This window comes from Leisingera sp. ABM4_101, assembly GCF_056158725.1.
Genome location: NZ_JBSWTV010000002.1, coordinates 708,176 through 763,752, shown reverse-complemented (window position 1 = coordinate 763,752; position 55,577 = coordinate 708,176). Strand labels below are relative to the sequence as shown.

Genomic DNA, 55,577 nt, shown 5'->3' with positions numbered 1-55,577 from the left:
CCATGGCTGAAACTTTGTTTCACGTTCCCCGGACGGGAACCCCCACGCAGACCCAGTGTCTTTTTGCCGTCACTATCGCTCATAAAGCTACTTATCCTTCCGTGCGGCCGATGCCGCCCACCATTTCGCGCAAACCTTGCAGTCGTTGCGCCTCATCTACAACACGTTTGCTGAGTCCGCCAGAGGCGACGGCGGCATGTATCACAGTTTGGCGCCCAAATGCCATTCCCAGCTCGTCCGCCGTGAGGCAGCCGATAAATTTGCCCTTGTAAGGCGTGCTCAGCTTCGACTTTCCGCGCCCAGAGCCGTCTGAAGCCTGGATCAGGACCTTGGCGTCTTCCTTGTAGAGCCAGTCCTTGACCTTTTCAAAGCCGGCCACTGCGTCGCCGGACTTGCGCGCCAGGCTGATCAGCTCGACCAGGCGGCGGACCACCTGGCGCTCAACTTCCTCTACCAGTTCGCCCGGCAGCTGAACCTGTGCCTTGAAGCCGCGGGCAAACAGTTTCTTCTTGACCGCGGTTTCCAGCGCCTCGCGCGTGGATGACACATAGACGCCACGGCCCGGCAGCTTGCCCATCACATCAGGCACGACCTGGCCGTCAGGGCCCATCACAAACCGGATGAGGCCCTGTTTGGGTTCGGTCTCGCCGGTTGCGATGCATTTGCGCTCGCTGCCTTCGGACCGGTCTTTAGTGGCGCCGCCGCGTGTCATTCAGCTCTCCTATACGAAGCCCGGGTTCAGGCTTCGCCTTCCTCTTCACCGGCGTCTTCGTCCTCGGACGCTTCCGCTTCCAGCTCAGCCGGGTCGACCCAGCCCAGGGTGATGCGGGCAGTCATGACCAGATCCTGCGCCTCTTCCAGCGACATGCCGAAGGGCTCCAGGATACCGTCGTCCTTGACCCGCTCGCCGCCGTCGTTGGTCCAGCCGCCGGCCAGTTCCCAGTCGGCGCAGGTGGCGAAATCTTCCAGCGTTTTCACGTCGTCCTTGGCCAGCGCTTCAACCATCTGCGGGGTCAGGCCCTCGAAATGGATCAGGCTGTCCTCGGCACCCAGCGCACGGGCCGCGTCAATCGCTGCCTTGGCCTGGGCTTCCAGATAGTCGCGGGCACGGGCCTGCAGTTCCTCGGCGGTGCCTTCGTCAACACCGTCGATGACCAGCAGTTCGTCCAGCTCGACATAGGCGACTTCTTCCAAGTTGGTGAAGCCTTCGGAGACCAGCAGCTGGGCAAAGAACTCGTCCAGGTCCAGGGTTTCCATGAACAGCTTGGTGCGCGCCTCGAATTCCTTCTGGCGGCGGGCCAATTCCTCTTCCTCGGTCATGATGTCGATGTCCAGCGCGGTAAGCTGCGAGGCCAGGCGCACGTTCTGGCCGCGGCGGCCGATGGCCAGGCTCAGCTGTTCCTCGGGCACCACGACTTCAATCTTGCCGGCTTCTTCATCCAGAACAACCTTGGAGACCTCGGCGGGCTGCAGCGCGTTGACCAGGAAGGTCGGCTGATCCTCATTCCACGGAATGATGTCGATCTTCTCGCCCTGCAGCTCGTTCACAACAGCCTGCACGCGGGAGCCGCGCATACCCACACAGGCCCCGACCGGGTCGATCGAGCCGTCATAGGAGATAACAGCAATCTTGGCGCGCGAACCCGGGTCACGGGCAACCGCCTTGATCTCGATGATGCCGTCATAGATTTCCGGCACCTCCATCTTGAACAGCTCGGCCATGAATTCCGGCGCGGTGCGCGACAGGAAAATCTGCGGGCCGCGCTGTTCGCGGCGCACGTCCTTGATGTAGCAGCGCACACGGTCGTTCGGGCGGTAGCTTTCGCGGCCGATCTTCTCGTTGCGGCGCAGGATCGCCTCACCGGCGCCCACGTCGACGATGACGTTGCCGTATTCCTCACGCTTGACCAGGCCGTTGATGATGGTGCCGGCGCGGTCTTTGAATTCCTCGTACTGGCGGTCGCGTTCAGCTTCGCGGACCTTTTGCAGGATCACCTGCTTGGCCGACTGGGCGGCAATCCGGCCCATTTCGACCGGCGGCACTTCCTCAACAAAAGTCTGACCGACCTCGGGGTCCGCCATATACTGGCGCGCCTGCTCAACGGTCATCTCGGCCTGGTAGTTCTCCAGCTCTTCATCCGCCACAACAGTGCGCACACGGGTAAAGGTGGCGCGGCCGGTCTTACGGTCGATCGACACACGGATGTCCATCTCGGCGCCGTAGCGGCTCTTGGCAGCGCGGGCGAGGCTCTCTTCCATCGCCTCGATGACCAGACCGGGGTCGATCATCTTTTCGCGTGCCACGGCCTCAGCGGTTTGCAACAGCTCCAGCTGGTTTGCAGAGGTGATCGCCATTACTTGTTCTCCTCGTCAAACTCTTCGGTCTCGATTTCGTCGAATGCGTCTTCGTTCAGCGTGCCGGCCTCTTTGCGCTGGCGCAGCATTTCCTTGATCAGCTCATCGGTCAGAACCAGCTTGGCATCGCTCAGCCAGTCGAATTTCAGACCGATGGTCACGGATTGGCCCTGATCCTCGATGTTGATCAGAACCTCGTCTTCCTCAGTGCCTGCCAGCTCGCCCTTGAAACGGCGGCGGCCGCCGACCAGCTCTTCGGTTTCGAGCTTGGCCTCGTAGCCTTCAAACATATCAAAGTCTTTCAGCCGGGTCAGCGGGCGGTCAATGCCCGGGCTCGACACTTCCAGGCTGTAGGCATCGATGATCGGGTCCTCGACGTCCAGGGTGGCGCTGACAGCGTTCGAGATTGCAGCGCAGTCATCCACCTCGATGCCGCCTTTGGGCTTGTCGGCCATAATCTGCAGCGTTGTCGTCTTGCCGGACATCAGCCGGATCCGCACCAGCTCATAGCCCAGATCCTCGATCACCGGGGTGACGATCTCGGCCAGGCGCCGGTCGATGGCGGCTTTGGCAATCAGGTCGTTGGTCATCAGACCTCCACTTGGCGCGCGCAGGCCGGGCCTGCAAACACAAAAAAACGGGCGCGCGGCCCGTCGAATTTCCCGGTGGAGCCTTGAGCCAGAGGTTCAACGCGCCGCTGTTGTCAAAGGCATATAGGCGGGTTTGGGCGAATCTGCAAGGGGGGATGCCAATCGAGGCACAAGAGCAGGATTTAATGGGCCTTCAGCCGGGCGAAAGGATTCTTGGTCTCTACCCCAGTTTGCCGCGGATATCCTCGGCGACGGCGTCGACAAAGCCCTGATCCTGACCGCCAATCACCAGATATCCAACACCATCGCTGACCCAGGAGGCCGCCGCCATGCCGGCCAGAACCTCGCTTTGCATCGGCTTGTCATCACCCGAAGAGCGGGTGATGCAGAAAGCCACCGGCACCCCGTCCGGGCCGAGATAGGCCATTTGCAGCAGTGGCTTGCCCTTGAACCCCAGCAGCTGCGCGCGCTTGAACTCCAGCCCCTCGACGGATTGCGCCGGGGACAGGTCCACGCCGTGGCCGCTGCCGAAACCGGCCAGCACTTCGGCGGTGGCCGCGGGTGATTGCGCGGCGTTTGCAACCGTGTCGGTGATGTAAAGCGACTGGTAGGAGGCAACGACCGCCTTCCATCCCGGCGCTTTGGCGGGCTGCGGTCCCGGCTGCAGCATGTAGGTGGAGAGCACGCCCAGGCCAAAGGCCAGTGCCAGCCCGGCCACCAGCCGCAGCGGCACGCGGGTTTCACGTGGAGCAGGAATCAGCGTCTCGGGCATTTGCGGTGTGCCCAGCGCTTCGGGCGAGAACGCATCGCGCAGGGCCGCGACCGGCAAGTCGAGCGCCTGCAGCCGCTGCGCCAGGGCAGCGTCGGAGGTCAAGGCAAGCTCAACCCGATCGCGCAGAACGGCGTCGGCCTCGCCATCCAGGTAGGCCGTCAGCTCTTCGTCTGTGAATGCCGCTTGCGCTTCATTCATGTTCCCGTCTCCGTTTCCGACAGCTCTGCCGCGATTTTCTTGCGGGCGGCTGCCAGCCTGCTCATCACCGTGCCGATGGGGACATTCAGAACCTCCGCCGCCTCTTTGTAGGCAAAGCCTTCGACGTAGACGAGCAGAACCGTGACCCGCTGGCTTTCGGGCAGTTCCCCTATCTTTGAAAACACCTCACGGGCAAAAATATTCGTTTCCGTGTTTGCACGCTGATCCGGGATCTCGGTTTCTTCCAGCGCCACCAGCCCGCCGCCGGTGCGCACGGCGGTTGCGCGCAGCTCATTCAGCCACAGCCGGTGGGCCATGCGGAACAGCCAGCGGTCCAAATGCGTGCCTGCCTGATAACCCGCGTGTTTCTCCAGCGCGCGCAGGCAGGTCATCTGCGCCAGATCGTCAGCCCGGTCGCGCCGCCCGGTCTGCATCAGGCAGAACCGCCACAGCCGCGGGTAAAGGGGGCTTATCCCCTCCCGGATCTCATCCTCAGCCGATTTTTTGCCGAACCAGCGAATAATCCGCGCTCCTGCCGTGTTTTGATCCCAGGGCCGGCCGAAACACCGTGCCACAAGAACATTGATAATCGGAAGGACATAGGATGCTCAACTCACTGTTTCGTGGCGTTTCTGTTGCAGCGTTGATTTTTGCAGGCCAGGCAGTGCTGGCCGGAGACTGGGTGCTGGATGGCGCCAGCTCTAGGCTCGCGTATGGTTCAATCAAGAAGGACAGCGTCGGCGAGGTGAACAGTTTCGAGGAGCTGTCCGGCACGGTGAGCAAGAACGGTGCAGTGAAGGTGTCGATCTCGCTGCCCTCCGTGGAAACTTTTATCGACATCCGTAACGAACGGATGATCGAGCATGTGTTCAAAGGCGCAGGCGAGGCCACACTGACAGCACAGGTCAACATGGCCGCGCTGGAGGCACTGCCCACGGGCGGCACCATGGTGGCGGATGTGGAAGGCAAGCTGAGCCTTCTGGGCCGTGAAATTGCGGTGGAAACAGAAATGTTCGTGGCCCGTCTGTCGGAGCGCAAGGTGATGGTCTCGACCAATGACCTGCTGTTTCTGGGAGTTGAGGATGCGGGGCTCACCAAAGGCGTCGACATTCTGCAGGAGCTGGCCAAGCTCTCTGGCATTACCCGCACGGTGCCTGTGACCGCGCGCTTTGTTTTTGAAAGCGATGGCGACACGGCACAGGCTGAGCCGGGCTCAGGAGGAAGCCGATGTTGCACTGGCCGGAGATCCGGCCAAGGGCAAGAAAGTGTTCCGCAAATGCCAAGCCTGCCACAGCTTTGATGAAGGCAAGAACGGTGCCGGGCCCAGCCTGCACGGTATTATTGGCACCGGGTCCGCCGCCGTTGACGGATTTAAGTACTCAGGTGCCTTCCAGGAGGCAAACCTGACGTGGAGCGAAGATCAGCTGGCGGCTTTCCTGGCTGATCCCAAGGGCGTGGTGCCTGGCAACCGCATGGGGTTCCGCGGGTTGAAAAAGGATGAGGATATCCAGAACGTGATCGCCTATATCCGCCAGGAAAGCTGAGAATATCGAGCAGGGGGATGGCCGCCTAAAGGCCTCCCTTAAACAGCATGCCTAGGCCAGCCACCAGCGTTCGGCGATACGGCCATCGTCCAGGACAGAGCGCTGGCCCACCTTGCGGGGGATGCCGACGGTGTGCCGGGCCGCCAGCGCCATATTGGTGGAGGAGGGATGATACAGGAACTCCCCCCGCTTCAGCAGGCCGCGCGGTTCCGGCAAGGCTGCCACATCGACATAGCCGTCGCGCAGCGCTTCGGCGCGGACTGCCGCGTCGGGGATCACTATGATTTCAACCGTATCCACCCAGCCAGCGGCGCCGGCTTTGTAATGGTTCGAGACCTTGGACGCACGGAAATGGCGATTCTCCTGGGCACGTTCCACCTTGTAACAGCCAGTGCCAACCGCTTCTGCCAGAGGCATAGGCAATTGGCCGCCGGGTGCAATCATTTGATCGGCGCCAGCCAGCAGATAGGGAAGGTGGGGATTGGGCTGCGAAAGCTCGACCAGCAATTGCTGGCTGCCCAGCGCAGTGACGGCCTGCATATCTGCTCCGGTGATCCCTTGAGCGGCGAGCGACGCAGCGGCATCATCAACCGTCAGCAGCGTTCCGTCATGGAAAGCGACATCTTCGCGCAAATCAAAGGTCCAGGTTCGAGCATCCGCCGTGGAGTGCCAGGCCGTGGCCAGCTCACCGCGCAGCAGCCCATCGGGGGCAATCTCAGTCAGCGTGTCATAAACCGCACCGCGGGCGGCCTGTTCCAGCATGCCGCCATCGCGCGGCACCGCCAGGCGCAGCACACCACCTGCCTTAGGGGAAGCATGCAATGATCCGCCAGCCGCGGCCAGCAAAGCGGCAGCAGCACCTGAGGTAAACAGCGCGCGGCGGTCAATGCGCGTCATGGGACAAGTTCACCTGCGATCCGGTCCATCGCCCGGACCAGCTCAGCGCTGATTCCCGGCTCCGACAAAGCATGGCCGGCATTGCGCACCATCTTCAACTCCGCATTTGGCCACAGCTCGCTCAAGCGCCAGGCCGACGACGGGGGGCAAATCATGTCATATCGGCCCTGCACGATGATCCCCGGAATATGCGAAATCCGCCCCATGTTGGCGAGGATCTGCCCATCGTAGTCAAGGAAGCCATGGTTGATGAAATAGTGGTTCTCCAGCCGGGCAAAGGCACGCGCATAGTCGCCAGGGCTTTCACCGCTTTGACCGTTGGAATGCACCGACGCCAGCGCGTTCTCCCAAGCAGACCAGGCGCGGCCATAGCGCACTTCCTCGTCCAGGTTCCCGGAAAACAGCCGCTTGTTATAAGCCGCGATCATATCGCCGCGTTCACTGTCCGGGATCAGCCCGACAAATTTGGCCCAGGTTTCCGGCCAGAACTTGCCCGCCCCGCCGCCATAGAACCACTCCAACTCTGCTTTGGTCATCAGGAACACACCGCGCAGAATTACCTGTTGCACCCGGTCCGGGTGGGTCTGGGCATAAATCAGGGCCAGCGTCGCGCCCCAGCTGCCGCCGAACAAGATCCAGGATTCGATACCCAGCTGGCGTCGAATCAGCTCCATGTCCGCCACCAGATGCCAAGTGGTGTTATGTTCGCAGGACGCATAGGGGCGCGAGCGGCCGCAGCCGCGCTGGTCGAACAGGATAATTCTGTAGACATGCGGATCAAAGTAGCGCCGCATCGCCGGGCTGCTGCCGCCGCCGGGACCGCCATGGCACACAATCACGGGAATGCCATTGGGATTGCCGCTTTGCTCCGCATAAATGCGGTGGCCCTGGCCTGCGTCGATCATGCGCTGGTCAAAGGGTTCGACCGGCGGGTAAAGATAATGCACAGCGCGCTTTTGGTCCGGGTATCTATCCATTACTGACCTTAGTGAAACGTCAGACTACAAAAGAGCACACGGAGACAGGAATGCAAGCAACTCAATCCACTGTCGACCCTGCGGAAATCGCAAAATTCGAGGCGATGGCAGCGGAGTGGTGGGACCCGCATGGCAAATTCAAGCCATTGCACATGCTGAACCCGTGCCGTCTGGATTACATCACCAGCCAGATCGCTGGCGAGTTCGGCCGCGACCTCACGTCACAGCACCCGTTCGATGGGCTGCGGCTGCTGGACATCGGCTGCGGCGGCGGGCTTTTGAGCGAACCAATGGCCCGGCTGGGCGCAACGGTAGTGGGCGCCGATGCAGCAGAGGGCAACCTGCCCGTCGCACGCATCCACGCAGAGCAGTCCGGGCTGGAAATTGACTACCGCCACACAACCGCCGAAGCGCTGGCAGAGGCCGGCGAGCAGTTCGACGTGGTTCTGAACATGGAAGTGGTGGAGCATGTGGCCGATCCGCTCAGCTATCTGACGGCCACAAGGCACCTGCTGAAACCCGGCGGGCTGGAAATCTGCTCGACCATCAACCGCAATCCCAAGAGCTTTGCCATGGCGATTGTCGGCGCCGAAGTGATCATGCGGTGGCTGCCGCGCGGGACTCATGAATGGTCCAAGTTCATTACCCCGGATGAGTTGTTCGAACTTTTACGCAATGCCGGCCTAAAACCTGTGGACCGCAAGGGGTTTGTATTCAATCCGATCACGTGGAACTGGTCAATCTCGGAACGGGATCTTTCGGTGAACTATGTGACTGCCAGCGTAAAGCCAGGCTAGAGCCCAATATATGAAAAGACCTGTCAGGGCCAAAGCCTATCCTTAAGGATAGGTGGTAATCCTTATGCACTCTTTAGAAACGGAGCAGGGCTTGATAGCGTCAGATATCGGATTTGGAATGTCTTGAGATCCGAAACCGGGGCATAGCCCCAAAACTGAGTGAATGCTTGCTGCCTTAACTGGTGGGTCTACCCAATAGTTTATTCAACCGCCACTCACGGATGATGGGGACTGATGGGGAAGAGGGGTGTCTGCTTGCAGGCACCCTTCTTTATTATCAACAGCTAACCGCTTGCTTCGAGTTTGCCGCGCAATTCGCGCAAGATCGGCAAGGCCGCACGGACCCGGTCGCTGCCCAATTCACCCACCACTTCGGAAATCACCGGAATAATTCCGGCCAAAGCTGCATCCCGGGCCTGTTTGCCGGCTGGGCTGATCGCAACCATCTTACGGCGCGCATCATCCCAATCGGGCCGCACATGGATATAGCCGGCCACTTCCAGCTTGCTCAGCGTGTTGGTCATTGCACCGCGGGTTACGTGGAACGCTTTGGCCAGCTGTGCGGGCGAGCGTTCCAGCCCGGCGCGGGCCAAGTGGTTCAAAACAGAGAAATGCGACAGCTCCATCCCCTTGGGCAGCACTTTGCTGAGGCGTGACCGGGCCAGCTGGTCAGCCATGAGTATTTCGCTGAACAGCGATACCGCAAGGGCATTGGTCTCATCCATCAGGGTCCGTCAAACTCCCGGTCGTGGGTCAGGGAAGGAACGCGCTTTCGTGCTTCTGCCACTTTTTCCAGGTCGAGATCAACGAAAGTCACACCCTGTTCCTGGCCCGCATCGGCCAAAACCTCGCCCCAGGGCGCCACGGCCAGCGTGTGGCCATAGGTTTTGCGGCTTGGCCCGCGCGAGGCCGGGTGTTTACCGGTTTGCGCGGGCGCCAGAACGAAACACCCCGTCTCAATTGCCCGGGCCCGCAGCAATGAATGCCAGTGTGCAGCACCGGTAACGTAGGAAAACGCCGCGGGCGCGGTGATGATCTGCGCGCCGCCCTTGGCCAAGGCCCGGTGCAGATGCGGGAAGCGCACGTCATAGCAGATGGTCATGCCGATACTGGCAAAGGGCGTCTGAGCAACAACCGCCTGTGTGCCCGGGCGGTAACCATCGGATTCGCGGTAGGTTTCCTCGGGCGTTACTTCCACATCGAACATGTGAATCTTGTCATAGCGCGCCTTGATGGTTCCTTCCGGTGAAATCAGGAACTGCCGGTTGGCAAAGCGTCCGTCATCGTCGTGGGTCTTGATGCCCAGCGAACCCAACAGCAGCCAGATGCCGTGTTTCGCAGCCTCATCACGGAGGGCGGCCAGGGTTGGATCGTCCTCCTCGTGGCAAAGGACACTGTTTTGATGGGTGCGGCTGCCGGAGAGGCAATTCGTGACCTCGGGCGTCAGCACAAAACCCGCCCCGCCGCGCACAGCCTCTGCCATCATCGCTTTCACCGTTTCCAGGTTTTCAGCCGGAATGTCGGTGGATGTCATCTGCAGCAAAGCTGTGCGCATATCAGGTCTCCGGGTTCAGGCCGCCAGCAGCGGGTCGAGCTTACCCGCCTGCTCCAGCGCATAAAGGTCGTCGCAGCCGCCCACATGGGTCTCGCCGATAAAGATCTGCGGCACGGTACGGCCGCCGTTGGCACGCTCAATCATCTCAGCTTTGCGATCCGGCTGCGCCAGCACGTTGATCTCGGAAAAGCTAACGCCTTTCTGGTTCAGCAGGCGCTTGGCCGCATGGCAGAAGCCGCAGAGAGGCGAGGTGTAGATTTCAACGGTTTTCATTCAGGACCCCATGATCTGGTTTGCAAGGTTGTGGAGGAATTGGGGGTCCATTGCAACAATTGCCAGTGGGCGGCCCTTTGCCTCACGCTTGCGTGACCCGGGCCAGAACCGCGACGCGCACATCTGCGGCACCGGCCTGCAGGCAGGCATCTGCACAGGCGCTGAGCGTTGCACCGGAGGTCATCACGTCATCCACAATCAGGACAGAGTGGCCCTTGATCCGATCCAAGCGGCGCGGGTGCACCGTGATTGCGGTGCCGAGTAACTGATAGCGCTGATCCCGGGTTTTACCTTCAAGCGCCGGGGTTTTACGCGAACGGACCAGTAAACCCGGGCAATGGTCCAAACCGCTGCGTTTCGCTAGCGCCGCCGCCAGCAATGCCGACTGGTTGTACTTGCGCTTCAACATCCGCGTCCAATGAAGCGGTACCGGACAAAGCAGCGGATCATCCTGCAGCAGTGGCTGCGCCGCCCGTTCCAGCCAGCCCGCTGCCGTCTGCGCAATTTCAGTCCGGTCGCCGTGCTTCAAGCCCAGCACCAACTTGCGCCCCTGCCCTTCATAGAGCAGCGCCGACCGGCCCTGGCTCCATGGCCGCGGATGGCGCAGACAGCTATCGCACTCCAGCCGGAAGCCATCCGCCTCCCCCGGCAGAGGCACACCGCAGGCCTCGCACACCGTACCGCTGATGAAATGCATATCCGCCCAGCAGTTGCCGCAGAGGCCAAAGTCGCTATCGACCAGCCCGCCGCAACCCATACATTGCGGAGGATAAATCAGCGAAACAGCGGTTTGAATCCCGGCCAGCAGCATCTAAATAGCCCCCATGACACAAGCACCCGGAAATCAGGCACCTCAGCAGCTTTTTGACCGCCGGACTTTGGCAGCCCGCCGTGCCCGCCGGCGCGCGGACGCATTGTTCCTGCATCAGATGGCACGGGACGAGGCCGAGGATCGCCTGAGCTTGGTTAACAGAACCTTTACAGCGCCCGCTGTGGTCTGCCCCTTCCCGGAGGTCTGGGAGGGGTTCCTCCCCGCTGCCAAACTTGTTCCGGACGACGATGTGCTGGCGCTGGAGGAAGGCGCCCATGATGTGGTGATCCACGCCATGGCCCTGCATTGGGCCAATGACCCGGTCGGTCAGCTGATCCAATGCCGCCGCGCGCTGAAGGAAGACGGGTTGCTGCTGGTTGCGATGCTGGGCGGCCAGACCCTGCACGAGCTGCGCGCCGCCATGGCCGAGGCTGAGACCGTGGTGATGGGAGGATTGTCGCCCCGCATCGCGCCAATGGGGGAAATCCGCGATCTGGGCGGCCTGCTGCAGCGGGCGGGGTTTGCCCTGCCGGTGGCCGATCTGGTGCCGCTCACGGCCGAATACCGCGACCTGACCCACCTGGTCCACGACCTGCGCGACATGGGCGAGACCAACGTTCTGACCCAGCGCCTGAAACGCCCGGCGCCGCGGGCGCTGTTTCAGCTGGCAGACCACATCTACCGGGAGCATTTCGCCACCCCCGAAGGCCGCCTGCCAGCCACGTTCGAGCTGGTTTGCCTCACCGGCTGGTCGCCCTCGGACAGCCAGCAGAAACCCCTGCGTCCCGGCTCTGCCCAGATGCGTCTGGCCGATGCCCTGAAAGTGCCGGAATCCAAGCTCTGATCCCGATAATCTGCACCTATGGCTGCGCCAATGTGATCCAATTGGCCTTTCGCTCGTAAAGACAGTAACTTCCCCCGATCACCGAATTTCCAAGCCCTACAGGAACCGCCCATGCTGGACGCCGCCCGGACCGCCAAATGCCCTGCCCACGCCCCTGCCGATCATCCCAAAGTCCCGGCAGAGAAAGTCGGCATCCTGCTGGCCAACCTCGGTACCCCGGACGACTACTCATACTGGCCGATGCGCCGGTATTTGAGCGAATTTCTGTCCGACAAGCGGGTGATCGACTACCCGTCCTGGAAATGGCAGCCACTGCTGCAACTGATCATCCTGACCAAGCGGCCGTTCTCCTCGGGCGCGGCTTACAAGTCGATCTGGAACCACGACAAGGGTGAAAGCCCCCTGATGACCATCACCAAAGACCAGACCACCAAGATGGCAGAGGTGATGAAAGCGCGCTACGGCGATCAGGTGATGGTCGATTTCTGCATGCGCTACGGTAACCCGTCGACCAAGTCCAAGGTGCGGGAAATGGTGAAGGCCGGCTGTCAGAAGATCCTGTTTGTGCCGCTCTACCCGCAATACGCCGGCGCCACCTCAGGCACCGCCAACGACCAGTTCTTCCGCGCATTGATGGAAGAGCCCTGGCAGCCCGCCGCCCGCACAATTGAACCCTATTTCGACCAGCCCGCCTATATCGACGCTTTGGCGCGTTCGGTTGAAGAAGCCTATGCCAAAGCAGAAAAGCGCCCTGACATCCTCGTGGTCTCCTACCACGGGATGCCCAAACGCTATCTGATGCAGGGCGATCCCTACCATTGCCAGTGCCAGAAGACGACGCGGCTGCTGAAAGAACGACTGGGCTGGGACGACACCCAGATCGCCACCACTTTCCAGTCAGTGTTCGGCCCCGAGGAGTGGCTGAAACCCTATACCGTCGATCACGTCGCCACGCTGGCAAAGGAGGGCAAGAAGAACATCGCGGTGATTGCGCCGGCCTTCTCCGCCGATTGCATCGAGACGCTAGAAGAGATCAACGAAGAGATCCGCGAAAGCTTTGAGCACGCAGGCGGTGAAGACTTCCTCTATATCCCCTGCCTCAACGATGATGAGGATCACGTTGCGGCACTGGCCGGCGTAATCGAGCAGAACCTGAAAGGCTGGCTGGACTAAGCTCCCGTCCCGGTCCACATAGGATCCAATATAGGATCGCCGGGCACACCGGCAGACCGGGGAGAGTTTGGATGACGCTTGAGCATTGGGCCGCCGCCCTGAAACAGCATTGGGGCATCAAGGCGGAGCTGACCCGCCTGGATGGGGAATACGACCTGAATTTTCTGGCCAAGGAGGCTGATGGCCAGGGGTACATCCTGAAAGCAATGCGCCCGGGCTGCGAGGCCTGGCTGGTCGATATGCAGGTGAAGGCGTTTGAGCATATCGCTGCACGCCAGCCGGACCTGCCCTGCCCGCGGGTGATTGCTTCCGCCAGCGGTGAATCCCTACTGACGATCACGGATGAAGACGGCAAGAACCGGCTGGTCTGGCTGCTAAACCAGCTTCCCGGCCGCTGTTATGCCAAGGCAGAACCTAAAAGCGATGCGCTGATCCATGAGATCGGTCAGGTGCTGGGCGGCTCAGCCAAGGCGCTGGCGGACTTCCGGCACGAATGGCTGGAGCGCGACTTCAAATGGGATCTGATGCTCGCGGGTTGGATCACGGATCAGCTCTCCTGCATTTCCGATCCCACGCGCCGAGCGATTCTGGGAGATATTTCCGCTGATTTTGCCAAGTTAGAGCCTGTTCTGGCGCAACTCCCCAAACAGGCTATCCACAACGACGCCAATGACTACAACATCATGGTCTCAGGTGAGCTGGGCGAGCCGCGCCGGGTGTCCGGCCTCATTGACCTGGGCGACATGTGCGCCGCACCGCGTGTTTGCGACCTAGCGATTGCCGCGGCCTATATAGTGCTGGACCACCCTGCCCCCGAAGCCGCCCTCGCCTCACTGGTGGCAGGCTATCACCAGGCCTATCCGCTGACACCCGCTGAAGTGGACATGGTCTGGGTGCTGCTTCGCACGCGGCTGGCCGTCAGCGTGGTGAACTCGACCCTAATGGCAGCGGAGAACCCGGACGATCCCTATGTCACTATCTCGCAAGCCCCTGCTTGGCGCTTCCTCGAAAGCAACGCGCTTCATGGCGGCCTGCTGACCGCTCGGCTGCGCGCCGCCTGCGGCCTTCCGGTGGTGAATGGTGCTGATCGCGTGATGGCCTGGCTGAAACTGGAACGCGGCAATTTCGCCCCGCTGATGGGCGAGGACCTTGCGAATGCACCGATGGGCTCACTGTCGGTGGAACACTCCACTTGGCCACAGAACCCGTTCCACATGCCGCTGGAGGAAGCCGCCAAGGTCGGTGAGGAGTTCGAGGATAATGGCCGTATCTGGCTTGGCTACTATCACGAACCACGGCTGATCTATGCGGAACCGGCTTTCCGCAAGGGGCCGTGGAAGGCCAGCGACCGCCGCACGGTGCACTTGGCAGTGGATGCCTTTGCCCCAGCAGGGACGCCAATGTTTGCTCCTTTACGTGGTGAAGTTTTTGTGGCCGAATACCGGGCCGGGCATCTGGACTATGGCGGGGTCATCATCCTGCGCCACGAAACGCCTGAGGGGGACCCATTCTTTACGCTCTATGGCCACCTGAACCCGGAATTCCTCGACCGCCTGAAACCCGGTGACGTGGTGGAAAAAGGGCAGCAATTCTGCCGCCTGGGCGACCCCAGCCAAAACGGCGGCTGGGCGCCGCACGTGCATTTCCAGCTGGCCCTGACCACTGAGGGGATCGAGGCCGACTGGCCCGGAGTCGGGGACCCCGACGAGATGTACCTATGGCGCGCGGTCTGCCCGAATCCCTCAGCCCTGCTGAACCTGCCGGACGAAAAAGTCCGCTATCACCCCACCGACAAGGGCGAGGTTCTAGCCGGGCGGCGGGCGCATTTCGGCGGCAACCTGAGCCTCACCTACAACGACCCGGTGATGCTGGTGCGCGGCTGGAAGCACTATTTGTTTGACGAGTGGGGCCGCCCCTATCTGGACGCCTACAACAACGTCCCCCACGTCGGCCACGCGCACCCCCGTATCCAGGCCGTCGCAGCAGATCAGCTGAAGCGGATGAACTCCAACACCCGCTATCTGCATCCGGCGCAAACTGCTTTTGCCGAAAAGATCCTGTCAAAGCTGCCGGATCACTTCGAAGTCTGTTTTTTCGTCAATTCCGGCACTGAGGCCAACGAGTTGGCGCTGCGTCTGGCGCGTGCCCATACAGGTGCCAAGGGCATGGTGACACCCGACCATGGCTATCACGGCAACACTACCGGTGCGATAGATATCTCTGCCTATAAGTTCAACAAGCCTGGCGGCGCGGGCCAGTCCGATTGGGTCGAACTGGTGGAAGTCGCCGATGACTACCGCGGTTCCTTCCGCCGCAACGATCCGCAGAGGGCGCAAAAATTTGCTGATCTGGTGGATCCGGCTATCGCAAGCCTTCAGCAAAAAGGCCACGGTGTTGCCGGCTTCATCGCTGAAACCTTCCCCTCGGTTGGCGGTCAAATCATCCCGCCCAAAGGCTATTTACCCGCAGTTTATGAAAAAATCCGCGCTGCCGGTGGTGTTTGCATCGCCGACGAGGTGCAAACTGGCCTTGGCCGCCTGGGAGATTACTACTTCGGCTTCGAACACCAGGGCGCGCTGCCGGATATCGTGGTGATGGGCAAACCCATTGGCAACGGCCACCCTTTGGGGGTGCTGGTGACAACCAAGGCGATTGCCGAAAGCTTTGCCAGCGGGCCTGAGTTCTTTTCGACCTTCGGCGGCTCAACGCTTTCCTGCCGGATCGGCAAGGAGGTGCTAGAAATCGTCGACGACGAAAACCTGCAGAAAAACGCCCGTGTGATAGGCGGCCAGCTGATCGAGGGTCTGCGCAAACTGGAACAGAAACATGCCTGCGTTGGCGATGTCCGCGGCATGGGGTTGTTTCTGGGGCTGGAACTGATCAACCCGGACGGCTCCGAGGCGACGGAGATTTGTTGTTACGTCAAGAACCGGATGCGGGATCACCGTATCCTGATCGGCAGCGAAGGCCCCAAGGACAGCATTCTGAAGATCCGTCCGCCCCTCACCATTGGTAGCGAAGATGCAGGCATGATCATTGCCGTATTAGACAAGATCCTGGGAGAGGCGGCCTGACGGTCCTTCCCCTTCCTGGCGCTCAGGCAACAAAAAAGGCGGTGGAGAACCACCGCCTTTTCTGAAACCGTGTATCGAAATTAGTTCGATGCAACAGCTGCGCCGACCAGAACCAGCAGCAGCAGCGGCAGCAGGATGCCGCTGGAAGAACCCTGAGCTTCTTCAACGATGACCGGCGGTTCAACGACCGGCTCGGACAGGTTGCCAGCAGTGGCAGTCGAAGCAGCAGCGGTCAGCGCAGCAGCGATAACGAGTTTTTTCATGTTAACCTCCAGAATTTGCGCGGATCAAACAACTGAACCACGCACCCAAGACTTACCTCGTAATTTTTTCTAACCAGCAAAGACGCGGGATTGCAATTGCTTGTTATAGTTAACAGCTTAGCGCCGGCTCAAGTGTCGTCAAATAAGCAACACCTGCGTGCCGACTTTGGTCAGGCTAAACAAATCGGCGATATGTTCATTGTACAGCCCGATGCATCCGTTGGAAGATTTGCGGCCGATCTTGCGGGTATCGTGGGTTCCGTGGATGCGGTAGTACTTCCAGCTCAGATACAGAGCATGAGAACCCAGGGGATTGTCCGGACCAGGCGGAATGAAGGCGGGCCACTCCGGGTTTCGCTTGCGCATATTGGGGGTCGGCGCCCAGCTCGGCCCTTCGACCTTGCGCACAATCTGGGTACGGCCGCGACGGGTCAGATCATCTGACAAAGGCACGGAAGAGGGGAACAGCTTATAGACGCTTTCATCCTCAGACCAGTAATGCAAAGCCCGGCTGTCAATATCCACCAGGATCGCTCCCCTGCGCAGATTGTCGAAATACGGCCGCCAGGACTTGGCGCGGAAGGCGGAAATATTACGCTTGACCGGGGGCTCCGGTTCCGGAGGCGGGCGCAGCGGGTCATAGGTTTGCTGCACTGCGTCATCATCGTCTTGCGCCATAGCCGGCGTGGAGATCAGGGCAGCACCTCCGGCAAGGAATTGCCGCCTGCTGAAACTTTCAAATGGGTTCCGGGACATAACTCTTTCCAACTTGCGCAATCTGGGTCTAGGGTCGCGCCATTCTATGGCTGGAAAGCCGCAGTCGCAAATCAATCCGGCCAGCATGTCTGCATATTTCTGCCGGTCCGTTTGCACCTCTGCCACAGGAAGGATAAATCCATCCGCAACTGACGGAGCGAGAGAGCAAAATGAATCGTGTTTTTCTGCTGATGGCCGCGGCAATTCTGACCGTCGTTGCGGCCTGTACGCCCGCAACGGAATCGGGCAGCACGTACCGCATCAGGAATGCCGACAAAGTGCAGATCCGGATGCTTGATTCCGTCAATGCCCTGCGTCAGGCCTCTGGTGCGCAAGCCGTTCAATTGAATGCAGAATTAACTGCTGCTGCGGCCACCCATTCGCGCGACATGTCGGTTCAGAACAGGCCCTGGCATTTCGGCTCGGACGGCTCCTCGCCGCTCGACCGGGTTGCACGGGCTGGGTTTACAGGCACGCTGCTTGGAGAAAACATCTCTGAAACTTATGAGAACGAGCAGCAGACCCTGTCTGCCTGGCTGGAGCAGCCAGCAACCCGCGCCGTGATTCTGGACCCCAAAGCCACGAATATGGGCTTTTCCTGGTTTCAGGAGCCGAATGGCAAAATCTGGTGGACTTTGGTGATGGGCAGCTGAGCCAAAAGGCGCAGCTTCCTTCCCAGCATCCCGGCCATGCCAGCTCAGAATTGAGCCTGGCAGCCAGTGCAGCGCATTCTCACGGCCGCAATGCGATCGCGGTACCATCTTGCACCATCGCATAAATCTCTTCGATTTCCTCGTTGGTCACGGCGATGCATCCCGCCGTCCAGTCATCGACCCGGGCTGCCCGCTTGCGTTCTTTGGAATTGTTCGGCTGCCCATGGATGAATATCTCACCGCCCGGACGCTTACCCTGCGCCCGGGCATGAGCCCTGTCTTGGGCATTCGGATAAGAAATCCCAACTGACAGATGGTAGCGGCTGTTGGGATTGCGGCGGTCAATTAGGTAAGTCCCTTCAGGGGTCTTTCCATCCCCTTCAAACTGCTTGTGGCCAAGCGGTGCGAAGCCAAGGTCAACTTTGTACTCACGCAAAATGTCTTCGTTGTGCATGAGGTAAAGTTTGCGCGCGCCCTTGTTGATCACAATCGATGTGACCTTGGGCCCGTCATAGGCCTGAAATCTGCTTACTGCGCCGCCAGTGGTACTGCAGCCTGCCAATGCTATGCTAGCAGCAGCGCCCAGTCCAAATGCCCGTCTGTCCATCTTTGAGCCTGTATTTTCTTTTTTACCTCTATTCTGGCCATAGCGCGAAACGGGAATTAAGAAAAATCACATTTTCCTGTCCGGCCCGCCCAATCCGGAAATCTTCTGCTCTATCGCCTCCAGCCGGCTCAGAACTTCGTCCCTGTAGGCATCGGTGCGCTCTCCTTCCTCTTCGCCATGTGCATCCTGCATGGAGTTGACGATCAAGCCGACCAGCAAGTTCACCACAGCAAAAGTTGTCACCATGATGAAGGGCACAAAGAATGCCCAAGCGTATGGATGGACTTCCATCACCGGACGAACAATGCCCATCGACCAGCTTTCCAGTGTCATAATCTGGAAGAGCGAATAGGCACTGAGGCCCAAATCACCAAACCATTCCGGAAAATCCTGGCCGAACAGTTTGGTGGAAATCACGGCTCCGATGTAAAAAATGATCGCCATCAGAAGAAAGACCGAGCCCATTCCCGGCAGTGCGGTGATGAAACCCTCAACCACCCGGCGCAAACGGGGCGCAACCGAAATCACCCGCAATACCCGCAGAATACGTAATGCCCGCAGCACTGACAGCCCTTGTGTTCCGGGCGCCAGTGCGATCCCGACGATCACAAAGTCAAAGACATTCCAGCCGCTCAGAAAGAACCGCATACGGCGCACAAACAGTTTGGCCAGAATCTCAACCACAAAAATCGACAAGCAGGCATAATCGATCAAGTGGATCAGCCCGCCAGCCTTTGCCATGGCAGAGGGAGACGTCTCCAATCCCAAAGTGACTGCATTGATTAGAATGACAGCAGTAATGAAGCGGCCAAAAAGCTCACTGTCCAGAATAGCGGCCAGGCGGCGGGTAGGTGTCATCGCTTGGATATCCGTCATTTCAGTCTTTCAAAACAAATCGTGCAGCCAGTTCGGTATGGGCGGACCAACGGAACTGGTCAACAACCTGAACCCACTCAAGGCTGTAGCCGGCCGAAACCAGAGATTTGGCGTCGCGGGCAAAGCTGACCGGGTTGCAAGAGACATAGGCAATCACCGGTGTGCACGCCTTGGCCAGCTGTGCGGTCTGCGCCTCGGCGCCGGCCCGCGGCGGGTCGATCACCGCAGCATCAAAAGCCGCGCCAAAGGGGTTCAGATCTTCAGGCAGCAGCGGGTTGCGGAAAAGGTCGCGGGCCTCAGTGGTGACTTTCTTCAGTCTCTGCGCCTTGCGCCAGCCGGCATCCAGCGCGTCAACCATCTCGCGTTCGCCCTCCACCGCATGCACCTCAGCATACTGCGCCAAAGGCAGCGAGAAAGTGCCGCAGCCAGCAAACAGATCGACAATCCGCCTGGCGCCCTTGGTGATTTCCAGTACAGCAGCCAGCAGTGCCTTCTCGCCCTCGCGTGTTGCCTGCAAGAAAGCCCCTGGCGGCGGGCAGACACCGGCCGCGCCAAAGGGCTGCACCGGCGGCTGTTCCATCGCGACCAGCTCGTCATCCCAGGTCAGCCGGGCAATCCTGTGTTTCTCTGCCAGCTGCGCCAGTTCGATGCGCAAGGGCCCATCCAGCGGCTTGCCGTTCCTGACCAGCATGTCCAACCCGGCCTCGGAGGTAGTGACGGTCACTGCCAGCGGAGTCTTGCGGCTGGCACCGGACAACGCCAGCGCCTCGGCCACCGGAATTGCCGCCATCAAAGCAGGCTCCAGCAGCTGGCAATCGGGAATTTCGGTGATCACATCCGACGCCTGGCCGTGAAACCCGGCCATCGCGCCCTTCTTGGTGCGCCGCACTGCCAGCGTTGCGCGGCGGCGGGAGCGCGGCGGCGAGGTGTGGATGGGGCGGAAATCGGTTTCCAGCCCCTGCGCCGTCAGCGCGTTGCGCACCACTTCCGTCTTCCACGCTGCCACAAAGGCATCGCTAGCGTGCTGCAGCTGGCAGCCGCCGCAGGATTTGTAATGGCGGCAGGGGGGCTGCACCCGGTGCTCCGACGGGGTCTCGATCCGGATACCGGTCAGGCGGCTGCCTTCGGCAATGCCGGAGACGGTCTCCCCCGGCAAAGTACGCGGGGCAAACAGGGGGCCATCGGCCACGCCATCGCCCTGATGGCCCAGCCGGCTGATCGTTGCTGTGGTTCTGGCTGCGTCAGTCATGGCCGCTCCATAGCGCGGCATATGGTTCAGCAAAAGCAAAATGCGCGGGGAAGTTTATTCAGCCGCTTCTGCTGCGTCGTCATCGGTACAGATAAAGCCACCAGACTGGCGCGCCCAGAATTGCGCATAGAGCCCGCCTAGGGCCAGCAGTTCCTCATGGCTGCCGCTTTCGGCCACGCAGCCTTTCTCCATCACGATAATCCGGTCCATTTCGCTGAGCGTCGACAGCCGGTGGGCAATTGCCAGCACCGTTTTTCCCTCCATCACCCGATGCAAGGCGGCTTGGATCGCGGCCTCCACCTCGGAATCCAGCGCCGAGGTTGCCTCATCCAGAACCAGGATCGGCGCATCCTTGACGATGGCGCGGGCCAGGGCAATCCGCTGCCGCTGACCGCCCGAGAGCTTTACACCGCGTTCACCCAGATAGGCATCATAACCCTGGCGCCCCTGCCCGTCTTCCAGTTCGGTGATGAATTCATGCGCTTCGGCCTTTTCCGCCGCGGCGATCAGTTCTTCTTCAGAAGCGTCCGGCCGTCCATAGAGAATGTTCTCCCGCGCCGAGCGGTTGAACATCGCTGTTTCCTGGGTGACCATGCCGATCCGGCTGCGCAACGAGTTCTGAGTGACCTCGGAAATATCCTGGCCATCAATCCGGATCTGCCCTTTTTCCCCGTCATAAAGCCTTAGCAGAAGCGAAACGAGCGTCGATTTCCCGGCGCCGGATGCCCCCACGATGCCAAGCTTTTCGCCCGGCTGGATTGTCAGGCTGATGCCCTGCACCCCGCCCACGTCGCGGCCATAGGCAAACTCCACCTGGTCAAAGACAATGCCCCCCTCGCTAACCTGCAACGCCGTGGCATCCGGAACGTCCTCCACGCGGTCACGCACCGAAAGGGTCTTCATCCCGTTTTCGATCTCACCCACGTTGGAATATATCGCCATCAGCGTAAAGCTGACCCAGCCGGTCATCTGGGCAATGCGGATCGAGACCGCGCCGGCAGCCACGATGTCGCCTTCGGTGGCGGTGCCGGACTGCCACAGGAACAAGGTCGCACCGATCAGCAACACCGGCAGAATGCCGGCAAGGCACATCAGACAAAATCGGAAGCTGGCCGAGAGATAGCCGAAATGCAGCGACTTTTCCCGGAAGGCGACCATAGCGTCCTGGGCGGTGCGTTCCTCATGCTCCGCATGGGCAAACAGCTTGACCGTCTTGATGTTAGTGATCGAATCGACCACTTGGCCGGTTACCATCGCACGCGCACCAGCTCGCGCACCGGACCGTTTGCGCACGCGCGGCAAGAACCAGCGGATCAGGGCGAAATAGCCGATCAGCCAAGCCAGAAACACCCCGGTGATGCGCCAGTCAATAGAGCCTAACAAGACCAATGAACCTGCAAGCGATGCCAGGGCAAAGGCCACGACGTTAATCATCTCAGTAGTGACAGAGGTCACCGCCGTTGCCGTCTGCATCTGCTTTTGCGCGATCCGTCCGGCGAAGTCATCGTCAAAGAACCGCACCGACTGACCCAGCGTCCAACGGTTCAGCCGCGACAGCACCAGCGGGTTCACATTGGGCTGAACCACGACGGCATTTGATGCAGCAGACAAACCAAACAGCACCGGGCGCACAAACAGGAAGAAGCCCAGCGCCAGCGCAATCACAGCGACGTTGCCTGCGGAAAAGAACTGCTCGGGTCCGCTAGCGATCGCGGTGTCGATCACCATGCCGAGGATAAAGGCAGTGCCCGCCTCCATCCCGCCGGCCAGCGCTGAAAACGCAGCCGCGATGAACAGCATCGGCCAGGCTCCGGACAGGCACCAGCGCAGGAAGGCCCCCAACCGCTGCGGTGGCGGGCCCTCGGCCGGGCGGAAGGCGTCGATCAAATTGCCTATGTTCATTCTGCTGCCTCGACATTCAGGAAACCGCCGGACTGGCGCGCCCAGAGCTGTGCATACAGCCCCTGCGCCTGCAATAGCGCCTCATGCGAGCCTTCTTCAACTATACGGCCCTGATCCATCACCAGGATACGGTCCATCTGCGCGATGGTGGACAGCCTATGTGCAATCGCGATCACCGTCTTGCCCTGCATCATGCCATAAAGGGTCTCCTGAATGGCAGCTTCCACCTCAGAGTCCAGCGCCGAGGTTGCCTCATCCAGGACCAGAATCGGCGCATCCTTCAAGATAACCCGTGCAAGCGTAACCCGCTGGCGCTGGCCGCCGGACAGTTTCACCCCACGCTCGCCCACATGGGCGTCATATCCCTTGCGCCCCTGCGGGTCCTCCAGATCCAGGATGAAGTCATGCGCCTGGGCCTGTTTGGCGGCGGCGATCATCTGCGCCTCGGTGGCATTGGGTCGGCCATACAGCAGGTTGTCCCGCACCGAGCGGTGCATCAGCGCGCTGTCCTGCTGCACCATTCCGATCCGGCTGCGCAAGGAGTCCTGCGTTACCGCGCGGATGTCCTGGCCGTCGATCAGGATCTGGCCGCTTTCGGCGTCATAGAACCGCAACAGCAACTTCACCAAGGTCGACTTGCCGGCACCTGAGCGCCCAATCAGACCGATTTTCTCCCCCGGGCGGATAGTCATGCTGATCTTGTCCAAACCACCAGCCGTGCGCCCGTAGTGGTGCGAAAGATTGCGCAGTTCGATCTCTCCCTGAACCAGCCGCAGCGGGTCAGCATTGGCGGCATCCACCAAGTCGATAGGCTGAGCGATGGTTTCCATGCCCTCGGCCACCACACCCAACTGGCGGAAGAAGGAGGTCAGCGCCCACATAATCCAGCCGGTCATCGCGTTCAGCCGCAAGGTCAGCGCCGTTGCAGCCGCAACCAATCCAACCGACGCCGTGCCCTGCATCCACAGCATCACCGCCCAGCCGACCACACCGACAATCAGCAGCCCGTTCAGCGTGACCAATGCCGCATCCATAACGGTGAAAATCCGCATCTCTGCCTGGAAGGTCTTACGGGTGTTCTCGATCGCATCGCGGGCATAGGTCAACTCGTGGTCGTGATGCGCAAACATCTTGACCGAATGGATGTTGGAATAGCTGTCGACCACCCGCCCCGTCACGGTGGAGCGCGCATCCGAGGACGCCTGGCTGGCCGGCCCCACCCGCTTGACCGTCCACATCACCAGCAAAGCGTAAAGGCCGAACCAGATCGCCAGCGGCAGCATCAAACGCACATCGGCGACCCACAACAGCACTGCCGCACCCACCAGATAAGCCAGCGAAAAAGTAATCGCGTCGAAGACCTGAAAGATCACCTCCCCCGCCGCAGGCGGGGTCTGCATGATGCGGTTGGCGATGCGGCCGGCAAAATCGTTTTCGAACCAGCCGACCGACTGGCGCAGCACGTGCTTGTGCGCGCGCCAGCGGATCAGCGTGCCATAGTTCGGCAGGATTGCGTTGTTCAGCAGAACCACGTCCAGGAACTGGATCAGCGGCCGCAACAGCAGGATGAACAAGGCCACCAGGATCAGCTCGGTCCCGTAGTCCTCCCAAACCTGCTCCGGCGTGCCGGACATGATGTCCACCACCCGGCCCATGTAGTAGATCAGCCCGACCTCGATCGCGGCGACAATCACCGACATCAGCGCAGTCAGGACAAAGACGGTTTTAAACGGCTTGGAATAATCGCGCAGAAACGGCCACAGCCGCGTCGGCGGCGTGTCGGTCTCGGGGTAGGCGCAATAAGGGTCAATGAGGTTTTCAAAGAAGCGAAACATGCGGGTGCTCCAGGCGTTCGAGCATTATTTTGGAATACAGATGAAGACAGCGGGCCGCCCAAGGCTCCCACGTCAAACGGGGCAAGGTCTCAGGCGTTAGAGAAACCAGATCCCGTAATACATCAGCATTCCTCCCGTCATGTGGTGGCTGACCTAGGCTTAAGCAAGATATTTTGCTTTGTCACCCCCTTACGGTTGTGACGCTGCTGACAGGGTGTGTCAGCGGAGAGAGGCCAGCAGCGTTTCCCGGCTCAAAGTGAAGCCCGAAGCGATCCAATCAGCTTCAAGCTTTTTCAAGGCCGCGCCCAGCGCAGGACCTTTGAAATCCGGCAGAAGATCACGGGCCTTCACCGGAAAGGCGGCATCTGCACCCAGTGCAATACCAGTCTCTAAATTGGGCAATACAGGCTGCTCCAGCAAAGCAGCCCGCAGCAGCAGCGCATCCAATGCCTGTTCTGCGCCCAGCCTGTAGCCCAGCTCCCCCGCTCCGGACGTGCCTGCTGCGGCTTCGCGGATGGCCTTCAAATGGGACGTCTGCGCCTTGCTGAGCCGCAACGCCTCCTGCAGCCCCTCTCCGCCCAGCGCCGCTAGGCGGCGGATACCGGACGCCGTCCGGTCCCCTTCCAGATGAACCAGCGGTGCCAAGGCACGGTCATCCGCGCCCGGCAGGACTTGTGCCAATACACCCGCTTGCCGCATTGCTGCAACCGAAGGCGCGGGATCCGGCGCAGCCAGAAGTTTCAACAGCTCGGCGCCGACGCGCTCCTTGGACAGTGTCGCCAGCCCATCCAGGTTTGAGGCGATTGCTGCCAAAGCATCCGCATCAAATCCTGCGGCAGGATCGCCATACCAGGAATGGAAGCGGAAATACCGCAAAGACCGCAGGTAATCCTCACGGATGCGGTTCTCCGCGGTGCCGATAAATCGCACCCGGCGCGCCTGCAGGTCTGCCATCCCGCCCAGCGGGTCCACCACCTCGCCATCCGGGCGCGCGTAAATCGCGTTCATGGTGAAGTCGCGGCGGCGTGCGTCCTCAGTAATATCTTTCGAAAACGCCACCACGGCGCGGCGGCCATCAGTCGCCACATCCTTGCGGAAGGTGGTGATCTCGTGCGGGATGCCGTTTTTCACCAGCGTCACGGTGCCATGGTCGATGCCGGTCGGGACCGCCTTTATCCCGGCCCGCGCCGCCAGCTCTATAACCTGCTCTGGCAGGGCATCGGTGGCGATGTCCATGTCCGAGACCGGCTCCCCCAGCAGCGCATTGCGCACGCATCCGCCGACAAACAGCACCTGCGCGCCATCCGCATTCACAGCCTTGCAAACCGCTTGGGTCGCCGGGTCCTTCAGCCAGGGCTGATCTATCCGCATTATTTCTCCATCCGCGCCGCCAGCCCGCGCAGCATCCGCGCGGTGGCACCCCATATATAGTAAGGGCCATAGGGTACGGTATAATAGCGGCGGCGGGTGGCGCGCCAGCGCCGGGATTCGATAATGTAGTTTTCCGGCTCCAGCACATGCGATAGCGGAACCGAAAAGACCTCCGCCACTTCGCCTGCTTCCGGGCGCGCCATGAACGCTTCCTGGATCAGCGCAACAACCGGGGTGACGGAAAAACCGGTCACCGTTTCATGCTCCGGCAGGCAGCCAATGATCTGCGGCAGGTCCTGCGGCAGGCCGATTTCCTCCCAGGCCTCGCGCAGCGCGGCAGCGCGGGCGTCCGCATCGCCGGCGTCCACCTTGCCGCCGGGAAAGGCGATCTGGCCGGGGTGGTGTTTCAGCGCAGAAGAGCGTTTGGTCAGGATCAGCCGCGGCGCGCCTGACGCCAGGGAGACCGGCACCAATACCCCGGCGGGCCGCAGCTTGCGGCCCTCCGGCAGCACAGTGCCCGGGTTGAGGTCAAAATCGGAAGAACAGCCGCCCGGTTTGCCCAGCGCGGCGGCAAGTCTTTCGGTGAGATCCTGGGAGGTCTCACTCACTGGGCGGATTTTCCGCATCAAACCCGAGCGAGGACGGGTCCAGATCGTAATGCGCACCGCAGAACTGGCAGTCGGCGGTCACCCGTCCATCGTCGGTGGTCATCTTCTCGATGTCCTTGGACGAGTAAATCGACAGGCTTTGGCGCACCCGGTCTTCTGAGCAGGTGCAGCCGAACCGGACCGGCTGGAAGTCATAGACCCGCGGTTGTTCCTCGTGAAACAATCGGATCAGCAGATCAGTCGGGGTGACTGAGGGGCCGATCAGTTCCAGTGCTTCCACCGTGTTCAGCAGCATGGTGGCACGGTTCCAATTCTCTTCCTCGTCGCCGGAAACCAGATCGCTGGCCTGCAGGACCTCGCCGGACCCTTCGCCCTGGGCGGCAAAAGGCGACGCCTTGGGCATGCTCTGCAGCATGACACCGCCGGCGCGCCAATGCTCGGCCACGCCGGGTTCGGCAGATTTGCCAAAGCTCAGCTTGAACATGGTCGGCAGCTGCTCGGACTGGGCAAAATAGGCCTCGGCACAGGCGCTCAGCGAACCGCCGGCCAGCGGCGTGATGCCTTGGTACGGCTGGGTCCCGTTGCCCTGGTCGATCAGGATTGCGAAATAGCCCTCGCCCACCTGCTCGAACGGGTCGCCATCGGTCAGCCGGTCGCGGTCAAAACTGGCATAGGCACGGATCTGGCCAATCTCACCTTCCTTCTGCGGCGCATAGTAATCAGTTGCGATCATCCGCACCGCGCCTTTGGACTGCACCTGCAGCGACAGTTTCCAGCGCAGCGAGATGGTCTGACCAATAAGCGCCGTCAGCAGCGCCATCTCGGCGACCAGCGCCTCGACCACTGGCGGGTAGTCATGCTGTTTGAGGATACCATCCAGCACGCCGTCCAGCCGCGCCACGCGGCCGCGCATGTCGGATGCATCAAGCTGGAAGGGCAGGACGGTGTCGTCCCACGCGATTTTCGAACCAATGGTCATGGGGTTTCCTTACGCGCCGGGGATTGGCATACCGGGGCTATATAGGAGAAACGGCAGCAGAGTGAAGAGGCAGGCCCGTGATCAGACGATTTGGCGAGACACCTCAGAAAGGCCAGGCCTACCACAGACGCCCTGGCGCCTATGCGCTGCTGCCGCGGGACGGCAAGCTGCTGGTCACCTGCCAGTATGATCCGGATCCCGATTTGCAATTGCCCGGCGGCGGCATTGATCCGGGCAAATCACCCATTCCTGCCCTGCACCGCGAGGTTTACGAGGAAACCGGCTGGAAGATCTCCACGCCGCGCAAACTGGGCGTGTTCCGGCGATTTGCTTATATGCCGGAATACGACCTATGGGCCGAAAAGCTGTGCCACATCTATGTCGCCAGACCCCTGCGCCGGCAAGGCCCGCCGCTGGAAGAAGGGCATGAGGCGCTGTGGATGGCCCCGCAGGATGCAGCTGTCCGGCTGGGCAATGCCGGCGACCGCCATTTCGCCGCATTGCTGGCCGCACGTATCTGATGCGTCTTTCAACTGTCTCAAAAACACAAAAGCCCAGCCGCAGCCGGGGTATGTCTGTCGAGGTGCTGCTTGGAATACTCAGGGGCCCTGATACTCGAACAAGGTGGCTGAAACGTCGTCTTCAAGGCCGTGTTCCTTGCTCATCACCTGGGTTAGATGCCAATACAGATCGTCCAGGAATTCCTTGCCATTCTGCTCCGGGCCGCATTTCTTAACAAGATCGAGCAAGCCCTCGGGTTCGAGCATCGAACCGTTTTCCAGGCGGGCCTCGGTAAAGCCGTCAGAAAACAGCAGCAGACGGTCACCCTTTTCCATGATGAACTCTTCCTGGCTGTACCCGATGTCAGGGACCAGGCCCACGGGCACACCACCCTGGCCAATGAATTCCAAATCCCCGTTCTTGCGCATCAGCAGGGGGTGCGGATGGCCGGCCTGCACCATCTTGATGACCCCGCTCCGCAGATCCGCGATGCAATAGGCCATGGTGAAATATTCCTCGATCCCGGTATCGGCAATCAGCCTGGCATTCAGAAGGCTCGCTACTTCCTCGGGCTGGCGCAGGGCATAGAAGCGGTTAAAGCGTTTCTCCATGCCGACGTTCTGATCAAAATAATTCGAAGACAAGTAACCGCCCAAACGCGCTGTCATCATCGCTGAGGTGATGCCATGGCCTGAAACGTCGATCGAGTAAAAGCCGATTCGGTTCACACCGGGGGAGAACATACCGACCAAATCGCCGCCGATGTGACCACAGGGTTTCAGCAGAAGGCTGACGGTGGAAGAGCCAAAATCCTTCGACAGTTCCGGCACCAGCGATTCCTGAATCTTGCGGGCCTGGATCAGGTCCTTGTCGATCGCATCATAAACCCGCTGCAGTTCCCCCAGCGTCTCGGAGACAATGCGGTTTTTCTCGGACAATTCCCGCTGCATCCGCAAAATCCGCTCGCCCGCCGAAATTCGCGCGCGCAGTTCGTCCGAGCTCACCGGTTTGGTGAGAAAATCATCGGCACCGGCGTCAAGTCCTTCGGCAACTTCGTTTTTTTCGCTCTTGGAGGTCAGCAGGATGAAATAGGCATAATCTTCGCTGGAACGGTTTCGGAAGGCACGGCAGAACTCCAAACCGTTCATGCCCGGCATCATCCAGTCGCTGAGGATCAGGTCCGGGGTTTCCGCCTCACAGATCTCCATCGCCGCCTCGCCGCTCTCGGCCTCGACAACCTCGAATCCCCATTTTTTGAGGGAAGCCACAAGGATGCGTCTTTGCAGTCGGCTGTCGTCGACAACCAGCACACGGCGTATTGATCCGGCCACTGTGTGGTCCTCGTTGTCCATCGAACTTTCTGGCAGCACCGAAGGCACCTCACAAATGGCAAAATCAGACGATCTTGTGATACTATCGGTCCAGAGATTTAACAGGCGGTGAAACCTAAAATTTGAGCTTCCCCCTTTATTTCACTATATTTTTACTGCAATCAACTTAAGAAATTGCACAAGGCGACTGACCGTAGGGACTTTGAGACATGATTGACTGGCCGCGTGTGACAGAACTGCGTGAGGAAGTTGGCGCCGAAGACTTTGAGGAGGTTGTTGAAATCTTCCTCGAAGAGGTTGAGGAGGTCATTGGCAAGCTGGAGAGCGGCGACCGGGCTCAGCTCGAGCAGGATCTGCATTTCCTGAAAGGCAGTGCACTCAACCTAGGCTTCTCAGAATTTTCCTCACTTTGCCTGGATGGCGAACGCAAGTCCTCGCAGGGCGAAGCAGAGAGTGTTGATATCCCGGCGATCGTTGCCAAGTTTCAGGATTCCAAGACCGCTTTTCTTACCGGGCTTGCTGAACGTTTCTGACAGATCTGCTCTATCAGATCACAAACTGCGCCAGGGTTTCATCCTGGGTAATATCTGTGAATGTCATTCCTGCTGCCTCAAGCCTCTCAAACAGCAGTTCAAAATTTTCAGGCCGCTTGGTTTCAATCCCGATCAGAACCGAGCCGAAATTGCGGGCAGACTTCTTCATGTATTCAAAACGTGCAATGTCGTCCTCCGGCCCCAGAATGCCCAGGAATTCCTTGAGCGCGCCTGGGCGCTGCGGCAGGCGCAGGATGAAATACTTCTTCACCCCCGAATAGCGCTGCGCCCGTTCCTTGACCTCTGGCAGGCGTTCAAAATCGAAATTTCCGCCTGAGGTGACACAAACCACAGTCTTGCCGCGGATCCAGGAGCGCACATCCTGCAATGCCTCGACCGACAGCGCGCCGGCCGGCTCCAGCACGATACCCTCGACGTTCAGCATCTCAATGATGGTGGCGCAGATCCGGTCTTCGGAAATCGACAGCACATCCGGCAGGGGCGCGTCTTTCAGGATGCCGAAAGGCCGGCTGCCAATCCGGCCAACTGCTGCGCCATCACAAAAAGTATCGACATGCTCCAGCGCCACCGGTTTACCGGCAGCAAGCGCCGCGCGCAGGCAGGCGCCGCCGGAAGGTTCCACAAACAGGCTGTGCACCTCATCCCCGAACCAGGAAGCAACTCCCGACGACATGCCGCCGCCGCCCACTGGCAGGATGACATGATCCGGCGCTTTGCCCAGTTGCGCTTCGATCTCCACCGCGATGGAGGCCTGGCCTTCGATCACATCCGCGTCGTCAAAGGGTGACAGGAAATGCCCGCCTTCCTGCGCGCACCATTCCTGCGCCGCCGCCAGGCAGATGTCGAAGTAGTCGCCAACCAGATGGATCTCGATGTTCTCGCCACCAAACATCCGGGTCTTCTGAATCTTCTGCTGCGGCGTGGTGACCGGCATGAAGATCACCCCGCGCTTTCCCATGTGGCGGCACATGAAGGCCACACCCTGCGCGTGATTGCCGGCCGAGGCACAGACAAACAGCTCCTGATCCGGCTGCTTGCGCATCGCGTTCAGCGCGCCGCGAATCTTGTAGGAGCGGACCGGGCTCAGGTCCTCGCGCTTCAGATAGATGTCGGCGCCGAAACGCTCGGACAGATGCACATTGCGTTGAAGCGGCGTGGGCGGAAACACATCGCGCATCGCCGCCTCGGCCTTGCGGGCCTGGGTCTTGAAATCGCTCATGCCACCTTCAGTGGCGCAAGCCCGCCCCCAAGGCAAGGGGCGGGCGGAAAGCATACATAAGAATACCGGGAGTTTAGATCGGACGGTCTTCGACAAAATGGCCATAGAACGTGGTGAGAACACTGACGCTCAGCAAAGACATGACCAGAAAGGCAACCGCAGAAAAGACAAACCCAAGAGGAGCAAACACTGCAACCGACAAGCCAGAAACGAACTGCAGCAAAAGCTGCAGCACCCCCAACAGGAGGAGCACAACAAAGATTGTGCCGGAGGACCCGGACGTCGCTTTCCAGGACTCACGCAGCAAAAGCGGACGGCCAATGGCCACAGCGGGCAAAACCGGGAGCAAACGGTACATCGCTATCAGAACAAAAATTGAGTACCCAGCGATCAATAGAAGCATGGGCACCAGTCCTCCCGGCCCCATCGCCGCGATAAGCCCGTTAACGAGGAGCAACATTGGGAGATAAAGCACAACCACAAGAAACCCGATGAGCAACATGTGCCCGAAGTAGGACAAAATCCGGTCTCCCTTGAAAGCAGGAAGCCAGCTTGTTGGATACTCTTCCAACAGAATGAACCGATGCCATGCCACAAAAATCCAAAACTGAACCGCTGCGAAAATCAGCGTGGCGGCAATAAAGGAGAGCCCAAGCTTGCCGGATTGCAATGCATCCGACAGAGCCTTCTCATCCCAGAACATTGTGATCGACTGCCCCGTTGAGCTGAGCGCAGCATAAATGAGAACTACACCGATCAAGGCAGGCACAAAGGCAATTCTAACCGCCCATTCGAAGTTCCTAAGTACCATGCGCACTGAGTGCGCAAAAATTGACCAGCCTTTCATACGTGCGTGCTCCAATAGATCGTTCTGTTTTTCCGCGCACGTTATGCGTGCCCGGCGGATTAGAAAACCCCGGATAACCTTGCCCTTCCGGGCAAAACCCGCTACGCCGCAGGCGTTCTGACCTGAGAGGGAATTCCATGTCCGCGCCCAAGAAAGTTGTGCTCGCCTATTCCGGCGGCCTCGACACCTCGATCATCCTGAAATGGCTGCAGACCGAATACGGCTGCGAAGTTGTCACCTTCACTGCCGACCTCGGCCAGGGTGAAGAGCTGGAGCCCGCCCGCAAGAAAGCGGAAATGCTGGGCATCAAGCCGGAGAACATCTTCATCGAAGATGTGCGCGAGGAATTTGTCCGCGACTTCGTCTTCCCGATGTTCCGCGCCAACGCGGTTTACGAGGGCCTCTACCTGCTGGGCACCTCCATCGCCCGCCCGCTGATCTCCAAGCGCCTGGTTGAGATCGCCGAAGCCACCGGCGCCGACGCGGTATCCCATGGCGCCACCGGCAAAGGCAACGATCAGGTCCGTTTCGAACTGGCAGCTTATGCGCTGAACCCCGACATCAAGGTGATCGCGCCCTGGCGCGAGTGGGACCTGTCCTCCCGCACCAAGCTGCTGGAGTTCGCCGAGTTGCATCAGATCCCGATCGCCAAGGACAAGCGCGGCGAGGCCCCCTTCTCGGTCGACGCAAACCTGCTGCACACCTCCTCCGAAGGCAAAGTTCTGGAAGACCCGGCGGAAATGGCGCCCGACTATGTCTACCAGCGCACCGTGCACCCGGAAGAAGCACCCGACACCCCGGAATTTATCGAGATCATCTTCGAAAAGGGCGATCCGGTTGCCATAAACGGCGAAGCGATGTCGCCGGCCACCATTCTGACCGCACTGAACGAATACGGCCGCAAGCACGGTATCGGCCGCCTCGACCTGGTCGAAGGCCGTTTCGTCGGCATGAAATCCCGCGGCATCTACGAGACGCCGGGTGGTACCATCATGCTGGAAGCCCACCGCGGTATCGAATCCATCACCATGGACCGCGGCGCGATGCATTTGAAAGATCAGCTGATGCCCCAGTATGCCGAGCTGATCTACAATGGCTTCTGGTACTCGCCGGAGCGCGAAATGCTGCAGGCTGCTATCGACGCAAGCCAGACCCATGTTTCGGGTACCGTGCGCGTGAAACTCTATAAGGGCTCGGTGAACACCGTTGGCCGCTGGTCCGAGAACTCGCTTTATTCCGAGGCGCATGTGACCTTTGAAGAAGACGCCGGCGCCTACGACCAAAAGGACGCTGCAGGCTTCATTCAGCTGAACGCCCTGCGTCTCAAACTTCTGGCCGCCCGCGAGCGCCGCACCAAGAAATGAGCGGTTTCGACGACATAGATGGCGATTTCGAGGACGATTTCGCGGAAGAGCTGGATATGTTCGTCGAAGCTCAGGACACCGTATGGGCGGATGTCCTGAGTGAACTCTCTGCAGGACAAAAGACGAGCCACTGGATGTGGTTCGTCTTTCCCCAGCTGGCCGAGCTCGGCCGTTCCCATATGGCGCAGCTTTACGGGATCGAAGATCTCGCAGAAGCCACCGCCTATCTGAATCACGAAAAACTGCGCGCCCGCCTGGTCGAAGTCAGCCGGCTGATGCTGACACATCAGGGCTTGGACGCCGCGCGGATCCTCGGCGATACCGACGCCAAGAAACTGCGCTCCTCAATGACATTGTTCGCTGCGGTACCCGATGCGCCCGGGGAGTTTCAGCAGGTGCTCAGCACATTCTATGGCGGCCAGCCCTGCCCGCTGACCAAAGACGCGCTTGCCGCCGGGTAACACCCAGCCCTCCCCTTTGGTCAACATTGCCGGAGAGCCCTCTACTGCCTAACCCTTTTCCCAGCATGGGAGTAAGACATGGCATTGGACGATACTGCCGCACTCATCCGAAACGGTTTGACCGGCAAAAGCTTTGACGGTTCCCTCAAATTCGACTGCGGTGCGGACGGTGTCATTGTCCTGGCAAACGGAAACGCCAGCACCACAGACCAGAACACCGACTGCACCTTGCGGCTGTCAGCCGATAGCCTGACCAAATTGCTGACAGGCAAGCTCAACCCGATGACAGCTGTGATGACGGGCAAGATCAAGATCTCAGGCGACATGGGCGTTGCCATGAAACTCAGCAAGCTGATCTCCTGAGCCTCTTCTTCTAGCCCCAAATATCCTGGGGTGAGCGCCGCAGGCACGAGGGGCAAAGCCCCTCCTGCCTCAGATCTTAGCCGCTTTCATCTGCTCATAATAGGGCATGGCCGCCTCAAGAACCGGCTGCAGCTCTTCCGGAACCTCCGGCAGCGGCCCTTCCGCTCCGGCAAACCCTGTAGAGTTCCAGACCGCCTCGTACCAATGCGGTGCCCATACGCCATCGTCTTTGTGTCCGCCTGTTGGCCAACTCAGCATCTTCGGCGAGAACGGCATGCCGATGGCATTGCAAAGATGCTCCAGCTTTGCGGCTGGGTTCTCGCGAATGTCGTGGCTGTCGATCACAGCCGGTGTCTGGCCCCAGCTGCTGACAAGATCAAACAGCTCCGCCTGCTGACGGAAGCCGATGTCCTCCAGCGCCGGGTTCTCCCGCTTCGCAGAATAAGAGGCAATTACCCGGGCCGGATGCCGGATCAGGAAGACATTGATCACTTCCCTCATCCAGTCCCGCGTCACGCCCGCGATCATGTGGTGGGTCATATGCTTCTGATAATAAACAGGTTTGGCGCCCGGAACCGGCCCCAATAGCGCCTTGGCGACGGTTTTTGGATCCTGCGGCTGGCTATCCAGAATCTCCGTCCGCATCGGATGATCCAATCCTGTCATTGCCAAATAAGCAGCATAGAACGGTTCATCCACCACCGAACAATCGCCGCGGTTGCCAAAGGCATACATCATTGCCGTCGACAAATTCCGCGGACCGGACCACATAGCAATCCGCATCAGACGCACTCCTGTTCAATGAGGTCCTTGTAGAGGCCCCGAATACGCTCGGTCACCGGTCCCATGCCGCCGCTGCCGATCTGACGCCCGTCGATGTCCCCCACCGGGGTTTGCGCCCCGAAAGTGCCCGTCAGAAAAGCTTCATCCGCGCCATAAGTGTCCACCAGAGAATAGTTCCGCTCGTGGACCGGAATGCCGTTTGCCCGGCACAGATCGATCACCTTTTGCCGGGTGATGCCGTTCATGCAATAGTCCCCGGTCGAGGTCCAAACCTCTCCCTTGCGTACAATGAAGAAATTGCAGGCATTGGTGGTGTTCACAAAGCCATTCACGTCCAGCATCAACGCCTCATCCGCGCCGGCCTTCTCAGCCGCCACACAAGCGATGATGCAATTCAGCTTGGAATGCGAGTTGAGCTTTGGGTCCTGGGTCATCGGCAGCCCGCGGATATGCGGCACGGTTGCCAGTTTGATCGGCCGCGGCAGATTGGGGCGCGAATGCTCCATGATGATCGCTATGGTCGGCCCCTGCCGCGACAACGACGGGTGCTGAAAGGGCCGGGTTTTGACGCCTCGCGTGACCATCAGCCGGGCGTGGGCATCCGTGGTCATCCCATTGGCTTTCTGTGTTTCTAATACAGCCTTTTTGACGCCTTCCCGGTCCAAACCGATATCCAAGTCTATCGCCTTGGCCGCTTCAAACAGACGGTCCAGATGCTCGTCGATAAATGCCCAGGTTCCGTTGTAAAGACGCAGCCCCTCCCAGACACCATCGCCCAGCATGAAGCCGCTGTCATAAACGCTTATCTTGGCCTCAGCCTTGGGAACGACTTTGCCATTAAGATAGATCAGGATCTCCTCGTTCCGGTGATCTTCCTCTGCTTGGTGCGTACTCATCTTTTCGGTCATGAAATCCTCCTGCTGGCGGCACGTTAGTAAGATTGGATCCAATTTCCAAGCAGTAACTTGCTGTCACCTGTCTGTGAAATGCGGCTCCGGCGGGTTGAGGGGACGTGAACCAGCCGGCAGGGTGGCATTAAAGCAGGATGGAGACAGAGATGCGTGTTCTCGAAAGACTGAAACCCATAGCCCTGATAGGGCTGATTGCTATCGGCACCGTTGCGCAAACCAACCCGCTGCAGGCGCAATCAACCGAAGTGCTCACTGTTGCAGGTGGCTGCTTCTGGTGCGTAGAGAGCGATTTCGAAAGCGTGCCCGGAGTGATTGAAGCCGTCTCGGGCTATACCGGCGGCAAGCTGGAGAACCCGACCTACAAGGACGTGACCCGCGGTGGAACCGGCCATTATGAGGCGGTGCAGATCACCTTTGACCCGGTGAAGGTATCGAGGGATCGGCTGCTGGAGCTGTTCTTCCGCTCGGTCGATCCCACAGATGCCGGCGGCCAGTTCTGCGACCGGGGTGAAAGTTACCGGACAGCGGTATTTGTCTCTAACCTTACGGAAAAGACCCTTGCAGAACAGGTAAGGGCCGAAGCGCAAGAGGCCCTGGGGCAAGAAATCGTGACGCCAGTCCTGCAGGCGGGAACCTTCTACGAGGCGGAAGACTATCACCAGGATTATTACAAGGGAGAGAGCCTGGTGTTCACCCGCTTTGGCCCAAAACGGCAGGCGGCCGCCTACAAGCGCTACCGCCAGGCCTGCGGCCGCGACGCCCGGGTGGCGCAATTGTGGGGGGATGCCGCCCCCTTTGCCAAAGGGCATTAAGGCAGGGCGCTGCCCCCTTGGCCTGACGGCCAATTCCCCCGGAGTATTTTGAACCAGAAAGAAGCAGGCCGTCCGGTATCAGAACCTGGCGGCCTGGACTTCGTTTAGATGGGGAATGACATCTGCAGTGCCATGGCGCGTTACCATCAGCGCCGCAGCGCGGCTGGCATTTTCCATTGCCTCCGCCATTTCCAGTCCCTGATCCAAACCGGCCAGCACGTAGCCGGTGAACGTGTCGCCGGCACCTGTTGTATCCACCGCGGTGACCGGCTGGGCCGGCACGTCGCGCACAGTGCCAGTCTCTCCATCAACATGCCGGGCGCCCTTGGCGCCGAGCGTGATGATCACGTCCTTGACGCCAATTGCCCCCGGCGCTTTGCCCGTCGCAGCCTGAAGCTGGCGGGCTTCGACCTCATTCAGAATCAGGAAATCGAGATGACGCAGGACCGCCTGCACCGCACCCGCATCAAAGGGTGCAGCTGCGTAGCATACCCGCAATCCAAGCTGCCGGCCCAGTTCCGCAGCCTCCGCCTGCAGGCTGGTTTCATTCTGCATCACCAGGATATCACCTGCCGCGGCTTTGGAGAACGCCTGGATCAGCTGCTCCGCCGCAAGTGCCCGGTTGGCTCCGGGAAACAGGATGATCTGGTTTTCGCCGCCCGGCTCCACCGCAATGATCGCATGGCCTGTGGGGGTTTCCGTTTCAGTGACATGCGCCGTGTCTACACCGTAGCCGGCCAGACGCTCCCGGGCCCAGGCGCCGTCCGGACCAACAGCGCCGATGTGAAACACGCCACTGCCAGCGCGGGCGGCGGCAACCGACATATTGGCCCCCTTGCCGCCCAGAAACCTGTCCAGGCTGGAGGCGGCAAGAGTTTCTCCCGCCGACGGCAAATGCGGCATGGCATAAACCATATCCGCGTTGATCGAGCCCAGATTCCAGATCGCCATGTCAATTCACCCGATGTTACAGGCCGCCAGCACCGCCATGTTGAGGATGTCATTGGTGGTGGAGGTGGTCGAACAGATCTGGATCGGCTTGTCGATGCCCGACAGGATCGGGCCGATCACCGTGGCACCGCCCATCTCCTGCATCAGCTTGACCGAGATCGAGGCTGAGTGGCGGGCCGGCACGATCAGGATATTGGCCGGGCCGGTCAGGCGCTGGAACGGGTAGTAGCGCTGTGCGCGCTCGTTCAGCGCCACATCGACGGTCATCTCACCTTCGTATTCGAAGTCGACACCGCGCTGATCAAGCACGGTGGGGGCGACATGCATCTTTTCCGCCCGTTCCGACACTGGATAGCCGAATGTGGAGAAGCTGACAAAAGCCACCCGCGGCTCAAGCCCCATGTGCCGGGCCACCCCGGCGGCGCGTTCAGCAATGTTGGCCAGGTGGTTTTCGTCCGGCCATTCATGCACCAGCGTGTCGCCGATCAGCACGATCCGGCCCTTGTGCAAAAGCGCGGTGACGCCGGCAACACCGTGAGCCGCATCAGCATCAAACACATGGTTGATCCGTTCCAGAACATGCGCAGACTTGCGGGTCGCCCCGGTCACTAGCCCGTCGCCATGGCCATGCGCCAGCATCAGGCTCGAGAACACATGGCGGTCACGGCCGACCAGGCGGTGGATGTCTTTGTGGTCAAACCCCTTGCGCTGCAGCCGGCTGTAGAGGAAGTCCTTGTAGGTATCGAAATGCGGTGTGTTGGCCGCGTTCACCACCTCCAGCTCGCGCACCGCGTCGCCCAGGCCGGCTTTCTCCAGCTTGGCGCGCACGTCTTCCTGCCGGCCCACCACCAGCGATTTTCCAAAGCCCGAGCGCTGGTACATCACCGCAGCGCGCAGCGCCCGCGGGTCGTCGCCCTCGGCAAAAATCATCCGGGATTGAGCCGAGCGGGCCCGCGCGTTCAGCCCGCGCAGGATCGAGGCGGTCGGGTCCATCCGGGACTTGAGACCGATCTCATAGGCGTCCATGTCGACGATTGGGCGGCGGGCGGCGCCGGTATCCATGCCGGCTTTGGCCACCGCCGGCGGGATCCGGTGGATCAGCCGCGGGTCAAACGGTGTCGGGATGATGTAATCGCGGCCAAAGGACAGCGACTTGCCGTAGGCCAGCGCCACCTCGTCCGGCACGTCCTCACGCGCCAGAGCGGCCAGAGCATGGGCGCAGGCGATCTTCATCTCGTCATTGATGGCGCGGGCGTGAATGTCCAGCGCACCGCGGAACAGGTAAGGAAAGCCCAGCACGTTGTTGACCTGGTTCGGATAGTCCGACCGGCCAGTGGCGACAATAGCATCCACACGCACCTCATGCGCCTCTTCCGGGGTGATTTCCGGATCCGGGTTGGCCATCGCAAAGATCACCGGGTTATCGGCCATCGAGGCGACCATCTCCTGGGTCACCGCCCCCTTGACCGACACGCCGAGGAATACGTCTGCACCGCGCATAGCTTCTTCCAAAGTGCGCAGGTCCGTGCTGATGGCATGGGCCGATTTCCACTGGTTCATGCCCTCGGTGCGGCCTTGGAAGATCACGCCCTTGGTGTCGCAGACGATGCAGTTCTCATGCCGCGCCCCCATCGCCTTCAACAGTTCGATACAGGCGATGCCGGCCGCACCTGCGCCGTTCAGAACGATCTTCACATCCTCGATCTTCTTGCCCGACAGATGCAGCGCGTTGATCAGGCCTGCCGCGCAGATCACCGCAGTGCCGTGCTGGTCATCGTGGAAGACCGGGATGTCCATCTCTTCCTTGAGGCGCTGTTCGATGATGAAACACTCAGGCGCCTTGATGTCTTCCAGATTGATGCCGCCAAAGGTCGGACCCATCAGCTTGACTGCGTCGATGAACTTGTCCGGGTCTTCGGTGTCCAGTTCGATGTCGATCGAGTTCACATCGGCAAAGCGTTTGAAAAGAACAGACTTCCCTTCCATCACCGGTTTTGAGCCCAGCGCGCCCAAATTGCCCAGTCCCAGCACCGCGGTGCCGTTGGAAATCACCGCAACCAGGTTGCCCTTGTTGGTGTAGTCATAGGCGGTTTCCGGATTTTCCGCGATCGCTTCGCAAGGCACGGCTACACCCGGGGAATACGCCAGCGACAGATCCCGCTGCGTGGTCATCGGGACAGTGGCGTTGATCTCCCATTTCCCCGGCGTCGGCTGCAGGTGGAACGCCAGGGCTTCTTCGTTGGTGATCTTTGATTTGGGCATTGAAATTCGTGTCCTCTCCTCGTCGCCGACCGTCTTATCCCAGCCCTCCGCAGCCCTCAATCCGGGGTTTCAAGAATTTGTATAGCCAGAATTGAGATAAATGCGGCTAAAAGACGATAATTACCGTCAAGTTTTCGCCCTAAAGTAGACCGTCAAGCGCTGCAATTTCTTAATAGGTTTTAACCCGCACCTGTCTGCAGGTGGCGCTCAGGCCTGTTCTCACAGGCCTGGAAGGCATGTGTCAGAAAGACATTTGTCCGCCCGGCACACGGGCATGGATCAAAGGAAAATGAGGAATGATAAGCTTCCAGAATAATTCCGGTGCGCTTGTTGCCTTGCAAACTTTGGGCGGTGTCAGTTCACAGCTCAGCGAAGTGCAAGACAGTATTTCGACCGGCCAAAACGTCAGTACTGCCCAGGACAACGCGGCTCTTTGGGCAATATCAGAGCTGATGAACTCCGACATCTCGGGATTGCAGTCGGTGTCGGACTCCTTGTCTCTGGGCGAGGCCACGGTTGCGGTTGCATCAGCCGGGGCTGAACAAATCTCCGACACACTCCAGGAAATGCGGTCGCTGGCAGTTATAGCCGCAAGCGGCACCGGCGATTTCAGCAAATTCGAAAACGCCATGGCGCAGAAAGCCGAACAGATCAATTCGATCATTTCTGCTTCGAGTTTCAACGGGGTAAACCTGCTCAAGACCGATGTCGACGGCTCCGGCGGCTCTGGGCTGACAGTGCCCTCAGCGATTTCCAGCGACGGCAGCCTAAGCACCCTCAGCGTTGACGGAGTGGATTTTGAAGGCAGCCCGCTGTTCGATCTCGGCAGCCGCACTGCCATCACCGACAGCGCCAGCGCCCTGACCGCATTGGGAGAAATCGAAGGCTTTCTTGCCTATGCAATCGAAGGCTCTGCAGCCTTGGGGGCAAGTGCCAATCAACTCGCAGGCCAAGGCGACTATGTCAGCAAGCAGTCGGATGCGCTTACCCGCGGTGTCAGTTCGATGATCGACACCAATATGGAGGAAGCCGCAACCAAGCTGCTGGCGCTGCAAGCACAGCAACAGCTGAGCACGCTGTCGCTCTCTATTGTCAACACGATGCCTGACACTCTGCGCAACCTCTACTGACAGCAGCCTGCCGCCAGAGGGTCCGGCGGCAGGCATATCCGGGTTTTCCTCGCTCCGCCCCCATTGTAGATGTCTTGCAAAGACGACCCCGGGGGACCTCCAATGACCGTAACGCCCATGATGGCGCAGTATCTCGAGATCAAGGCAGCGCATGCAGACGCGCTGCTTTTTTACCGGATGGGCGATTTCTACGAGATGTTCTTTGAGGACGCGGTCAACGCCGCAGAGGCCCTCGATATCGCGCTGACCAAACGCGGCAAACATAACGGTGAAGACATCCCGATGTGCGGCGTGCCGGTGCATGCCGCCGAGGGCTACCTGCTGACACTGATCCGCAAAGGTTTCCGCGTCGCCGTAGGTGAACAGATGGAAAGCCCCGCCGAGGCCAAGAAACGCGGCTCCAAATCTGTGGTGAAACGCGACGTGGTACGGCTGGTGACTCCCGGCACCCTGACCGAGGATTCCCTGCTGGAGGCGCGCCGCCACAATTTCCTGGTCTCTTACTCTGAACTTCGGGATGAGGCCGCCCTGGCCTGGGCCGACATCTCCACCGGCGCGTTTCACGTGATGCCGGTAGCCCGTGTCCGCCTGTCGCCGGAGCTGGCCCGGCTGGCGCCATCGGAACTGATTGTCGCCGACGGCCCCGCCTATGATGCCGCCCTGCCGCTGGCTGATGAATACAAGATTCCGCTGACCCCATTGGGCAAGGCCAGCTTTGACAGCACCGCAGCAGAGAAACGTATCTGTAGCCTGTTCAACGTCAGCGCCTTGGATGGCTTCGGCACCTTCACCCGCGCCGAGGTCTCGGCGATGGGTGCGCTGATCGACTATCTGGAGATCACCCAGAAGGGCAAGCTGCCGCTATTGCAGCCGCCGCAGCAGGAGGCTCAGGACCGGGTGGTGCAGATTGACGCCGCCACCCGCCGCAATCTGGAATTGACCCGGTCGCTCTCCGGCGGCCGCTCAGGTTCGCTTCTGTCGGTGGTGGACCGCACCGTCACCCCCGGCGGTGCCCGCCTGCTGGAACAACGCATGTCCAGCCCCTCGCGCAATCTGAATGTGATCCAACAACGTCTTGCAGCCTTGGATTTCGCGGTTGATCAGGCACAGACCGCAGAAGATCTGCGTGCTGCGCTACGTAAGACCCCCGACCTCGACCGCGCCCTCTCCCGCCTTGCCTTGGAGCGCGGCGGTCCCCGTGATCTAGCCGCGATCCGGAACGGGCTGTCGCAAGCTGAGGTCATCGCTGAACTCTGCGCCGGCCTGGATCTGCCCGAACTGATCACCCGTGCCATGTCGGACCTGCAAGGGTTTGACGACCTCCTATCCCTGCTCGACGCTGCCCTCATCGCCGAGCCCCCCTTGCTGGCCCGTGACGGCGGCTACATCGCAGCCGGCTATGACCCGGAACTGGACGAAGCCCGCACACTGCGCGACGAGGGCCGCTCGGTCATTGCCTCGATGCAGAAGCAATACGCCGAACACACCGGCGTCGCCTCGCTGAAGATCAAGCATAACAACGTGCTGGGCTATTTCATCGAAACCACCGCAACCCACGCGGACAAGATGATGTCGCCGCCGCTGAACGAAACCTATATCCACCGTCAGACCACCGCCAATCAGGTGCGTTTCACCACGGTGGAGCTGAGCGAGATTGAGACCCGCATTCTGAATGCCGGTAACCTCGCGTTAGAGATTGAAAAGAGGCTCTATGCAAGGCTTTCAGGCGCTATTCTGGACTGTGCAGCGCGCCTTAACACCGCAGCCCGCGGATTGGCAGAGCTGGACCTGCTCACTGGCCTCGCCGATCTTGCACGCGGTGAAAACTGGACCCGTCCCAAGGTCGACAACAGCCGTGCGTTCCACGTGGAAGGCGGCCGCCACCCTGTGGTGGAACAGGCCCTGCGCCAGCAAGGGGGCGAGGCCTTTGTCGCCAACGACTGCTGCCTAACCGCCCAGGACGGCGCCGCGGTCTGGCTGCTGACTGGCCCCAACATGGCCGGCAAATCGACCTTCCTGCGCCAGAACGCGCTGATTGCCCTGCTCGCCCAGATGGGCAGCTATGTCCCGGCCGAAGCCGCCCATATCGGCCTGGTTAGCCAGCTGTTCAGCCGCGTCGGCGCCTCCGACGACCTGGCCCGCGGCCGCTCCACCTTCATGGTCGAAATGGTCGAAACCGCCGCGATCCTGAACCAGGCCGACGACCGCGCCTTGGTGATCCTCGATGAAATCGGCCGCGGCACCGCCACCTACGACGGTCTCTCCATCGCCTGGGCGACGCTGGAACACCTGCACGAAGTGAACCGCTCCCGCGCGCTGTTTGCCACCCATTACCACGAGCTGACCCAGCTCGCCGCCAAACTGGAAGGCGTCGACAACGCCACCGTCGCGGTCAAGGAGTGGGAAGGTGAAGTGATCTTCCTGCACGAGGTCCGCAAGGGTGCCGCCGACCGCTCCTATGGTGTGCAAGTGGCACAGCTGGCCGGCCTCCCCGCTTCTGTAGTGGCGCGTGCCCGCGATGTCCTCGACATGCTGGAACAAGGCAGCCGTGAAGGCGGCACCAAGATCCAGATCGACGACCTGCCCCTGTTTGCAGCGGCCCCGCCGCCACAGCCCAAGGCCCCGGCCGGCCCTTCGCCGGCGGAAGAGCTCCTGGCCGGCATCCACCCGGATGACCTGTCGCCGCGTGAAGCGCTGGAAATGCTCTACAAGCTGAAAGAAGCCGCAGGCTAAACAAAAGCGGCCCCAATCGGGACCGCTCTTTCATCTTGCCAAAAAAACTCCCGCCGGAGGCAGCGCCCGTAAGGGCGCTCCTGTTACGCAGGTGTCGATGACACGCCAACCTGCGCCGCGCGCAGCAGCCGGTCGTGCAGCATGAACCCTTCTGCTGACACCTGGATGATGTCGCCTGCCTTGGTGCCCGGCACCGGCGCCTCGAACATCGCCTCATGCACTTTCGGGTCGAACTTGTCGCCAACCTCGGGCGAGACGATCCGGATGCCGTGCTTCTCGAACACACCCAGCAGCGAACGCATGGTCAGCTCGACGCCTTCGATCAGCGCCGCGGAAACTTCGCGCTGCTCGTCAGTGGCCGCTTCAATCGCGCGCTTCATGTTGTCGTAGACCGGCAACATGTCACGGGCCAGTTTCGAGCCGCCGTAATTCTCTGCCTCGCGGCGCGCCTTGTCGCCGCGCTTGCGGGCGTTTTCGGCATCCGCCAGCGCCCGCATAAAGCGGTCCTTCAGCTCATCCCGTTCCGCACGAAGCGCATCAATTTCCAGCGAGGCATCATCAAATTCCTCGGTCTGCGCTGCCAGCTCTTCAGCCTCGGCGGCGGCGATGTCATCCAGAAAGTCTTCGTCCTTGAGCTCTGCCATGTTTCACCTCTAACTCCGGTCCGACAACAGCTTGCCGACCAGTTGTGCCGTATAGTCCACAATCGGCACGATCCGTCCGTAATTCAGGCGCGTCGGGCCAATCACCCCCACCGCACCAATGATCTTTCGATCCGCGTTCATATAGGGAGACACCACCAAAGAGGAACCCGAAAGTGAGAAAAGTTTGTTCTCCGAACCGATAAAAATGCGCACGCCCTCGCCGTCCTCGGTCAGTTCCAGGAATTCGGCGATATCGCGCTTGCGCTCCAGGTCGTCAAACAGGGTCCGGATCCGCTCTAGCTCCTCGGCTGCGCCGGTTTCTGCCAGCAGATTCGCCCGGCCCCGAACAATTAGCCGCGCCTGCTCGCTGCCGTCATCTTCCCAGACCGCCAAGCCGCTTTCAATCATTGCGTGTGCAAGACTGTCAATTTCCTGGCGCCGCGCGGTAATTTCCGTCTGCATTTGCCGCTGCACTTCGCTCAGAGTCCGCCCCTCGATCAGCGCGTTCAGGAAATTTGCCGCCTCCCGCATCGAGCTTGGCGTTTGTCCGGGCGGCGGCGTGAACAGCCGGTTCTCCACATGCCCGTCAGAAAACACCAGCACCACCAGCGCCCGGTCATGCGCCAGCGAAACAAATTCGATATGGCGGATCTCCGCCTCATGCTTGGGCGTCAGAACCAGCGACGCCCCCTGCGTGACACCCGACAAAGCCGCGCCGACCCGGTCCAGCATACCGCCCACATCGCCGGCATTCTTCCCGAGGGTCGCGTCGATCTTCTCGCGGTCGTTGGCCTTCAGGTCTTCGACCTCCAGCAGCCCATCCACGAACATCCTGAGCCCCAGCTGCGTCGGCACCCGGCCGGCACTGATATGAGGGCTGTCCAACAGGCCCAGATACTCTAGGTCCTGCATCACATTGCGTACTGTCGCCGCGCTGACCTTCTCGCTTAGGCTGCGGGTCAGGGTACGGCTGCCAACCGGATCGCCGCTCTCCAGATAGCTTTCCACCACCGTCCGGAACACTTCCCGCGAGCGGTCGTTCAGATCCTGCAGAATGTTTTGCGGGTCACTCATCGGCCTTCCAGCATGTCTTGCGGTTTCAACATAAGAAACCGCTGCCAAGATGTCATTAAAGAGCAGCAGGCCAAAAGGTCAATCGGGCTTGCATCGCCTTGTCCCGCAGGGCTATCCCCAAGCCAACAGCAAAAGGATATACCATGCGACCCTCCGGACGAGAATTGAATGAAATGCGCGCCGTCTCGATCGAGACCGGTTTCACCAAACACGCCGAGGGCTCCTGCCTGATCAAGATGGGCGACACCCACGTGCTGTGTACCGCCACCATCGAAGACCGCGTGCCGCCGTTCATCAAGGGCACCGGCCTGGGCTGGGTCACCGCCGAATACGGCATGCTGCCGCGTGCCACCAACACCCGTATGCGCCGCGAGGCATCCTCCGGGAAACAGGGCGGCCGCACCGTGGAAATCCAGCGCCTGATCGGCCGCGCCCTGCGGGCCGGTGTAGACCGCGTTGCCCTGGGTGAACGCCAAATAACCGTCGACTGCGACGTGCTGCAGGCAGACGGCGGCACCCGCTGCGCCTCGATCACCGGCGGCTGGGTTGCGCTGCGCCTGGCGGTGAACAAGCTGATGAAGGCCGGCGATGTGCAAATCGACCCGCTTCTGGATCCGGTTGCCGCCGTGTCCTGCGGCATCTATGCCGGCCAGCCGGTGCTGGACCTCGACTACCCCGAAGATTCCGAGGCCGGCGTGGACGGCAACTTCATCATGACCGGTTCCGGCAAGCTGATCGAAGTACAGATGTCGGCCGAAGGCTCTGTCTTCTCCCGCGACCAGATGAACCAGCTGATGGACCTGGCCGCCCAAGGCACATCTGAACTGGCTGAACTGCAGAAGGCCGCCTGCAAATGACCCGCAAACTGGAAGGCGGCAAGCTGCTTGTCGCCACCCACAACAAGGGCAAGCTGAACGAGATCACCGAGATCCTCGCTCCCTTTGGTGTCAGCGTGGTCGGCGCCGGCGAGATGGATCTGCCGGAACCGGAGGAGACCGAAGACACCTTTGTCGGCAATGCCCGGATCAAGGCGCATGCTGCCGCCAAGGCCACCGGCCTCCCTGCCCTGTCAGATGACTCCGGCATCACCATCGACGCGCTGAATGGCGCGCCCGGTGTCTATACCGCCGACTGGGCTGAAACCCCCAGCGGCCGCGATTTCAAGATGGCGATGACCCGAGCCAATGACGAGCTGAACGCCGTCGGCGCTGACGCTCCCCGCAGCGCCCAGTTCCGCTGCACCCTGGTCATTGCCTGGCCCGACGGCCACGACGAAGTCTTCGAAGGTGTGATGCCCGGGCGTCTGGTCTGGCCGATTCGCGGCGAACACGGCTTTGGATACGACCCGATGTTCCAGCCCGACGGCTACAGCATCACCTGCGCCGAGATGGAACCGGCGGAGAAGAACAAGATCAGCCACCGCGGCAAGGCGGTGGCCCAGTTCGTCCAGGGCTGTTTCGGTGGATGACTGGCGTAATGGGGGCTTTGGCCTTTATGTGCATTGGCCCTTCTGCCAGGCCAAATGCCCCTATTGCGACTTCAACAGCCATGTCTCTGCAAAAATAGACCAGAACCTATGGGTTAGGGCCTATTTGGCCGAGCTGGACAGACTCTCGGAACAGCTTTCCGGGCGGGTTTTGAACTCCATTTTCTTCGGCGGTGGCACCCCTTCCCTGATGCTGCCTGAAACAGTGTCTGCCGTCATCGAACGGGCACGTGAAATCTGGCCCTTTGCCAATGACATAGAGATTTCTCTTGAAGCAAACCCTGGCTCTGTCGAGGCCGGGCGCTTTGCCGGCTACCGTGGCGCTGGCGTCAACAGGGTCTCCATGGGCATTCAGGCTCTGAACGACGAGGATCTGCGCAGGCTGGGACGCACCCACAGCGTGTCCGAAGCCAAGGCTGCCTTTGACATCGCCCGAAAGTGTTTCGACCGGGTGAGCTTTGACCTGATCTACGCACGCCAGGGCCAAACCCTGGAGGCCTGGCAGGCCGAGTTGCGCGAAGCGTTGTCGATGGCTATTGACCATCTATCACTCTACCAGCTTACCATCGAAGACGGCACCGCATTCGGAGACCGCTACGCCCGCGGCAAACTGCGCAACCTGCCCACCGATGACACCGCTGCCGACATGTACCTGGCCACTCAGGACATCTGCGCAGACTTCGGCGTGGCCGGCTATGAGATCTCCAACCATGCCAAGCCCGGCTCGGAATCCCGCCACAACCTAATCTATTGGCGTTATGGCGACTATGCCGGGATCGGCCCAGGCGCCCATGGCCGCCTCACCCTGAACGGCAAGCGCTACGCGACCGAGACCCACCTCGCCCCTGGGGCTTGGCTGCAAGCCGTCGGCAAGGGCAACGGCGAATCCCTGCGCCAAGCTCTCAGTGCAGAAGATGCTGCGGCAGAATACCTGATGATGGGGATGCGCCTGTCGGAAGGTCTGGATGTGGTACGCTATTCCCAGCTCTCTGGCCGGAACCTCTCTGAAAGCCGGCTTGATAACCTTGTACAACTCGGCATGGTCACTATCTCGGAGAAAAGGCTACGCGCAACCGATCATGGCCGCGCGGTATTGAATGCGGTTCTCCGCGATCTATTGATGGATTGAAGCAATGCGTTTTCTATATGCCGGCCTGGGACTGTTCTTTGTTGCCTTGGCCGTCATCGGCATTGTCCTTCCCCTTCTTCCGACTGTTCCATTCCTGCTGCTTGCAGCCTTCTGTTTCGCCAATTCCTCAGACCGGCTGCACGATTGGATCCTAGCCCACAATGTTTTCGGCCCAATGATCACCGATTGGCGCAACAGCGGTGCAATCCGGCCGGTCGCAAAAAAGGCGGCAACCGCTTCGATTGCCGCCGTCTTTGGACTATCTCTGCTGCTTTCTGTCCCAAGCTATGTGCTGGGCATTCAAGTGCTGGTGCTTTCAGCCGTTCTGGTCTTTATCTGGACCCGGCCTAACGGCTGAGCAGATTACACAGCTCATCAAGCTGATCCAAATCCGCATAGCTTATCGTTACCGATCCACTCTCTCCGCCCGGCTTATGGTCAATCGACACCTTCATTTTCAGCATTGCCGACAGATCGCCTTCCAAAGCGCGTGTATCCGCGTCCTTTTCGGCTGACTGCTTCGGCTTCTTGGCGGCAGTTGTCTGGAAACCTGCGGCATCCTTCTTTACCAACGCCTCCGTCGCCCGCACGGACAGCCCGCTCTTCACGATTCTCTTGGCCAGGTCAGACGCATTGTCGGAAGTGATCAGCGCACGCGCGTGACCTGCAGAAAGTTTTCGTTCCTGAACCAGGATCTGTACATCATCCGGCAGATGCAGCAGGCGCACCAGATTCGCAATGTGGCTGCGGCTTTTTCCAAGCGCCTCGGCCATCTTCTCCTGAGTATGGCCGAACTTCTCCATTAGCTGCTTGTAACTCTGCGCCTCTTCCATCGCATTGAGGTCAGAGCGCTGGATGTTTTCGATGATAGCCACTTCCATCATCTCAAGGTCTGAATAGTCCCGGATCAGCACCGGCACTTCATGCAGCTGGGCCGCCTGAGACGCCCGCCAGCGCCGTTCGCCGGCAACAATCTCATATTGTCCGCCAGGTCGCGGGCGTACGATCAGCGGCTGCAGGACCCCCTTTTCCTTAATGGAGGCGGTCAGGTCATCCAGGTCCTCTTGCAGAAACTGCCGGCGCGGCTGATTTGGATTGGCAATAATATTCTCAATCGGAACCAGTACTTCCGCATTCCGTGGTGCTTCAGCCTGCGTGCTCACCGGCGCGGGGTTCACATCTGCCATCAACGCTGACAATCCCCGGCCCAGCCCTCGTGGTTTTGTCTTTTTGTCTGCCATGGTTGCCTCCGGTCTGTATTCTGCATTTACGCCGCTATCTTCTGATGTTTATTCAGGATTTCTTCTGCCAGTGCGCGATAGGCCTGTGCGCCTTGGGAGTTGGTGTCATAGTTCAACACCGGCAAAGCATAGGAAGGTGCTTCGCTAACACGCACATTGCGCGGGATCTTAGTTTGAAACACGAGGTCGCCGAGATTATCCCGTGCGTCTTGCTCAACCTGCAGCGACAGGTTGTTGCGCCGGTCGAACATGGTCAGAACGATACCTTCGATTCGCAGTCCTGGATTAGCCGACTGGCGCACCTCGCGAATCGTCAGCATCAGCTGAGTTACACCTTCCAATGCGAAAAATTCGCTCTGAAGCGGCACCAGAACAGAATGCGCTGCCACCATAGCATTGACCGTCAGAAGATTCAGAGACGGCGGGCAGTCTATCAGGACGTAATCCCAATCATACTCATCCATCGCCGTCTGCCGAAGCGCGTCATGCAGCAGGTAGCTTCGCTTTTCATTGGTGAAAAGTTCAATATCCGCAGAACTCAGATCAACAGTTGCGGGAATGATGCAAAGATCTTCAATCTCCGTTGTCCGGATGACATCCGCAAGGGAAGCATCCTCCACCAGAAGATCATATGTTGTAAGATCCCGGTCAGAGGGCTCTATCCCAAGGCCGGTTGAGGCATTTCCCTGCGGATCCAGATCAACCACCAATACACGCAGCCCACCTTCGACCAAGGCCGCAGCAAGGTTGATCGCTGTTGTTGTTTTCCCTACCCCGCCTTTCTGATTTGCGACCGCGATGATACGTGGCCCCTCCGGGCGGGAAAAATCAGGCACGTTCAACTCCCCAGACTTTCAGGATTACTGCTTCAGGCTCAGTCAGACTTTTAATGGGTTCTGCTTTGAACCGCCATCGCTGCTGCGCGTTATCCACTTCTTTTTTCCAACTCTGACCTTTCGGGAACAGCGCAATGCCATCCCCGGCAAGATGACGCTCAGAAAACTCCAGAAGATCGGAAAGATCAGCCAGCGCCCGGGCGGACAAGACGTCAGCCTTCTGGGCTTCAACTCGTTCGATACGCTCTGATATTACCCGAACAGCCGCACCGCATTCTCGCGCTGCACTTCTAAGAAAAGCAGCTTTTCTCTGATCACTTTCGATAAGCGTCACTTGCATATCCGGCGCTTCCTCAGCAGCCATTAAGGCAATAATCAAACCTGGAAATCCGCCCCCACTGCCGATATCTACCCAGCGGCCTGGTGCGGAGACACACCGGAAAATTTGCACCGAGTCTGCAATATGCCGTGTCCAGATGTGTTCGAGGCTAGCCTTGGAAACAAGGTTGATCCTGGGATTCCATTTCCTGACCACCACCTCGAAAAGCTCCAAACGGCGCATTGTTTCACGTGAAACACTGAGCGCGCGCCACAAGTCTTCTGTGCTCATGCAGACTTCTCCTGCCTGCCCCGCACCTTTCGCAGGCGAGCCAAAATCAACGCAAGGGCTGCCGGCGTTATGCCATCAACGCGTGCAGCCTGGGCAAGAGTTTCAGGGCGGGCCTTTTTCAACTTCTGCTGAATTTCATTCGACAGTCCTTCAACCCCCTCATAAACGAAATCAGCAGGAATACTGTAGCTTTCGTCCCGCTTCAGAGCGGAAACCTCCCGCTCTTGGCGTGAGATGTAGTTTGCGTAAAGAGCATCCCGCTCCAGCTGCCTGGAAATTTCCGGCTCAACAGAGCTAAGCTCAGGCAGAAGCGTCTTCAAGTCATCGAAAGACACATCCGGAAACGCCAGTACGTCCAGCCCAGTTCTCCGGTTTCCGTCTTGATTAATCCTGATGCCGGCCTCAGAAACCTGTTTCGGAGTGAAGGTTTGCGCCTCCAGTATCTGCCGCGCGGACTGCAAGCGTTCGGTCTTTTCCGAAAACATGCGAATACGGTCCTTACCAGTACAACCAAGTTCTATCGCCATGGGTGTAAGCCTTTGATCCGCATTATCGGCCCGCAGGGATAGTCGGAATTCTGCTCGCGACGTGAACATCCGGTAAGGCTCTGTAACCCCGTTTGTGGTGAGATCATCAATCATCACCCCAATGTAACTATTGGCCCGGCTAAAGGTCACGGCCTCCTTCCCCTTGGCACGCTGGGCTGCATTCAAACCCGCTACAAGCCCCTGGGCGGCGGCCTCTTCATAACCGGTAGTCCCGTTGATCTGACCTGCCAAATACAAGCCGGGTACGTCCTTCAGCGCCAAATCCAGTGAGAGCGCGCGGGGATCAACATAGTCATATTCGATGGCGTATCCAGGCTGCAGAATGACTGCGTGCTCCAGCCCCCGGATAGAACGCACATAGGATTCTTGAATATCCTCTGGCAAACTTGTTGAAATTCCGTTCGGGTAGACAGTGTGGTCGGATACGCCCTCAGGCTCAAGGAAGATCTGGTGAGACTCTTTGTCAGAAAACCGGACGATCTTATCCTCAATCGAAGGGCAATACCGGGGGCCAACCCCCTCAATGTGACCGCCATACATCGCAGACCGGCTGAGGTTGTTGCGGATGATTTCGTGGGTTTCCGGGTTTGTGTGCGTAATCCCGCAGGATACCTGTTCAGCCTGAAGTGACTTGGTCAAGAACGAAAAGAACACAGGATTATCGTCGCCAGGCTGTGAGTCAAGCGAAGCCCAATCAATCGTACGCCCGTCCAATCTCGGAGGGGTCCCGGTTTTCAGCCGGCCCAGTGGCACATCGAAGCTGTCCAACCTTTCAGCCAGCCTAACGGACGGCTTATCCCCCATCCGCCCACCAGGTCTAGATACGTCGCCGATGTGAATGACACCGCGGAGGAATGTTCCAGACGTCAAGATCACAGACTTTGCGGGGATCTCACTGCCATCTGCAAGAATGACGCCGGCGACTTCCCCGCTTGCCATGAGAAAGTCAGTAACCTCGCCTTCAACTATATCCAGGTTTCGCTGTGTTTCCGTCAACCGGAGCATTTCCTGCCGGTAAATTTTCCTGTCAGACTGAGCTCGCGGTCCCTGAACCGCTGGCCCTTTTCTTCGGTTCAAAAGGCGGAACTGTATACCAGCCCGATCTGCAACGCGCCCCATAACGCCATCCATGGCGTCAATTTCCCGGACAAGATGCCCTTTCCCCAAGCCTCCGATGGCTGGGTTGCAGGACATAACACCAATGCCACTACGATCCAGTGTTATCAAAGCGGTCGAAGCACCCATCCGTGCCGAGGCATGGGCAGCCTCTGTGCCGGCGTGACCGCCGCCGACCACGATCACATCATACGATGAATGTTTCACGTGAAACACTCCTTCACTTTCCCAGACAAAAACTGGAGAAAATCTCATCCAAGAGATTTTCAACCCCGATCCGGCCGACAAGCATCTCCAATGCCCGGATAGCAGACCGCATTTCCTCGGCAGCTATATCATAAAACTCAGGACCTCGCTGCAGGATATCCTGGGCTTCTTTCAGAGATACAAGAGCCGACAGCATCGCATCCCGGTGCCGGGCGCGGGTTGCAATCCCAGCCTGTGCAGAACGGGTACCTAAAACTTCCGAAACATGTCCGACAAGGCGATCTATCCCCTGCCCGGACCGGCCGGAAATTGCATCGCCGGTGTCGTCCCTCAGATCGGCCTTAGGGCGCAGGCGGATGTCGCCGGCCTGCATTTCAACATCAAGGACCTCATCATCCTCTGCCAGGAAAACCCGAAGATCTGCTTCTTCGGCCCGTTTGCGCGCCAGGGCAATACCAATCCCTTCAACATGGTCTTCAGTTTCGCGCAGGCCGGCGGTGTCCAGCAGGGTAACAGGCAGGCCGGCAAGATCCATACGCACTTCGATAATATCGCGGGTGGTGCCCGCGTATTCGGACGTGATCGCGGCTTCGCGGCCGGCAAGCGCATTCAGCAGCGTAGACTTCCCGACGTTCGGCGCACCGATGATGGCAACCTCAAACCCGCTGCGGATTCGTTCGGCAATTCTGACGCCGGCGGTTTCCTTCTCCAAGCCGGCCTGAACATCCGCCAACAGCGCAGCCACCTCAGGCGTGACGTCAACCGGCACTTCTTCATCGGCGAAGTCGATCGTGACCTCGATCAGTGACGCAGCCCGGATCAGGTTTGCGCGCCATGTCTCGGCCAGGTCGCCCAATCCGCCAGCAAGGATCACTTGCGCCTGCTTGCGCTGCGCTTCGGTTTCCGCGTCGATCAAGTCCGCCAAGCCTTCAACCTGAGCCAGGTCCAGATTTCCGTTTTCCAGCGCCCGGCGCGTGAACTCACCGGGTTCGGCCATTCTCAAACCATTGATTCGCCTCAGAGAATCAAGCACCGCGGAAACAACTGCAGTGCTTCCATGCGTTTGAAATTCAACGGTATTTTCGCCGGTAAAGCTGTTTGGCGCTGTGAAGGTCAGAACCAGCGCCTCATCCAGCCGTTCCCCTGATTCGTCCCGCAATTCCCGCAGGCTGGCGCGCCGCGCCGGTAAGTCGCCGCCGCAAAGCTGAGCGCCGGCCTCAAGCGCCAGCGGGCCGGAGACGCGAATTACCGCAACCCCTGCCTTTCCTTGGGCGGAGGCCAGCGCAAAGATCGTGTCCATGGGATGGCCCTTCTCTCTTGCCGGCCTGGATCAGGTGTTCATCGAGTCGAAGAACTCGGAATTCGACTTGGTCTGCTTCAGCTTTGATAGCAGGAACTCGATGGCATCGGTGGTGCCCATTGGGTTCAGGATCCGGCGCAGAACAAAGGTTTTGGCCAGATCGCCCTTGTCGACCAGAAGATCCTCTTTCCGGGTACCGGACTTGAGGATGTCGATTGCCGGGAACACACGTTTGTCGGCAATCTTGCGGTCCAGCACGATTTCCGAATTGCCGGTACCTTTGAATTCTTCAAAGATCACTTCGTCCATGCGCGATCCGGTGTCGATCAGCGCGGTGGCGATAATGGTGAGCGAACCGCCCTCTTCGATGTTACGTGCGGCACCAAAGAAGCGTTTCGGGCGCTGCAGCGCGTTTGCGTCGACACCACCGGTCAAAACCTTGCCCGAGGACGGAACAACAGTGTTGAACGCCCTACCAAGTCTTGTGATCGAGTCAAGGAGGATAACAACATCTCGTTTATGTTCCACCAGACGCTTGGCCTTTTCGATGACCATTTCGGAAACTGCAACGTGGCGTGTCGCCGGCTCGTCGAAGGTGGAGGAGACAACCTCGCCCTTCACCGAGCGCTGCATGTCGGTAACCTCTTCCGGGCGTTCGTCGATCAGCAGAACGATCAGGTAGCATTCCGGATGGTTCTTCTCGATCGAATGCGCGATATTCTGCAGGATCACGGTCTTACCGGTCCGCGGCGGCGCCACGATCAGCGAACGCTGGCCTTTGCCGATGGGGGCCACCAGGTCGATTACCCGGGCGGAGCGGTCCTTGATGGTGGGATCCTCGATCTCCATCTTCAGGCGCTCATCCGGATAGAGCGGTGTCAGATTGTCGAATGCAATCTTGTGACGGGCCTTCTCAGGCTCTTCAAAGTTGATCTTGGTGACATTGGTCAGTGCGAAATAGCGTTCCGACTCCAGCGGTGCCTTGATCTGGCCTTCGACGGTGTCGCCGGTACGCAGCGAATACTGGCGGATCATGTCCGGCGAGACATAGATATCGTCAGGACCCGGCAGATAGTTGGCCTCGGGCGAGCGCAGGAAGCCGAAGCCGTCCTGCAGCACCTCCAGCACACCGTCGCCGCCGATATCCCAGCCCTCATCCGCACGTTCCCGCAGGATCTGGAACATCATCTCGCCCTTGCGCATGGTCGAAGCGTTTTCGATCTCCAGCTCCTCGGCCATCGCCAGCAGCGCTTTGGGGCTTTTCGCCTTCAGATCGGACAGATTCAGGGATTGCACGGTCATATATATACGGCCTCTACTCCCCCGTTTACCCAGGGGGTCGGTCTGACGACAGGAATGGAAAACACGGCACGCCCGGACGGGCCCGTTGAGAGCCATACATAGGGACTCGTTTCAGATGAGTCAAACGCCGGCTGCAAGCGTTCCGGCGCTGCTGGGCTTGTTTCTGCGCCTCTGCGTCAGAATTTGAAGATGACTGAAACCACAATCACCAGCATCAGCACAGTGGGCACCTCATTCATCATCCTAAACTGCCGGCCGGTGAGAGAATTCCTGCCTTCTTTGAAATCGCGGTAGCGGAACAGCAGCCAATGATGGAACCAGGTCATGGCAATCACCGAGACCCCCTTGGTCCAGGGCCAGATGTAGCTCCAGTCGACAATTCCGGGCGTGAGAACGATGAACAGCCCTGCTGCCCAGGACACATACATGGCCGGGCGCATGATGATCCTGAGGAGCTTTTCTTCCATGGTCAGAAAGATTGGAATGGCTTCCTTCACATTCTCTGCCTGCTCCACATGATACACAAACAGACGGGGGAGATAGAAGAGACCTGCCATCCAGCTGAGTACAGCCATGATGTGCAGCGACTTGGCGTATGGGTAGAGCGTGAACATCACATCGCTCAGGTCCATGGGCTGTTCTCCCTGGTCTGATCTGATCACCCTAATAATTAAATGAATATTAGAAGGATGATGTTTTTGTAGGGTGCGTGGATTCCGGTGGATAAGTAAATCCTCCTCCGCTTATCCCCAGCAGGGATAAGATTCCAGCTTGGATGGGACAGGAGTCGTGGAAATTTTCTTAACGCCTTAGAAATAAGGTGCGTTAAGGATGTGTTTACCAATCCGTGCTTGGGGATAAGACTGGGATGATCCGGGGAGAGCCGGCATATCCACGGATTCC

At 59.8% G+C, this 55,577-nt stretch carries 57 protein-coding genes (1 of these 57 cut by a window edge); 19 read left to right on the top strand and 38 right to left on the bottom strand.

Features of this window, described 5'->3' with window-relative positions; translation table 11 throughout:
• From infB to ACXAEK_RS04690, 6 genes are all read right to left on the bottom strand, one after another.
• A protein-coding gene (gene infB / locus ACXAEK_RS04715) for a translation initiation factor IF-2 (protein WP_475040172.1) crosses the window boundary here: on the bottom strand, window positions 1-83 show its 5' end (the start). Its footprint begins 2,392 nt before the window's first position; only the first 83 of its 2,475 coding nucleotides appear in the window; the start codon lies at window positions 81-83; the stop codon falls past the left edge of the window.
• A gap of 8 nt (window positions 84-91) precedes the next feature.
• Window positions 92-712, bottom strand: coding sequence for an RNA-binding protein (locus ACXAEK_RS04710; RefSeq protein ID WP_475040171.1), 621 nt, complete (start codon window positions 710-712; stop codon window positions 92-94).
• 26 nt (window positions 713-738) lie between these two features.
• Window positions 739-2,355: a transcription termination factor NusA gene (nusA, locus tag ACXAEK_RS04705; RefSeq protein ID WP_475040170.1), complete on the bottom strand. Its 1,617-nt coding sequence runs from the start codon at window positions 2,353-2,355 to the stop codon at window positions 739-741.
• On the bottom strand, window positions 2,355-2,945 hold the full coding sequence (rimP, locus tag ACXAEK_RS04700; RefSeq protein WP_475040169.1) for a ribosome maturation factor RimP: 591 nt from the start codon (window positions 2,943-2,945) through the stop codon (window positions 2,355-2,357). The genes nusA and rimP overlap by 1 nt, the downstream gene beginning before the upstream one ends.
• Before the next feature lie 220 nt (window positions 2,946-3,165).
• Complete coding sequence (locus ACXAEK_RS04695) at window positions 3,166-3,915, bottom strand: anti-sigma factor family protein (RefSeq protein ID WP_475040168.1); 750 nt, start codon at window positions 3,913-3,915, stop codon at window positions 3,166-3,168.
• Window positions 3,912-4,388, bottom strand: a complete 477-nt coding sequence (locus tag ACXAEK_RS04690; RefSeq protein ID WP_152615739.1) for an RNA polymerase sigma factor — start codon at window positions 4,386-4,388, stop codon at window positions 3,912-3,914. Before ACXAEK_RS04690 ends, ACXAEK_RS04695 begins: the two co-directional genes overlap by 4 nt.
• Window positions 4,389-4,519: 131 nt before the next feature.
• Here ACXAEK_RS04690 and ACXAEK_RS04685 point away from each other — a divergent pair, with 131 nt between their 5' ends.
• On the top strand, window positions 4,520-5,215 hold the full coding sequence (locus ACXAEK_RS04685; RefSeq protein WP_475040167.1) for a YceI family protein: 696 nt from the start codon (window positions 4,520-4,522) through the stop codon (window positions 5,213-5,215).
• Window positions 5,181-5,459 (top strand): c-type cytochrome, encoded by a 279-nt coding sequence (locus ACXAEK_RS04680; protein ID WP_475040166.1) that lies wholly within the window; start codon window positions 5,181-5,183, stop codon window positions 5,457-5,459. The genes ACXAEK_RS04685 and ACXAEK_RS04680 overlap by 35 nt, the downstream gene beginning before the upstream one ends.
• Before the next feature lie 51 nt (window positions 5,460-5,510).
• On the opposite strand, the gene ACXAEK_RS04675 is transcribed toward ACXAEK_RS04680, so the two are convergent.
• Window positions 5,511-6,356 carry an ABC transporter substrate-binding protein gene (locus ACXAEK_RS04675; protein WP_475040165.1) on the bottom strand — a complete coding sequence of 282 codons (846 nt, stop codon included), beginning with the start codon at window positions 6,354-6,356 and terminating at the stop codon, window positions 5,511-5,513.
• Window positions 6,353-7,333 carry a prolyl aminopeptidase gene (gene pip / locus ACXAEK_RS04670; protein WP_475040164.1) on the bottom strand — a complete coding sequence of 327 codons (981 nt, stop codon included), beginning with the start codon at window positions 7,331-7,333 and terminating at the stop codon, window positions 6,353-6,355. Before pip ends, ACXAEK_RS04675 begins: the two co-directional genes overlap by 4 nt.
• A 50-nt stretch (window positions 7,334-7,383) precedes the next feature.
• Here pip and ubiG point away from each other — a divergent pair, with 50 nt between their 5' ends.
• Window positions 7,384-8,130, top strand: a complete 747-nt coding sequence (gene ubiG / locus ACXAEK_RS04665) for a bifunctional 2-polyprenyl-6-hydroxyphenol methylase/3-demethylubiquinol 3-O-methyltransferase UbiG (RefSeq protein WP_475040163.1) — start codon at window positions 7,384-7,386, stop codon at window positions 8,128-8,130.
• A 284-nt stretch (window positions 8,131-8,414) separates the two neighbouring features.
• On the opposite strand, the gene ACXAEK_RS04660 is transcribed toward ubiG, so the two are convergent.
• The 4 genes from ACXAEK_RS04660 to ACXAEK_RS04645 all read right to left on the bottom strand — a co-directional run bounded on the left by ACXAEK_RS04660 (window position 8,415) and on the right by ACXAEK_RS04645 (window position 10,769).
• Entirely contained in the window at window positions 8,415-8,855 is a 441-nt protein-coding gene (locus tag ACXAEK_RS04660; RefSeq protein ID WP_475040162.1) for a MarR family winged helix-turn-helix transcriptional regulator, read from the bottom strand.
• Window positions 8,855-9,685 carry a carbon-nitrogen hydrolase family protein gene (locus tag ACXAEK_RS04655; protein ID WP_475040161.1) on the bottom strand — a complete coding sequence of 277 codons (831 nt, stop codon included), beginning with the start codon at window positions 9,683-9,685 and terminating at the stop codon, window positions 8,855-8,857. The genes ACXAEK_RS04660 and ACXAEK_RS04655 overlap by 1 nt, the downstream gene beginning before the upstream one ends.
• A 15-nt stretch (window positions 9,686-9,700) precedes the next feature.
• Window positions 9,701-9,958 (bottom strand): glutaredoxin 3, encoded by a 258-nt coding sequence (gene grxC / locus ACXAEK_RS04650; RefSeq protein WP_475040160.1) that lies wholly within the window; start codon window positions 9,956-9,958, stop codon window positions 9,701-9,703.
• A gap of 82 nt (window positions 9,959-10,040) precedes the next feature.
• A complete protein-coding gene (locus tag ACXAEK_RS04645; RefSeq protein WP_475040159.1) occupies window positions 10,041-10,769 on the bottom strand; it encodes a double zinc ribbon domain-containing protein in 729 nt (242 codons plus the stop codon).
• A 13-nt stretch (window positions 10,770-10,782) separates the two neighbouring features.
• On the opposite strand from ACXAEK_RS04645, the gene ACXAEK_RS04640 reads away from it, so the two are divergent.
• The 3 genes from ACXAEK_RS04640 (at window position 10,783) to ACXAEK_RS04630 (ending at window position 15,860) form a co-directional block, all read left to right on the top strand.
• Entirely contained in the window at window positions 10,783-11,613 is an 831-nt protein-coding gene (locus ACXAEK_RS04640) for a methyltransferase domain-containing protein (protein ID WP_475040158.1), read from the top strand.
• A 111-nt stretch (window positions 11,614-11,724) separates the two neighbouring features.
• Entirely contained in the window at window positions 11,725-12,786 is a 1,062-nt protein-coding gene (gene hemH, locus ACXAEK_RS04635) for a ferrochelatase (protein WP_475040157.1), read from the top strand.
• A 71-nt stretch (window positions 12,787-12,857) separates the two neighbouring features.
• Window positions 12,858-15,860 carry an aminotransferase class III-fold pyridoxal phosphate-dependent enzyme gene (locus ACXAEK_RS04630; protein WP_475040156.1) on the top strand — a complete coding sequence of 1,001 codons (3,003 nt, stop codon included), beginning with the start codon at window positions 12,858-12,860 and terminating at the stop codon, window positions 15,858-15,860.
• 80 nt (window positions 15,861-15,940) lie between these two features.
• On the opposite strand, the gene ACXAEK_RS04625 is transcribed toward ACXAEK_RS04630, so the two are convergent.
• Both ACXAEK_RS04625 and ACXAEK_RS04620 read right to left on the bottom strand, forming a co-directional pair.
• On the bottom strand, window positions 15,941-16,123 hold the full coding sequence (locus ACXAEK_RS04625; protein ID WP_024092111.1) for a hypothetical protein: 183 nt from the start codon (window positions 16,121-16,123) through the stop codon (window positions 15,941-15,943).
• Window positions 16,124-16,261: 138 nt separating this feature from the next.
• On the bottom strand, window positions 16,262-16,879 hold the full coding sequence (locus tag ACXAEK_RS04620) for a L,D-transpeptidase (RefSeq protein ID WP_475040155.1): 618 nt from the start codon (window positions 16,877-16,879) through the stop codon (window positions 16,262-16,264).
• Between the two features lie 170 nt (window positions 16,880-17,049).
• On the opposite strand from ACXAEK_RS04620, the gene dalA reads away from it, so the two are divergent.
• Window positions 17,050-17,532: a divisome-associated lipoprotein DalA gene (gene dalA / locus ACXAEK_RS04615; protein WP_475040154.1), complete on the top strand. Its 483-nt coding sequence runs from the start codon at window positions 17,050-17,052 to the stop codon at window positions 17,530-17,532.
• A 79-nt stretch (window positions 17,533-17,611) separates the two neighbouring features.
• Here the strand turns inward: dalA and ACXAEK_RS04610 are convergent, their stop codons facing one another.
• The 8 genes from ACXAEK_RS04610 to hslO all read right to left on the bottom strand — a co-directional run bounded on the left by ACXAEK_RS04610 (window position 17,612) and on the right by hslO (window position 26,959).
• Entirely contained in the window at window positions 17,612-18,139 is a 528-nt protein-coding gene (locus tag ACXAEK_RS04610) for a L,D-transpeptidase family protein (RefSeq protein ID WP_475040153.1), read from the bottom strand.
• A gap of 66 nt (window positions 18,140-18,205) precedes the next feature.
• Complete coding sequence (locus ACXAEK_RS04605; protein WP_475040152.1) at window positions 18,206-19,015, bottom strand: ion transporter; 810 nt, start codon at window positions 19,013-19,015, stop codon at window positions 18,206-18,208.
• Between the two features lies 1 nt (window position 19,016).
• Entirely contained in the window at window positions 19,017-20,264 is a 1,248-nt protein-coding gene (locus ACXAEK_RS04600) for a class I SAM-dependent RNA methyltransferase (protein ID WP_475040151.1), read from the bottom strand.
• Between the two features lie 54 nt (window positions 20,265-20,318).
• A complete protein-coding gene (locus ACXAEK_RS04595) occupies window positions 20,319-22,166 on the bottom strand; it encodes an ABC transporter ATP-binding protein (RefSeq protein WP_475040150.1) in 1,848 nt (615 codons plus the stop codon).
• Window positions 22,163-24,001, bottom strand: coding sequence for an ABC transporter ATP-binding protein (locus tag ACXAEK_RS04590; protein ID WP_475040149.1), 1,839 nt, complete (start codon window positions 23,999-24,001; stop codon window positions 22,163-22,165). Before ACXAEK_RS04590 ends, ACXAEK_RS04595 begins: the two co-directional genes overlap by 4 nt.
• Before the next feature lie 219 nt (window positions 24,002-24,220).
• A complete protein-coding gene (locus ACXAEK_RS04585) occupies window positions 24,221-25,372 on the bottom strand; it encodes a CCA tRNA nucleotidyltransferase (RefSeq protein ID WP_475040148.1) in 1,152 nt (383 codons plus the stop codon).
• Complete coding sequence (locus tag ACXAEK_RS04580) at window positions 25,372-25,998, bottom strand: CoA pyrophosphatase (protein ID WP_475040147.1); 627 nt, start codon at window positions 25,996-25,998, stop codon at window positions 25,372-25,374. The genes ACXAEK_RS04585 and ACXAEK_RS04580 overlap by 1 nt, the downstream gene beginning before the upstream one ends.
• Window positions 25,973-26,959 (bottom strand): Hsp33 family molecular chaperone HslO, encoded by a 987-nt coding sequence (gene hslO / locus ACXAEK_RS04575; RefSeq protein WP_475040146.1) that lies wholly within the window; start codon window positions 26,957-26,959, stop codon window positions 25,973-25,975. The genes ACXAEK_RS04580 and hslO overlap by 26 nt, the downstream gene beginning before the upstream one ends.
• 77 nt (window positions 26,960-27,036) lie before the next feature.
• Here hslO and ACXAEK_RS04570 point away from each other — a divergent pair, with 77 nt between their 5' ends.
• A complete protein-coding gene (locus ACXAEK_RS04570) occupies window positions 27,037-27,480 on the top strand; it encodes an NUDIX hydrolase (protein ID WP_475040145.1) in 444 nt (147 codons plus the stop codon).
• 78 nt (window positions 27,481-27,558) lie between these two features.
• Here the strand turns inward: ACXAEK_RS04570 and ACXAEK_RS04565 are convergent, their stop codons facing one another.
• Complete coding sequence (locus ACXAEK_RS04565) at window positions 27,559-28,812, bottom strand: PP2C family protein-serine/threonine phosphatase (protein ID WP_475045182.1); 1,254 nt, start codon at window positions 28,810-28,812, stop codon at window positions 27,559-27,561.
• Window positions 28,813-29,000: 188 nt separating this feature from the next.
• Between ACXAEK_RS04565 and ACXAEK_RS04560 the strand changes: the two genes are divergently transcribed.
• Entirely contained in the window at window positions 29,001-29,324 is a 324-nt protein-coding gene (locus tag ACXAEK_RS04560; protein WP_475040144.1) for an Hpt domain-containing protein, read from the top strand.
• 13 nt (window positions 29,325-29,337) lie between these two features.
• On the opposite strand, the gene ilvA is transcribed toward ACXAEK_RS04560, so the two are convergent.
• On the bottom strand, window positions 29,338-30,564 hold the full coding sequence (ilvA, locus tag ACXAEK_RS04555) for a threonine ammonia-lyase IlvA (protein ID WP_475040143.1): 1,227 nt from the start codon (window positions 30,562-30,564) through the stop codon (window positions 29,338-29,340).
• A gap of 73 nt (window positions 30,565-30,637) precedes the next feature.
• A complete protein-coding gene (locus ACXAEK_RS04550) occupies window positions 30,638-31,411 on the bottom strand; it encodes a hypothetical protein (RefSeq protein WP_475040142.1) in 774 nt (257 codons plus the stop codon).
• Between the two features lie 137 nt (window positions 31,412-31,548).
• On the opposite strand from ACXAEK_RS04550, the gene ACXAEK_RS04545 reads away from it, so the two are divergent.
• The 3 genes from ACXAEK_RS04545 (at window position 31,549) to ACXAEK_RS04535 (ending at window position 33,599) form a co-directional block, all read left to right on the top strand.
• Window positions 31,549-32,775, top strand: coding sequence for an argininosuccinate synthase (locus ACXAEK_RS04545; RefSeq protein WP_475040141.1), 1,227 nt, complete (start codon window positions 31,549-31,551; stop codon window positions 32,773-32,775).
• A complete protein-coding gene (locus tag ACXAEK_RS04540) occupies window positions 32,772-33,236 on the top strand; it encodes a DUF1810 domain-containing protein (protein WP_475040140.1) in 465 nt (154 codons plus the stop codon). The genes ACXAEK_RS04545 and ACXAEK_RS04540 overlap by 4 nt, the downstream gene beginning before the upstream one ends.
• A gap of 78 nt (window positions 33,237-33,314) precedes the next feature.
• The gene (locus tag ACXAEK_RS04535; RefSeq protein ID WP_475040139.1) at window positions 33,315-33,599 is read left to right on the top strand and encodes an SCP2 sterol-binding domain-containing protein; all 285 of its coding nucleotides are present in this window, start codon (window positions 33,315-33,317) and stop codon (window positions 33,597-33,599) included.
• A gap of 69 nt (window positions 33,600-33,668) precedes the next feature.
• Here ACXAEK_RS04535 and ACXAEK_RS04530 read toward each other — a convergent pair whose 3' ends face one another.
• Window positions 33,669-34,382: a sulfotransferase-like domain-containing protein gene (locus ACXAEK_RS04530; RefSeq protein WP_475040138.1), complete on the bottom strand. Its 714-nt coding sequence runs from the start codon at window positions 34,380-34,382 to the stop codon at window positions 33,669-33,671.
• Window positions 34,382-35,290: a D-amino acid aminotransferase gene (locus ACXAEK_RS04525; RefSeq protein ID WP_475040137.1), complete on the bottom strand. Its 909-nt coding sequence runs from the start codon at window positions 35,288-35,290 to the stop codon at window positions 34,382-34,384. Before ACXAEK_RS04525 ends, ACXAEK_RS04530 begins: the two co-directional genes overlap by 1 nt.
• A gap of 149 nt (window positions 35,291-35,439) precedes the next feature.
• Here ACXAEK_RS04525 and msrA point away from each other — a divergent pair, with 149 nt between their 5' ends.
• The gene (msrA, locus tag ACXAEK_RS04520) at window positions 35,440-36,105 is read left to right on the top strand and encodes a peptide-methionine (S)-S-oxide reductase MsrA (protein WP_475040136.1); all 666 of its coding nucleotides are present in this window, start codon (window positions 35,440-35,442) and stop codon (window positions 36,103-36,105) included.
• A 78-nt stretch (window positions 36,106-36,183) separates the two neighbouring features.
• Here the strand turns inward: msrA and ACXAEK_RS04515 are convergent, their stop codons facing one another.
• Window positions 36,184-37,056 carry a ribokinase gene (locus ACXAEK_RS04515; protein WP_475040135.1) on the bottom strand — a complete coding sequence of 291 codons (873 nt, stop codon included), beginning with the start codon at window positions 37,054-37,056 and terminating at the stop codon, window positions 36,184-36,186.
• Window positions 37,057-37,062: 6 nt separating this feature from the next.
• The gene (locus tag ACXAEK_RS04510) at window positions 37,063-39,318 is read right to left on the bottom strand and encodes an NADP-dependent malic enzyme (protein ID WP_475040134.1); all 2,256 of its coding nucleotides are present in this window, start codon (window positions 39,316-39,318) and stop codon (window positions 37,063-37,065) included.
• Window positions 39,319-39,614: 296 nt separating this feature from the next.
• On the opposite strand from ACXAEK_RS04510, the gene ACXAEK_RS04505 reads away from it, so the two are divergent.
• Both ACXAEK_RS04505 and mutS read left to right on the top strand, forming a co-directional pair.
• Window positions 39,615-40,448: a flagellin gene (locus tag ACXAEK_RS04505; protein WP_475040133.1), complete on the top strand. Its 834-nt coding sequence runs from the start codon at window positions 39,615-39,617 to the stop codon at window positions 40,446-40,448.
• A 102-nt stretch (window positions 40,449-40,550) separates the two neighbouring features.
• Entirely contained in the window at window positions 40,551-43,181 is a 2,631-nt protein-coding gene (gene mutS, locus ACXAEK_RS04500; RefSeq protein WP_475040132.1) for a DNA mismatch repair protein MutS, read from the top strand.
• An 83-nt stretch (window positions 43,182-43,264) separates the two neighbouring features.
• On the opposite strand, the gene ACXAEK_RS04495 is transcribed toward mutS, so the two are convergent.
• Both ACXAEK_RS04495 and hrcA read right to left on the bottom strand, forming a co-directional pair.
• Window positions 43,265-43,825 (bottom strand): nucleotide exchange factor GrpE, encoded by a 561-nt coding sequence (locus tag ACXAEK_RS04495; RefSeq protein ID WP_039126498.1) that lies wholly within the window; start codon window positions 43,823-43,825, stop codon window positions 43,265-43,267.
• Between the two features lie 9 nt (window positions 43,826-43,834).
• The gene (gene hrcA, locus ACXAEK_RS04490) at window positions 43,835-44,899 is read right to left on the bottom strand and encodes a heat-inducible transcriptional repressor HrcA (protein WP_475040131.1); all 1,065 of its coding nucleotides are present in this window, start codon (window positions 44,897-44,899) and stop codon (window positions 43,835-43,837) included.
• Window positions 44,900-45,042: 143 nt separating this feature from the next.
• On the opposite strand from hrcA, the gene rph reads away from it, so the two are divergent.
• From rph to ACXAEK_RS04470, 4 genes are read left to right on the top strand one after another with little or no spacing between them, the layout of a single operon-like run.
• A complete protein-coding gene (gene rph, locus ACXAEK_RS04485; protein ID WP_475040130.1) occupies window positions 45,043-45,756 on the top strand; it encodes a ribonuclease PH in 714 nt (237 codons plus the stop codon).
• A complete protein-coding gene (rdgB, locus tag ACXAEK_RS04480; protein ID WP_475040129.1) occupies window positions 45,753-46,367 on the top strand; it encodes an RdgB/HAM1 family non-canonical purine NTP pyrophosphatase in 615 nt (204 codons plus the stop codon). Before rph ends, rdgB begins: the two co-directional genes overlap by 4 nt.
• A complete protein-coding gene (gene hemW, locus ACXAEK_RS04475) occupies window positions 46,360-47,514 on the top strand; it encodes a radical SAM family heme chaperone HemW (protein ID WP_475040128.1) in 1,155 nt (384 codons plus the stop codon). The genes rdgB and hemW overlap by 8 nt, the downstream gene beginning before the upstream one ends.
• 4 nt (window positions 47,515-47,518) lie before the next feature.
• Entirely contained in the window at window positions 47,519-47,872 is a 354-nt protein-coding gene (locus ACXAEK_RS04470; RefSeq protein WP_475040127.1) for a YbaN family protein, read from the top strand.
• On the opposite strand, the gene ACXAEK_RS04465 is transcribed toward ACXAEK_RS04470, so the two are convergent.
• The 7 genes from ACXAEK_RS04465 to ACXAEK_RS04435 all read right to left on the bottom strand — a co-directional run bounded on the left by ACXAEK_RS04465 (window position 47,862) and on the right by ACXAEK_RS04435 (window position 55,306).
• Window positions 47,862-48,755, bottom strand: a complete 894-nt coding sequence (locus tag ACXAEK_RS04465) for a ParB/RepB/Spo0J family partition protein (RefSeq protein WP_475040126.1) — start codon at window positions 48,753-48,755, stop codon at window positions 47,862-47,864. The two genes, ACXAEK_RS04470 and ACXAEK_RS04465, sit on opposite strands and share 11 nt — an antisense overlap.
• Before the next feature lie 26 nt (window positions 48,756-48,781).
• The gene (locus ACXAEK_RS04460) at window positions 48,782-49,591 is read right to left on the bottom strand and encodes a ParA family protein (RefSeq protein WP_475040125.1); all 810 of its coding nucleotides are present in this window, start codon (window positions 49,589-49,591) and stop codon (window positions 48,782-48,784) included.
• Window positions 49,584-50,201 (bottom strand): 16S rRNA (guanine(527)-N(7))-methyltransferase RsmG, encoded by a 618-nt coding sequence (gene rsmG / locus ACXAEK_RS04455; RefSeq protein ID WP_475040124.1) that lies wholly within the window; start codon window positions 50,199-50,201, stop codon window positions 49,584-49,586. The genes ACXAEK_RS04460 and rsmG overlap by 8 nt, the downstream gene beginning before the upstream one ends.
• On the bottom strand, window positions 50,198-52,072 hold the full coding sequence (gene mnmG, locus ACXAEK_RS04450) for a tRNA uridine-5-carboxymethylaminomethyl(34) synthesis enzyme MnmG (protein WP_475040123.1): 1,875 nt from the start codon (window positions 52,070-52,072) through the stop codon (window positions 50,198-50,200). Before mnmG ends, rsmG begins: the two co-directional genes overlap by 4 nt.
• 13 nt (window positions 52,073-52,085) lie before the next feature.
• On the bottom strand, window positions 52,086-53,372 hold the full coding sequence (gene mnmE, locus ACXAEK_RS04445) for a tRNA uridine-5-carboxymethylaminomethyl(34) synthesis GTPase MnmE (RefSeq protein ID WP_475040122.1): 1,287 nt from the start codon (window positions 53,370-53,372) through the stop codon (window positions 52,086-52,088).
• Window positions 53,373-53,402: 30 nt separating this feature from the next.
• Window positions 53,403-54,674 (bottom strand): transcription termination factor Rho, encoded by a 1,272-nt coding sequence (gene rho / locus ACXAEK_RS04440; protein ID WP_019295316.1) that lies wholly within the window; start codon window positions 54,672-54,674, stop codon window positions 53,403-53,405.
• A 176-nt stretch (window positions 54,675-54,850) separates the two neighbouring features.
• Window positions 54,851-55,306, bottom strand: coding sequence for a CopD family protein (locus ACXAEK_RS04435; protein ID WP_475040121.1), 456 nt, complete (start codon window positions 55,304-55,306; stop codon window positions 54,851-54,853).
• Between the last annotated feature and the right edge of the window lie 271 nt (window positions 55,307-55,577).

Coding starts and splice junctions, on each gene's coding strand:
- ACXAEK_RS04675 (WP_475040165.1), bottom strand. CDS start 6,356: ATGACGCGCATTGACCGCCGCGCGCTGTTTACCTCAGGTGCTGCTGCC.
- rimP (WP_475040169.1), bottom strand. CDS start 2,945: ATGACCAACGACCTGATTGCCAAAGCCGCCATCGACCGGCGCCTGGCC.
- rho (WP_019295316.1), bottom strand. CDS start 54,674: ATGACCGTGCAATCCCTGAATCTGTCCGATCTGAAGGCGAAAAGCCCC.
- nusA (WP_475040170.1), bottom strand. CDS start 2,355: ATGGCGATCACCTCTGCAAACCAGCTGGAGCTGTTGCAAACCGCTGAG.
- ACXAEK_RS04505 (WP_475040133.1), top strand. CDS start 39,615: ATGATAAGCTTCCAGAATAATTCCGGTGCGCTTGTTGCCTTGCAAACT.
- ACXAEK_RS04495 (WP_039126498.1), bottom strand. CDS start 43,825: ATGGCAGAGCTCAAGGACGAAGACTTTCTGGATGACATCGCCGCCGCC.
- ACXAEK_RS04470 (WP_475040127.1), top strand. CDS start 47,519: ATGCGTTTTCTATATGCCGGCCTGGGACTGTTCTTTGTTGCCTTGGCC.
- grxC (WP_475040160.1), bottom strand. CDS start 9,958: ATGAAAACCGTTGAAATCTACACCTCGCCTCTCTGCGGCTTCTGCCAT.
- ACXAEK_RS04545 (WP_475040141.1), top strand. CDS start 31,549: ATGTCCGCGCCCAAGAAAGTTGTGCTCGCCTATTCCGGCGGCCTCGAC.
- ACXAEK_RS04600 (WP_475040151.1), bottom strand. CDS start 20,264: ATGACTGACGCAGCCAGAACCACAGCAACGATCAGCCGGCTGGGCCAT.
- ACXAEK_RS04525 (WP_475040137.1), bottom strand. CDS start 35,290: ATGACCGAAAAGATGAGTACGCACCAAGCAGAGGAAGATCACCGGAAC.
- ACXAEK_RS04560 (WP_475040144.1), top strand. CDS start 29,001: ATGATTGACTGGCCGCGTGTGACAGAACTGCGTGAGGAAGTTGGCGCC.
- rsmG (WP_475040124.1), bottom strand. CDS start 50,201: ATGAGCACAGAAGACTTGTGGCGCGCGCTCAGTGTTTCACGTGAAACA.
- hslO (WP_475040146.1), bottom strand. CDS start 26,959: ATGACCATTGGTTCGAAAATCGCGTGGGACGACACCGTCCTGCCCTTC.
- pip (WP_475040164.1), bottom strand. CDS start 7,333: ATGGATAGATACCCGGACCAAAAGCGCGCTGTGCATTATCTTTACCCG.
- rph (WP_475040130.1), top strand. CDS start 45,043: ATGCGACCCTCCGGACGAGAATTGAATGAAATGCGCGCCGTCTCGATC.
- mnmE (WP_475040122.1), bottom strand. CDS start 53,372: ATGGACACGATCTTTGCGCTGGCCTCCGCCCAAGGAAAGGCAGGGGTT.
- ACXAEK_RS04625 (WP_024092111.1), bottom strand. CDS start 16,123: ATGAAAAAACTCGTTATCGCTGCTGCGCTGACCGCTGCTGCTTCGACT.
- hemH (WP_475040157.1), top strand. CDS start 11,725: ATGCTGGACGCCGCCCGGACCGCCAAATGCCCTGCCCACGCCCCTGCC.
- ACXAEK_RS04465 (WP_475040126.1), bottom strand. CDS start 48,755: ATGGCAGACAAAAAGACAAAACCACGAGGGCTGGGCCGGGGATTGTCA.
- ACXAEK_RS04610 (WP_475040153.1), bottom strand. CDS start 18,139: ATGGACAGACGGGCATTTGGACTGGGCGCTGCTGCTAGCATAGCATTG.
- ACXAEK_RS04695 (WP_475040168.1), bottom strand. CDS start 3,915: ATGAATGAAGCGCAAGCGGCATTCACAGACGAAGAGCTGACGGCCTAC.
- ACXAEK_RS04660 (WP_475040162.1), bottom strand. CDS start 8,855: ATGGATGAGACCAATGCCCTTGCGGTATCGCTGTTCAGCGAAATACTC.
- ACXAEK_RS04590 (WP_475040149.1), bottom strand. CDS start 24,001: ATGTTTCGCTTCTTTGAAAACCTCATTGACCCTTATTGCGCCTACCCC.
- ACXAEK_RS04620 (WP_475040155.1), bottom strand. CDS start 16,879: ATGTCCCGGAACCCATTTGAAAGTTTCAGCAGGCGGCAATTCCTTGCC.
- ACXAEK_RS04550 (WP_475040142.1), bottom strand. CDS start 31,411: ATGAAAGGCTGGTCAATTTTTGCGCACTCAGTGCGCATGGTACTTAGG.
- ACXAEK_RS04565 (WP_475045182.1), bottom strand. CDS start 28,812: ATGGACAACGAGGACCACACAGTGGCCGGATCAATACGCCGTGTGCTG.
- ACXAEK_RS04530 (WP_475040138.1), bottom strand. CDS start 34,382: ATGCGGATTGCTATGTGGTCCGGTCCGCGGAATTTGTCGACGGCAATG.
- ACXAEK_RS04595 (WP_475040150.1), bottom strand. CDS start 22,166: ATGAACATAGGCAATTTGATCGACGCCTTCCGCCCGGCCGAGGGCCCG.
- ACXAEK_RS04655 (WP_475040161.1), bottom strand. CDS start 9,685: ATGCGCACAGCTTTGCTGCAGATGACATCCACCGACATTCCGGCTGAA.
- mutS (WP_475040132.1), top strand. CDS start 40,551: ATGACCGTAACGCCCATGATGGCGCAGTATCTCGAGATCAAGGCAGCG.
- dalA (WP_475040154.1), top strand. CDS start 17,050: ATGAATCGTGTTTTTCTGCTGATGGCCGCGGCAATTCTGACCGTCGTT.
- ACXAEK_RS04645 (WP_475040159.1), bottom strand. CDS start 10,769: ATGCTGCTGGCCGGGATTCAAACCGCTGTTTCGCTGATTTATCCTCCG.
- ACXAEK_RS04685 (WP_475040167.1), top strand. CDS start 4,520: ATGCTCAACTCACTGTTTCGTGGCGTTTCTGTTGCAGCGTTGATTTTT.
- ACXAEK_RS04640 (WP_475040158.1), top strand. CDS start 10,783: ATGACACAAGCACCCGGAAATCAGGCACCTCAGCAGCTTTTTGACCGC.
- ACXAEK_RS04580 (WP_475040147.1), bottom strand. CDS start 25,998: ATGCGGAAAATCCGCCCAGTGAGTGAGACCTCCCAGGATCTCACCGAA.
- ACXAEK_RS04710 (WP_475040171.1), bottom strand. CDS start 712: ATGACACGCGGCGGCGCCACTAAAGACCGGTCCGAAGGCAGCGAGCGC.
- msrA (WP_475040136.1), top strand. CDS start 35,440: ATGCGTGTTCTCGAAAGACTGAAACCCATAGCCCTGATAGGGCTGATT.
- ACXAEK_RS04605 (WP_475040152.1), bottom strand. CDS start 19,015: ATGACGGATATCCAAGCGATGACACCTACCCGCCGCCTGGCCGCTATT.
- ACXAEK_RS04540 (WP_475040140.1), top strand. CDS start 32,772: ATGAGCGGTTTCGACGACATAGATGGCGATTTCGAGGACGATTTCGCG.
- ubiG (WP_475040163.1), top strand. CDS start 7,384: ATGCAAGCAACTCAATCCACTGTCGACCCTGCGGAAATCGCAAAATTC.
- ACXAEK_RS04435 (WP_475040121.1), bottom strand. CDS start 55,306: ATGGACCTGAGCGATGTGATGTTCACGCTCTACCCATACGCCAAGTCG.
- ACXAEK_RS04585 (WP_475040148.1), bottom strand. CDS start 25,372: ATGCGGATAGATCAGCCCTGGCTGAAGGACCCGGCGACCCAAGCGGTT.
- hrcA (WP_475040131.1), bottom strand. CDS start 44,899: ATGAGTGACCCGCAAAACATTCTGCAGGATCTGAACGACCGCTCGCGG.
- ACXAEK_RS04515 (WP_475040135.1), bottom strand. CDS start 37,056: ATGGCGATCTGGAATCTGGGCTCGATCAACGCGGATATGGTTTATGCC.
- rdgB (WP_475040129.1), top strand. CDS start 45,753: ATGACCCGCAAACTGGAAGGCGGCAAGCTGCTTGTCGCCACCCACAAC.
- ACXAEK_RS04535 (WP_475040139.1), top strand. CDS start 33,315: ATGGCATTGGACGATACTGCCGCACTCATCCGAAACGGTTTGACCGGC.
- ilvA (WP_475040143.1), bottom strand. CDS start 30,564: ATGAGCGATTTCAAGACCCAGGCCCGCAAGGCCGAGGCGGCGATGCGC.
- ACXAEK_RS04510 (WP_475040134.1), bottom strand. CDS start 39,318: ATGCCCAAATCAAAGATCACCAACGAAGAAGCCCTGGCGTTCCACCTG.
- ACXAEK_RS04630 (WP_475040156.1), top strand. CDS start 12,858: ATGACGCTTGAGCATTGGGCCGCCGCCCTGAAACAGCATTGGGGCATC.